The 55,146-nt window shown below is 66.0% G+C and carries 53 protein-coding genes and 1 pseudogene; 35 read left to right on the top strand and 19 right to left on the bottom strand.

Annotation, left to right across the window (positions count from 1 at the left end; all coding sequences use genetic code 11):
• Positions 1–4: 4 nt before the first annotated feature.
• Positions 5–1,876 (bottom strand): allophanate hydrolase, encoded by a 1,872-nt coding sequence (gene atzF, locus BHK69_RS25605; protein WP_069692571.1) that lies wholly within the window; start codon positions 1,874–1,876, stop codon positions 5–7.
• Positions 1,877–2,144: 268 nt separating this feature from the next.
• Between atzF and BHK69_RS25600 the strand changes: the two genes are divergently transcribed.
• From BHK69_RS25600 to BHK69_RS25585, 4 genes are read left to right on the top strand one after another with little or no spacing between them, the layout of a single operon-like run.
• Entirely contained in the window at positions 2,145–2,831 is a 687-nt protein-coding gene (locus BHK69_RS25600) for a cysteine hydrolase family protein (RefSeq protein ID WP_069692570.1), read from the top strand.
• A 20-nt stretch (positions 2,832–2,851) separates the two neighbouring features.
• Complete coding sequence (locus BHK69_RS25595; RefSeq protein WP_069692569.1) at positions 2,852–4,462, top strand: regulator; 1,611 nt, start codon at positions 2,852–2,854, stop codon at positions 4,460–4,462.
• Positions 4,459–4,683 (top strand): DUF4089 domain-containing protein, encoded by a 225-nt coding sequence (locus BHK69_RS25590; protein ID WP_069692568.1) that lies wholly within the window; start codon positions 4,459–4,461, stop codon positions 4,681–4,683. Before BHK69_RS25595 ends, BHK69_RS25590 begins: the two co-directional genes overlap by 4 nt.
• Positions 4,680–6,077, top strand: coding sequence for an AtzE family amidohydrolase (locus BHK69_RS25585; RefSeq protein WP_069692567.1), 1,398 nt, complete (start codon positions 4,680–4,682; stop codon positions 6,075–6,077). Before BHK69_RS25590 ends, BHK69_RS25585 begins: the two co-directional genes overlap by 4 nt.
• Here the strand turns inward: BHK69_RS25585 and BHK69_RS25580 are convergent.
• From BHK69_RS25580 to BHK69_RS25565, 4 genes are all read right to left on the bottom strand, one after another.
• Positions 6,074–6,424, bottom strand: coding sequence for an ArsR/SmtB family transcription factor (locus tag BHK69_RS25580; protein WP_069692566.1), 351 nt, complete (start codon positions 6,422–6,424; stop codon positions 6,074–6,076). The genes BHK69_RS25585 and BHK69_RS25580 overlap by 4 nt on opposite strands.
• Positions 6,425–6,549: 125 nt before the next feature.
• Entirely contained in the window at positions 6,550–7,041 is a 492-nt protein-coding gene (locus BHK69_RS25575; RefSeq protein ID WP_069692565.1) for an SRPBCC family protein, read from the bottom strand.
• Between the two features lie 98 nt (positions 7,042–7,139).
• Entirely contained in the window at positions 7,140–8,132 is a 993-nt protein-coding gene (gene mbfA / locus BHK69_RS25570) for an iron exporter MbfA (RefSeq protein WP_069692564.1), read from the bottom strand.
• A 149-nt stretch (positions 8,133–8,281) separates the two neighbouring features.
• The gene (locus BHK69_RS25565) at positions 8,282–9,028 is read right to left on the bottom strand and encodes a superoxide dismutase (protein WP_069693958.1); all 747 of its coding nucleotides are present in this window, start codon (positions 9,026–9,028) and stop codon (positions 8,282–8,284) included.
• A 202-nt stretch (positions 9,029–9,230) separates the two neighbouring features.
• Between BHK69_RS25565 and BHK69_RS25560 the strand changes: the two genes are divergently transcribed.
• From BHK69_RS25560 to BHK69_RS25490, 15 genes are all read left to right on the top strand, one after another.
• A complete protein-coding gene (locus BHK69_RS25560) occupies positions 9,231–10,133 on the top strand; it encodes a DMT family transporter (protein ID WP_069692563.1) in 903 nt (300 codons plus the stop codon).
• A gap of 76 nt (positions 10,134–10,209) precedes the next feature.
• Positions 10,210–10,749, top strand: coding sequence for a GNAT family N-acetyltransferase (locus tag BHK69_RS25555; RefSeq protein WP_069692562.1), 540 nt, complete (start codon positions 10,210–10,212; stop codon positions 10,747–10,749).
• A gap of 109 nt (positions 10,750–10,858) precedes the next feature.
• Entirely contained in the window at positions 10,859–12,313 is a 1,455-nt protein-coding gene (locus BHK69_RS25550) for a methyl-accepting chemotaxis protein (protein ID WP_083269678.1), read from the top strand.
• Between the two features lie 73 nt (positions 12,314–12,386).
• Positions 12,387–12,854, top strand: a complete 468-nt coding sequence (locus tag BHK69_RS25545) for a response regulator (RefSeq protein WP_069692561.1) — start codon at positions 12,387–12,389, stop codon at positions 12,852–12,854.
• Positions 12,855–13,006: 152 nt separating this feature from the next.
• Positions 13,007–13,303 carry an STAS domain-containing protein gene (locus tag BHK69_RS25540; RefSeq protein WP_158516273.1) on the top strand — a complete coding sequence of 99 codons (297 nt, stop codon included), beginning with the start codon at positions 13,007–13,009 and terminating at the stop codon, positions 13,301–13,303.
• 5 nt (positions 13,304–13,308) lie between these two features.
• A complete protein-coding gene (locus tag BHK69_RS25535; RefSeq protein WP_069692559.1) occupies positions 13,309–13,668 on the top strand; it encodes a response regulator in 360 nt (119 codons plus the stop codon).
• Positions 13,669–13,677: 9 nt separating this feature from the next.
• Positions 13,678–16,059, top strand: a complete 2,382-nt coding sequence (locus BHK69_RS25530; protein ID WP_069692558.1) for a chemotaxis protein CheA — start codon at positions 13,678–13,680, stop codon at positions 16,057–16,059.
• 2 nt (positions 16,060–16,061) lie between these two features.
• Complete coding sequence (locus BHK69_RS25525; RefSeq protein WP_069693956.1) at positions 16,062–16,571, top strand: chemotaxis protein CheW; 510 nt, start codon at positions 16,062–16,064, stop codon at positions 16,569–16,571.
• Between the two features lie 87 nt (positions 16,572–16,658).
• The gene (locus tag BHK69_RS25520; RefSeq protein ID WP_069692557.1) at positions 16,659–18,545 is read left to right on the top strand and encodes a methyl-accepting chemotaxis protein; all 1,887 of its coding nucleotides are present in this window, start codon (positions 16,659–16,661) and stop codon (positions 18,543–18,545) included.
• 17 nt (positions 18,546–18,562) lie between these two features.
• Positions 18,563–19,408, top strand: coding sequence for a CheR family methyltransferase (locus tag BHK69_RS25515; RefSeq protein ID WP_069692556.1), 846 nt, complete (start codon positions 18,563–18,565; stop codon positions 19,406–19,408).
• The gene (locus BHK69_RS25510) at positions 19,405–19,998 is read left to right on the top strand and encodes a hypothetical protein (protein WP_069692555.1); all 594 of its coding nucleotides are present in this window, start codon (positions 19,405–19,407) and stop codon (positions 19,996–19,998) included. Before BHK69_RS25515 ends, BHK69_RS25510 begins: the two co-directional genes overlap by 4 nt.
• Positions 19,998–21,080: a chemotaxis-specific protein-glutamate methyltransferase CheB gene (gene cheB / locus BHK69_RS25505; RefSeq protein WP_069692554.1), complete on the top strand. Its 1,083-nt coding sequence runs from the start codon at positions 19,998–20,000 to the stop codon at positions 21,078–21,080. Before BHK69_RS25510 ends, cheB begins: the two co-directional genes overlap by 1 nt.
• A 10-nt stretch (positions 21,081–21,090) precedes the next feature.
• The gene (locus BHK69_RS25500) at positions 21,091–21,480 is read left to right on the top strand and encodes a response regulator (protein WP_069692553.1); all 390 of its coding nucleotides are present in this window, start codon (positions 21,091–21,093) and stop codon (positions 21,478–21,480) included.
• A gap of 329 nt (positions 21,481–21,809) precedes the next feature.
• Positions 21,810–22,739 carry an N-carbamoyl-D-amino-acid hydrolase gene (locus BHK69_RS25495; RefSeq protein ID WP_069692552.1) on the top strand — a complete coding sequence of 310 codons (930 nt, stop codon included), beginning with the start codon at positions 21,810–21,812 and terminating at the stop codon, positions 22,737–22,739.
• A gap of 207 nt (positions 22,740–22,946) precedes the next feature.
• Positions 22,947–23,585, top strand: coding sequence for a flavin reductase family protein (locus BHK69_RS25490; RefSeq protein ID WP_148663588.1), 639 nt, complete (start codon positions 22,947–22,949; stop codon positions 23,583–23,585).
• Positions 23,586–23,596: 11 nt separating this feature from the next.
• On the opposite strand, the gene mog is transcribed toward BHK69_RS25490, so the two are convergent.
• The 4 genes from mog to fliK form a co-directional block, all read right to left on the bottom strand.
• Positions 23,597–24,142: a molybdopterin adenylyltransferase gene (gene mog / locus BHK69_RS25485; RefSeq protein WP_069692550.1), complete on the bottom strand. Its 546-nt coding sequence runs from the start codon at positions 24,140–24,142 to the stop codon at positions 23,597–23,599.
• 176 nt (positions 24,143–24,318) lie between these two features.
• Complete coding sequence (locus tag BHK69_RS25480) at positions 24,319–25,449, bottom strand: GNAT family N-acetyltransferase (RefSeq protein WP_069692549.1); 1,131 nt, start codon at positions 25,447–25,449, stop codon at positions 24,319–24,321.
• Positions 25,446–25,739 carry an EscU/YscU/HrcU family type III secretion system export apparatus switch protein gene (locus BHK69_RS25475; protein ID WP_069692548.1) on the bottom strand — a complete coding sequence of 98 codons (294 nt, stop codon included), beginning with the start codon at positions 25,737–25,739 and terminating at the stop codon, positions 25,446–25,448. The genes BHK69_RS25480 and BHK69_RS25475 overlap by 4 nt, the downstream gene beginning before the upstream one ends.
• Positions 25,736–27,259, bottom strand: a complete 1,524-nt coding sequence (gene fliK / locus BHK69_RS25470; RefSeq protein WP_069692547.1) for a flagellar hook-length control protein FliK — start codon at positions 27,257–27,259, stop codon at positions 25,736–25,738. Before fliK ends, BHK69_RS25475 begins: the two co-directional genes overlap by 4 nt.
• Before the next feature lie 157 nt (positions 27,260–27,416).
• On the opposite strand from fliK, the gene BHK69_RS25465 reads away from it, so the two are divergent.
• The gene (locus BHK69_RS25465; protein ID WP_069692546.1) at positions 27,417–28,427 is read left to right on the top strand and encodes an aldo/keto reductase; all 1,011 of its coding nucleotides are present in this window, start codon (positions 27,417–27,419) and stop codon (positions 28,425–28,427) included.
• Between the two features lie 86 nt (positions 28,428–28,513).
• On the opposite strand, the gene BHK69_RS25460 is transcribed toward BHK69_RS25465, so the two are convergent.
• On the bottom strand, positions 28,514–29,107 hold the full coding sequence (locus BHK69_RS25460; protein ID WP_244548323.1) for a TetR/AcrR family transcriptional regulator: 594 nt from the start codon (positions 29,105–29,107) through the stop codon (positions 28,514–28,516).
• A 156-nt stretch (positions 29,108–29,263) separates the two neighbouring features.
• On the opposite strand from BHK69_RS25460, the gene BHK69_RS25455 reads away from it, so the two are divergent.
• The gene (locus BHK69_RS25455; RefSeq protein ID WP_069692544.1) at positions 29,264–30,004 is read left to right on the top strand and encodes a 3-oxoacyl-ACP reductase family protein; all 741 of its coding nucleotides are present in this window, start codon (positions 29,264–29,266) and stop codon (positions 30,002–30,004) included.
• Positions 30,005–30,295: 291 nt separating this feature from the next.
• Complete coding sequence (locus BHK69_RS32370; RefSeq protein ID WP_148663587.1) at positions 30,296–30,511, top strand: hypothetical protein; 216 nt, start codon at positions 30,296–30,298, stop codon at positions 30,509–30,511.
• Between the two features lie 181 nt (positions 30,512–30,692).
• Here BHK69_RS32370 and BHK69_RS25445 read toward each other — a convergent pair whose 3' ends face one another.
• Together BHK69_RS25445 and BHK69_RS25440 are read right to left on the bottom strand one after the other, a co-directional pair.
• Positions 30,693–30,989, bottom strand: coding sequence for a hypothetical protein (locus BHK69_RS25445; protein WP_069692542.1), 297 nt, complete (start codon positions 30,987–30,989; stop codon positions 30,693–30,695).
• A 116-nt stretch (positions 30,990–31,105) separates the two neighbouring features.
• Positions 31,106–31,915 (bottom strand): MBL fold metallo-hydrolase, encoded by an 810-nt coding sequence (locus BHK69_RS25440; protein ID WP_069692541.1) that lies wholly within the window; start codon positions 31,913–31,915, stop codon positions 31,106–31,108.
• A gap of 161 nt (positions 31,916–32,076) precedes the next feature.
• Here BHK69_RS25440 and BHK69_RS33270 point away from each other — a divergent pair, with 161 nt between their 5' ends.
• A complete protein-coding gene (locus BHK69_RS33270) occupies positions 32,077–32,622 on the top strand; it encodes a hypothetical protein (protein WP_244548322.1) in 546 nt (181 codons plus the stop codon).
• A 226-nt stretch (positions 32,623–32,848) separates the two neighbouring features.
• Here the strand turns inward: BHK69_RS33270 and BHK69_RS25430 are convergent, their stop codons facing one another.
• Positions 32,849–33,262: a cupin domain-containing protein gene (locus BHK69_RS25430; RefSeq protein WP_069692540.1), complete on the bottom strand. Its 414-nt coding sequence runs from the start codon at positions 33,260–33,262 to the stop codon at positions 32,849–32,851.
• 120 nt (positions 33,263–33,382) lie between these two features.
• Here BHK69_RS25430 and BHK69_RS25425 point away from each other — a divergent pair, with 120 nt between their 5' ends.
• Both BHK69_RS25425 and ettA read left to right on the top strand, forming a co-directional pair.
• Positions 33,383–34,273 (top strand): LysR family transcriptional regulator, encoded by an 891-nt coding sequence (locus BHK69_RS25425; protein WP_069692539.1) that lies wholly within the window; start codon positions 33,383–33,385, stop codon positions 34,271–34,273.
• 147 nt (positions 34,274–34,420) lie between these two features.
• Complete coding sequence (ettA, locus tag BHK69_RS25420) at positions 34,421–36,073, top strand: energy-dependent translational throttle protein EttA (protein WP_069692538.1); 1,653 nt, start codon at positions 34,421–34,423, stop codon at positions 36,071–36,073.
• Between the two features lie 80 nt (positions 36,074–36,153).
• Here ettA and BHK69_RS25415 read toward each other — a convergent pair whose 3' ends face one another.
• Positions 36,154–37,299 (bottom strand): alpha-hydroxy acid oxidase, encoded by a 1,146-nt coding sequence (locus BHK69_RS25415; protein WP_069692537.1) that lies wholly within the window; start codon positions 37,297–37,299, stop codon positions 36,154–36,156.
• Between the two features lie 102 nt (positions 37,300–37,401).
• Here BHK69_RS25415 and BHK69_RS32365 point away from each other — a divergent pair, with 102 nt between their 5' ends.
• Entirely contained in the window at positions 37,402–37,770 is a 369-nt protein-coding gene (locus BHK69_RS32365; RefSeq protein ID WP_148663586.1) for a hypothetical protein, read from the top strand.
• Between the two features lie 15 nt (positions 37,771–37,785).
• Here the strand turns inward: BHK69_RS32365 and BHK69_RS25410 are convergent, their stop codons facing one another.
• Complete coding sequence (locus BHK69_RS25410; protein ID WP_069693954.1) at positions 37,786–38,412, bottom strand: YitT family protein; 627 nt, start codon at positions 38,410–38,412, stop codon at positions 37,786–37,788.
• A 122-nt stretch (positions 38,413–38,534) separates the two neighbouring features.
• On the opposite strand from BHK69_RS25410, the gene BHK69_RS25405 reads away from it, so the two are divergent.
• Positions 38,535–40,748 (top strand): glycoside hydrolase family 3 N-terminal domain-containing protein, encoded by a 2,214-nt coding sequence (locus BHK69_RS25405; protein ID WP_069692536.1) that lies wholly within the window; start codon positions 38,535–38,537, stop codon positions 40,746–40,748.
• Between the two features lie 132 nt (positions 40,749–40,880).
• Positions 40,881–41,084, top strand: a complete 204-nt coding sequence (locus BHK69_RS25400) for a cold-shock protein (protein ID WP_069692535.1) — start codon at positions 40,881–40,883, stop codon at positions 41,082–41,084.
• A 280-nt stretch (positions 41,085–41,364) separates the two neighbouring features.
• Here the strand turns inward: BHK69_RS25400 and BHK69_RS25395 are convergent, their stop codons facing one another.
• The gene (locus BHK69_RS25395; RefSeq protein ID WP_069693953.1) at positions 41,365–42,228 is read right to left on the bottom strand and encodes a DMT family transporter; all 864 of its coding nucleotides are present in this window, start codon (positions 42,226–42,228) and stop codon (positions 41,365–41,367) included.
• Positions 42,229–42,332: 104 nt separating this feature from the next.
• Here BHK69_RS25395 and BHK69_RS25390 point away from each other — a divergent pair, with 104 nt between their 5' ends.
• The 6 genes and pseudogenes from BHK69_RS25390 to BHK69_RS33265 all read left to right on the top strand — a co-directional run bounded on the left by BHK69_RS25390 (position 42,333) and on the right by BHK69_RS33265 (position 50,386).
• Positions 42,333–43,775, top strand: a complete 1,443-nt coding sequence (locus tag BHK69_RS25390; protein WP_069692534.1) for an aminotransferase-like domain-containing protein — start codon at positions 42,333–42,335, stop codon at positions 43,773–43,775.
• Positions 43,776–43,853: 78 nt separating this feature from the next.
• On the top strand, positions 43,854–44,852 hold the full coding sequence (locus BHK69_RS25385; RefSeq protein ID WP_069692533.1) for an ArsR/SmtB family transcription factor: 999 nt from the start codon (positions 43,854–43,856) through the stop codon (positions 44,850–44,852).
• Positions 44,852–45,763 carry a methylenetetrahydrofolate reductase [NAD(P)H] gene (gene metF / locus BHK69_RS25380; protein WP_148663585.1) on the top strand — a complete coding sequence of 304 codons (912 nt, stop codon included), beginning with the start codon at positions 44,852–44,854 and terminating at the stop codon, positions 45,761–45,763. The genes BHK69_RS25385 and metF overlap by 1 nt, the downstream gene beginning before the upstream one ends.
• 136 nt (positions 45,764–45,899) lie before the next feature.
• Positions 45,900–49,655: a methionine synthase gene (gene metH / locus BHK69_RS25375; protein WP_069692531.1), complete on the top strand. Its 3,756-nt coding sequence runs from the start codon at positions 45,900–45,902 to the stop codon at positions 49,653–49,655.
• Between the two features lie 105 nt (positions 49,656–49,760).
• Positions 49,761–49,967, top strand: a pseudogene (locus tag BHK69_RS25370) (alkylphosphonate utilization protein); the annotation flags it as partial.
• Between the two features lie 242 nt (positions 49,968–50,209).
• Complete coding sequence (locus BHK69_RS33265) at positions 50,210–50,386, top strand: hypothetical protein (protein ID WP_244548321.1); 177 nt, start codon at positions 50,210–50,212, stop codon at positions 50,384–50,386.
• 33 nt (positions 50,387–50,419) lie between these two features.
• Here the strand turns inward: BHK69_RS33265 and BHK69_RS25365 are convergent, their stop codons facing one another.
• The 3 genes from BHK69_RS25365 to BHK69_RS25355 all read right to left on the bottom strand — a co-directional run bounded on the left by BHK69_RS25365 (position 50,420) and on the right by BHK69_RS25355 (position 54,293).
• Positions 50,420–51,568, bottom strand: a complete 1,149-nt coding sequence (locus BHK69_RS25365; protein WP_083269671.1) for a transporter substrate-binding domain-containing protein — start codon at positions 51,566–51,568, stop codon at positions 50,420–50,422.
• Positions 51,565–52,470, bottom strand: coding sequence for a phosphate ABC transporter substrate-binding protein (locus BHK69_RS25360; protein ID WP_069692530.1), 906 nt, complete (start codon positions 52,468–52,470; stop codon positions 51,565–51,567). Before BHK69_RS25360 ends, BHK69_RS25365 begins: the two co-directional genes overlap by 4 nt.
• 107 nt (positions 52,471–52,577) lie before the next feature.
• Positions 52,578–54,293, bottom strand: coding sequence for a Na/Pi cotransporter family protein (locus BHK69_RS25355; protein WP_069692529.1), 1,716 nt, complete (start codon positions 54,291–54,293; stop codon positions 52,578–52,580).
• 215 nt (positions 54,294–54,508) lie between these two features.
• Between BHK69_RS25355 and BHK69_RS25350 the strand changes: the two genes are divergently transcribed.
• Positions 54,509–55,078, top strand: a complete 570-nt coding sequence (locus BHK69_RS25350; protein ID WP_069692528.1) for a flavodoxin family protein — start codon at positions 54,509–54,511, stop codon at positions 55,076–55,078.
• Positions 55,079–55,146: the final 68 nt, after the last annotated feature.

Below are 55,146 nucleotides of genomic sequence, written 5' to 3'. Positions count from 1 at the left end.
CGATCTATCTCTGCCGCGGCGGGATGTCGCTAGACTTCCCCGGGAAAGTAGCCAGGAGTTCGCCGAAGCTCGGCGCAGGCACCGCGCTCGCTTGCGCCGCCGTGAAAGCCCGCCAGCCGCCATATTCCGTGACGTCGCGCGCGCCTTCCGTGGCGATGGTCTCGCAGAGGAAGCCCTTGACCCGCGTGCCATCCGCCAAGGCGAGTGTGCCGATGCCGAGTGGGGAGGGGATGCCGGCGACGAAGCGGCCAAAACCTTCAGCAGGCAGCGCCCAGACTTCGAGCGCGACCGTCGCGCCTTGACCGGGCGCGACGCGCACCAGGCCGGGCCGGGCCGGCGGCCCGCCGGGGAGGGCGAAGAGGCGGTAATCGGCCGTGGTCGTCGTCGCGCGCAGGAAGCTCGCTCCGAGCCCGGTCAATTCGCCGTTCAACGGCATGCCGGAGAGATGCGCGCCGACGACGGCGATCTCGATCGTGCCGGGAGCAGGGGCGATGGGCCGCGCCGCCAGCGCCGGCGCATTTGTGCCCGTTGCGCCCAGGGTCAAGCCGGATGCGGCATGGAAGGCGCGGCCGAGGCCGGCCAGCGCCGCGTCATGGCCGCTTGGCGCGATGAAGGTGACGCCCGCTGCCGTGCCGCCTTCGGTCAGGCTCACGGGCACGGCGAGCGCGCACATGTCGAGCAGGTTCACGAAATTGGTGTAGCGGCCGAGCATGGAGTTCTGGCCGATGGGGTCTGCCGCCATCTGCGCCAGCGTGACCGGGCGTGGTGCTGTCGGCACCATCATCGCATCGATGCCGTTCAGGGCCGCCTTCGCAGCAAGCGCGAGTTCGGCCAGCTTGTAGCGCGCGGCGAAGGCATCGGCTGCGTCCGGCAGGGGTTTGCCGGCGATGACCTGCCGGATCACTGGCAGGATCGCCTCGGGGTCGCGCGCCAGCAGGTCGCGGATGGCGAGAAAGCGTTCCGCCACCCAGGGGCCGTCATAGAGCAGGCGGGCGGTATCGTAGCACGGCGTCATGTCGAGCGGCACGATCACCGCGCCGAGCGAGCGGGCACGTTCGACTGCCAGCGCGAAGCTTTGCGCCGCCTCGGCATCGCCGTCGAAATCGAGATCGGCAGCCCCTGGAATGCCGAGCTTGAACTGCGGCGGGATCGCGCCCGGCTGGCCGAGAGGGACAGGGCGGGAAAAGGGATCGGAGATATCGCGCCCCGCGATCACCTCCAGCACAGCGAAGGCGTCGTCGGTCGTCAAGGCGAAGACGGAGACGCAATCGAGCGTGCGGCAGGCGGGCACGACGCCGAATGTGGGCACGAGGCCGAGGCTCGGCTTCAGGCCGACGAGGTTCTGCAGGCCGGCTGGCACGCGGCCCGAGCCCGCCGTGTCCGTGCCAAGCGCAACCGGGACGATGCCGGCCGCGACCGCGCTTGCCGAACCCGAGCTGGAGCCGCCGGGAACCAGATCGGCGCGCAGGGCATTGCGCGGTACGCCATAGGGCGAGCGTGTGCCGTTCAGCCCGGTGGCGAACTGGTCGAGATTGGTCTTGCCGATGATGATCGCGCCCTGCGCGCGCAGCCGTGCCACGGCGCTGGCGTCCTCGACCGGCGTATAGGCGAAGGCCGGGCAGGCGGCCGTAGTGGCCAAGCCGGCGACGTCGATATTGTCCTTCACCGCAACCGGCACGCCCCAGAGCTTGCGGCCGCGCGGACCCTCAGCCTGGAGGCGCTGCGCCTCGCTCAGAACCTCGGCCTCAGGCCGCAAGCTGATGAAGATGGCCGCGTCGCCATGGGCGCGGTGGCGCGCATAGCTGGCGGCGATCGTCCCGGCGATCGTGACGCGGCCGTCGAGATGGTCGGCGAGGAGGGCGCTCAGTGTCGGCACGGCAAGGTCTCTCGGTGAAAGGCTACAAAACAGGCATTCGTCAGTTCAATGCATACAAAGATTATGCATGGTCGCGATAGGTCGCTCCGGCGCCTGCCTCGGCGTCAGGAGAGAATTTCGGTCCCAGTGAAATGGCCGTTCTGATTTCCATGTGATTCCATAATCTTACGTTTATCCCTCTCGGTGGAGGCCCGGTCGGCCAGGCTCGATCGCTTTCAGGCATAGCCCTTGCAAAGCCCGTTCCGTTCGCCAGTCGGGAGCGTTTTCGGTGAGCCGGTCCGAGATTCCAGCCCAGCCTTTTCCGCTCAGCGTCGATTTCGCGCGCACTGCGCTCGTGATCATCGACATGCAGCGCGATTTCCTGGAGCCGGGTGGGTTTGGGGCAGCGCTCGGCAACGACGTCTCGCTGCTCGTCGCTGCGGTCGCACCTTGCCAGGCTATCCTGGCCGGCGCGCGCGAAGCCCGCATGCTGGTGATCCATACCCGCGAGGGCCACAGGCCGGATCTCTCGGACGCGCCGCCAGCCAAGGTTTTGCGCGGCGATCCGAAGAAGCGCATCGGCGCGGCAGGCCCGATGGGGCGCATCCTGATCCGGGGCGAGGCCGGCCATGACATCGTTCCGGCGCTCGCGCCCCTGGCCGAGGAACCGGTGATCGACAAGCCCGGCAAGGGCGCCTTCTACCAGACCGATCTCGACCTCATGCTGCGCAATCGCGGCATCGAGACGCTGCTCGTCACCGGCGTGACGACTGAGGTCTGCGTCCACACCACGGTGCGCGAGGCGAATGACCGGGGCTATCGCTGCCTCGTGCTCGGCGACGCCTGCGCCTCCTATTTCCCGGAGTTCCATGAGGTGGGCCTGCGCATGATTGCGGCCCAGGGCGGGATTTTCGGCTGGGTTTCCACGACAGGCGAGGTGCTGGCAGCGCTCAGCGCTGCCAGGCGCGCTGCCTGAGCACAACACAGGAGGGGGCTATGGCGACGGCGACCGCGGCGACGACCTCACCGAAACTCTGGACGCCGGGCGACTGGAACGCCCTGTTCGGCTTCGGCACCAATATCCTGGTCAACCTGCTGGTGTTGACCGGCCTGCTGCAATTCGTGCTGAAGATGCCGAGCGAGATCGTCTTCGGGCGCATCCTGCCGGCGCTTGGGCTGATGATGGCCCTCTCGACCGGCTATTATGCCTGGCTCGCTTACAAGCTGGCGAAGGAGACCGGCCGCGACGATGTCTGCGCGCTGCCCTCGGGCATCAGCGTGCCGCATATGTTCGTCGTCACCTTCGTGATCATGCTGCCGATCGCCTCGATGACCGGCGATCCGGTCAAGGGCTGGGAGGCGGGGCTCGTCTGGGTCTTCTTCCAGAGCTTCATCCTGATGATCGGCGGCTTCATCGCGCCCCATATCCGCAAGATCACGCCGCGCGCGGCGCTGCTCGGCACGCTGGCCGGCGTCTCGATCGCTTTCATCTCGATGCGTCCGGCGCTGGAGATCTTCCTGACGCCGGCGATTGGGCTCGTCTGCCTCGCTATCATCCTGGTGAGCTGGTTTGGCGGCGTGCGCTATCCCAAGGGCATTCCGGCAGGGCTTGTCGCCATCGCCTTCGGCATGGTCATTGCCTGGGGCTCGGCGCTGCTGGGGCTCGATGTCGGTGGCCTCAGCCTCGCCAAGCTCGGTGCGGCGTTCTCGACCTTCGGCTTCTCGCTGCCGCTGCCGGCTTTCGACCATGTCTTCTCGGGCTTCAACTATCTCGGCATCATCCTCGTCACCGCGATCCCCTTCGGCATCTACGATCTCGTCGAGGCGATGGACAATGTCGAGAGCGCGGAGGCTGCCGGCGACCATTACCCGACGACGCGGGTGCTGACGGCCGACGGCGTCGTCAGCCTGATCGGCTGCCTGATGGGCAACCCCTTCATCAACGCGGTCTATATCGGCCATCCCGGCTGGAAGGCGATGGGTGGGCGCATCGGCTATTCCGCCGCGACCGGACTGATCGTCGTCGTGCTGTGCTGGTTCGGGGTCATCGCGCTCTTGCTGGCGCTTATCCCGATCGTCGCGATCTCGCCGATCCTGCTCTATATCGGTATGCTGATCGGCGCGCAGGCCTTCCAGACCACGCCGGTGAGCCATGCGCCGGCGATCGTGCTGGCGCTGACGCCGCATCTCGCTGCCTGGGCCAAGGTGCTGATCGACGGGGCGCTTGGGGCCGCCGGCACCAATGCGGCGGCAGTCGGTATCGACAAGATGGCGAATATGGGCGTGCTCTATCACGGGCTCGAACTGATGGGTGGCGGCGCGATCCTGTCGGGCCTCGTGCTCGGCGCCATCGCCGTCTTCGTCATCGAGAAGCAGTTTTTGCACGCGGCGGCGTTCGCGGCAGCAGGCGCCATCCTGACTTATTTCGGTTTGATGCATGGCGAGGCGATCGGCATCGGCAAGGGGCTTGGCGTCACACCCTCGATCAGCCTCGCTTATGCGATGGTGGCGGGCTTCCTCTATCTCTGCTCGCGCTCACTCGTAGCGGCCGAGGCGCCCAAGCCGATGATCTCCGAGCCGCAGGGCGTATTGGAACCGGCGGAATGAGCGAGACGAAACCTGCCTTCGACGCTGCGCGCCATCTCGACGCGATGGCCCCAGTGCTGGGCCTGACGATCACGGAGGAGCAGCGCCCCGGCGTGCTGCAGTTCCTTGGTGTCGCGCATCTGATGTCGGAGATCCTGCGCGCCGCGCCGCTCGACGATGCCTCCTTCGAGCTCGCGCCCGTGTTCCGGCCGGGGCGGACCAGCGATGGAGACCCTGCGTGAGTTTCGATGCCTTCACGCCGGCGCATCTGATCGCGGCGCAGATCAGGGAGGGCGCGGTCTCGGCCGAGGCCGTCATCACCGGCTTCCTCGACCGGATCGCGAGGATCAATCCGCAGGTCAACGCATTTACCGACGTCACCACTGAGCGGGCTTTGGCGCAGGCGCGGGGGATTGATGCGGCGCGGATTGCGGGCCAGACGCTCGGGCCTTTGGCGGGCGTGCCCTTCGCTGCCAAGAATCTCTTCGACATCGAGGGCCTGCCGACGCGGGCCGGCTCGAAAGTCAATCGCGAGCGCGCGCCGGCGCCGCGCGACGCCGCACTGGTCGAGCGGTTGAGCGCGGCCGGCGCGGTGCTCGTGGGCGGGCTCAACATGGGCGAATATGCCTATGACTTCACCGGCGAGAATGCCCATGACGGCGCTTGCCGCAATCCGCATGATCTTGCGCGCATGGCTGGCGGCTCGTCCTCAGGCTCCGGTTCCGCAACGGCGGCGGGGCTCGCTCCGCTATCGCTGGGTTCGGACACCAATGGCTCGATCCGCGTGCCGAGTTCGCTCTGCGGTGTCTTCGGGCTGAAGCCGACCTATGGCCGCCTGCCGCGCACGCGCAGCTTTCCGTTCTGCGACTCGCTCGATCATCTCGGCCCCTTCGCCCGCGACGTGACCGATCTCGCCATGGCCTATGACGCGATGCAGGGAGGCGATGCGCATGACCCGGCCTGCGCGCAACGGGCGATCGAACCGGTGCTGCCGGCGTTGGCGCATGGCGTCTCGGGCTTACGCATCGCGGTGGCCGGCGGGTATTTTGCGACCGACGGCATGCCGGAGGCCGATGCGGCGGTGAAGGCGGTCGCCGTGGCTCTTGGCGCGACGCGGAATCTGGTGCTGGAGGGGGCGGGCATCGCCCGCGCCGCGGCCTTCCTGATCACCAATGCCGAGAGCGCCGCCTTCCATCTCGGGCGCTTGCGGGCGCGGGCCGATGATTTCGATCCCGAGACGCGTGACCGCTTCCTCGCCGGCGCAATGCAGCCGGCAGCCTGGTACATCCAGGCGCAAGCGGCGCGGCGCTGGTTCCATGACGAGATGATGCGGGTCTTCGCCGATATCGACCTGATCATTGCCCCAGTGACGCCTTGTCCGGCGCCGGAAATCGGCCAGAAGACGCTGAGCCTGCGTGGTGAGACCGTGCCGCTGCGGCCCAATCTCGGCCTGTTCACCCAGCCGATCTCCTGCATCGGCCTGCCCGTCGCGGCCGTGCCGGTGTTCGGCGCGGGTTTACCGATCGGCGTGCAGGTGATCGCTGCGCCCTGGCGCGAGGATGTGTGCCTGCGCGCGGCTCATGCGTTGCAGCGGGCTGGGGTGTGCGAGGCGAAGGCGCCGGCGATGCTCGCTTAAGGCCGCTCAAGCTCGACGAAATCGCGCAGACGCCCCAGAGCCCGATCCCACTGCGCCGAGATCTGGGCGAGATAGGCGCCGACATCCTCCAGACGCTCGGTCCGCAGTTCCCAGACCTTGTCGCGCCCACCGCGCTTGCCGTGCACCAGATCCGCATCCTCCAGCGCGCGAAGGTGTTTTGCGATGGCCTGGCGCGAAAGCTGCGTCGCGGAGGTCAGGCTCATGGTCGAAAGCGGCCCGCGGGCGCCCAGCCGCATGATAATGCCCAGCCGCGTCGGGTCTCCCAAAGCGGCAAAGACGAGAGCATTACGGCCGGCATGGCCTGCGGCCTGATCGGCGATCGACATAATCGGTTTCCTGCGATCGCGGGCTAGAGCATTTCCGCGTTTCTCCGAATCGCGGAAATGCTCTATCTCCTTGTTCTATTGCATTGTCTTCACGCGAACCGGTGTCCACTTCGCTCGAAAATGCTCTACGATGCCGACGTGCCGACAAGGTATTTTTTGATCAGCTCAGCCTGCTTCGTCCAGCCGCCATCGTTGGCAGTGAAGGCCTCGGCGCGGCGGCTCAGCGGGATGGCGTCGAAGCCGGACTCGCTGATCGTCAGCAGAACGCCATCGGCGACTTCTGCGAGATCGAAAGTGACAAGCGTCATTGGTTCGCTGTCATAGTCGACATTTGAATCGACTGCGTAGGGGTGCCAGCGGAACGCGATCATCCGCATCGGCTCGACGCGATCCACGATGAAGGTGAAGGTCTTGCCTTCATAGGGCTTCTGCATCGCCGCGACCTCGGGATCGACCTGCGTCGGCGTGATCCGCCCGACCAGCCGGGAGCCGGCCACGAACGGCCCGTCGAAGACGACGCCGAACCAGATGCCGAACTGACTGGAATCAGCGATGGCCTGCCAAACGCGATCGAGCGGTGCGCGGAGATGAACCTTCTTTTCGATGCAATCTGACATCACGAGCAACCTCCTGGTTGCTCGTTAATTAGCAATTGTCGCCCCAACCTGCAACCATTTGGTTGCTCGTTTGGCGGGGCCGTCTCCGCCTGCGAGCCTTAAGCCCCGCCGATCAATATCCCCGCCGCCAGCACCAGCCCGCCGCCAAGCACGACCTGGAAGGCAGCGCGCAGGAAGGGCGTCTCCATGAAGCGGTTCTGGATCCAGACGATGGCCCAGAGCTCGACGAAGACGACGATGAGCGCGATCGCGGTCGCGGTCCAGAAGGATGGGATCAGATAAGGCAAGGCGTGACCGAGCCCACCGAGCATCGTCATCATGCCCGAGGCCAGTCCGCGTTTCCAGGGCGCGCCCCGGCCCGAGATCTTGCCGTCGTCATGGGCGGCCTCGGTGAAGCCCATCGAGATGCCGGCGCCGACCGAGGCCGAGAGGCCGATCAGGAAGGTGGTCCAGGTGCTCTGGGTCGCAAAGGCGGTGGCGAAGATCGGGGCCAGCGTCGAGACCGAGCCGTCCATCAATCCGGCAAGGCCGGGTTGGACCCAGGTCAGGATGAACTGGCGCTTGGCGGCGATGTCCTCGTCGGCTCGGGCTTCGCCGCCGAGATGCGTCGCGGTCAGGTCCTGCGCCTTGCTCTCATGCTTGGCTTCGGCCGCTGCCAATTCGCCGAGCAGCTTGCGCGTGTCGATATCGCTCGAACGCCCGGCCGCCGCGACATAGAAGTCGCGGGCCTGACGCTCCATATCTTCCGCTTCTTCCCGCATGCGGTCGAGGCCGAGATTCTCGATCAGCCAGACCGGCTTGCGCGTGTAGAAATCGGAGACATGCTCGCGGCGGACCGGCAGGATGACATTGCCGAACCGGCGCTGGTAGAGGTCGATCAGCCTTTCGCGATGCTCGTCCTCTTCCTGGGCCATGCCATCGAAGATCGCGGCCGAGGCGGCATATTCGGAGCGGAGCTTCTGTGCGTAGATCGCATAGATGCGGCCATCCTCCTCCTCGGAGGAAATCGCCAGCGCCAGGATTTCCTTCTCCGACAGATCGTCGAAGCGGCGTTTGCCGGTGAGGCCGGGCAGGGAGAAGCGTGAGAGCATGTCAAAACTCTAGTTTGGAATAATTCTAAGCTAACGCCTTCGCGGCAGATGCGCAAGGGGAAGCGCCGAGTTTCGGAACTTCGCCTGCAGCGGAAACGAAAACGCCCGGCCTTTTGGCCGGGCGTTGAGTGTCGGAAATCGGTGCGCGCTCAGACGGTCAGCTTGCCGGCCTTGGCGGCGGCATAGCGCTCATTGACCTTGGCCCAGTTGACCACGTTCCACCAGCTCTTGAGGTAGTCGGCGCGGCGGTTCTGGTATTTCAGGTAATAGGCGTGCTCCCAGACATCGTTGCCGAGCAGGACCATGTGCTTGTCCATCAGCGGGCTGTCCTGGTTAGGCTTGCCGAGCAAGGCAAGCTTGCCGTCGGTTCCGACGGTGACGAAGACCCAGCCCGAGCCGAAGACGCGCAGGCCTGCGGCCTCGAAATCGGCCTTGAACTTGTCGAAGCCCCCGAGGTCCTTGGTGATCGCGGCCGCGACGTCGCCGCTCGGTGCGCCGCCCGCATTCGGGCCCATGACCTCCCAGAACATGGTGTGGTTGGCATGGCCGCCGCCGGCATTGCGGATGGCGGTGCGGGCCGCTTCGGGAACCGAGCCGATGTCGGCGAGCAGTTTGTGGAGGGGCGTCGAGGCGATGACGCCGTGGTCCTTGGCAACGGCATTGAGGCCGGCGACATAGGCGGCGTGGTGGCGGCTGTAGTGGATGTCCATCGTCGTCGCGTCGATATTCGGCTCGAGCGCGTTGGTCTCATAAGCGCGCTTGGGCAGCGAGAAGGGGCCTGCCGGAGCCGCCGGCGCCGTGGCCTGGGCCCAGACTTTGGGTGCGGCCGAGACGGCGATGGCGGCCGCGCCGAGGCCGAACAGCGAGCGGCGGGAAAACGAAGTCGCGTTGGTCATGACATCCTCCATAGGCCGATTGGCTTGCAGGCTCGGCGTTGCCTTCACGTTATGCACGCAATAGTTCTGCGGATGCAGTGGGGGCGCTCAAAAAATTGCGGTGCTGGCGGTTCTCCGGAACACCCCATCTGCAGCTTTTTCCGCAGATGGCGCAGACGACTTCGCATGACGGCCGGCACCGCGTCTCTGCCATAATCGTGGCATGAGTTCGACCAACGCCCGCACGCTCCTCCTCGTTCCCTTGCTCGGCCTGCTCTGGGGCTTCAACTGGCCTGCCGTCAGGATATCGCTCAGCGAGATCGCACCCTGGACGCTTCGCGCCGGCGGCATGACCTTCGCGGGGTTGACGCTGGTCGTCATTGCCCTTTTGCGCGGCCAATCGCTGCGCGTGCGGCGCCCGGAATGGCCGCGTTTGCTGCTGGCGGGGTTCCTTTCGATCGCCGCCTTCAACGTCCTGCTCGCCTTCGCGCAATTGATGGCGCCGACGTCGCGCGCCGCGATCCTGACCTTCACCATGCCGATCTGGGCAACGCTGCTGGCGCGGCTCTGGCTGGGCGAGGCGCTCGACCGGCGCAAGTTGCTCGGGCTCGCGCTCGGCATCGCCGGGCTCGCATCGCTGGGGCTGCCGCTGATCCGTGGCGGCGGGCTGACGCTCGGCCTGCTGTTCGCGCTGATCGCCGCCCTGAGCTGGGCCCTGGGCACGATCGTGACCAAGCGCTGGCCGGTCTCGGCGCCAGCCGTGACGGTGGCCGCCTGGCAGCTCCTCATCGGCGGGGCGGTCGCCGCGCTCGGCATGCTCGCTTTCGAGGGGCTGCCGGTGCCCAAGATGCTGGCGCCGCGCACGTTGGCGGCCCTGAGCTTCCACATCCTGGGCGCGCAGGCTTTGGCCTATTTCCTCTGGTTCACCGTGATCGCGCGGTTGCCGGCAGGTATCGCCAGCATCGGCACCCTGATGGTTCCCGCCGTCGGCGTGCTCGGCTCGGTCGTGCTGCTCGGCGAGCGGCCGAGCCCGAGCGACTGGCTCGGCCTCGTACTGGTGGTGGCGGCCTCAGGCACGATCCTGCTGCCGGCAAGGCCGCTGGCAAGCCTCAAGGCGGCGCGGTGAGCGATGGCCAGCTTGCGCAGCGGCGCGTTACCCAACCTCAATCTGAGTAGAAGCGTCACGGCTTGAGGAGACGACAATGTTGCCGAGCTTCGAAACTGACCGCTTGCTCGTTCGGCCCTGCTCCATGGCGGATTTCGCGGCCTGTCTGGCGATGGACCGTGACCCGGAGGTGACGAAACATGTTGTGGGGCCCTGGCATGATCCCGAACGGCATGAGCGCTTCCTGCGCGAGCGGATTCAAAAACCCTTCGGTTCCGGCTTGGGATATTGGTCGCTCTTCGCCAGGCCGCAACCGGAGCAATTCCTCGGCTGGGTTCTCCTGATTCCTTATGACGGTGTTGGGCCGGACATCGAAATCGGCTGGCGGCTGAACCGATCGGCATGGGGCAAGGGCTACGCGACCGAGGCGGCGCGCCTGATCGTCGAGCACGCTTTCCGAACGGTGGGCCTCGGCCGGATCGCCGCGGATATCGACCCGGCGAATTCGGCCTCGATGCGGGTATCCGAGAAGCTGGGCTTGGCCTTCATCGGCGATGGCGAGCATGATGGCATGCCGTGCAAATGCTACGTGATGACGCGGGAGGATTTCTTCGCGGCGAATCCCCGCAAGCCCTGATCTTGGGCCAGCGTGGACTCCCTGGGGCCGGCTTCCCGCATTAACGGCGGGTTTACGGCGTTTCGTTACGGTCTGGGCGGAAATTTCGCGACCGAGGGTCATCCCCACCATGCATGCGCTCGCCCTGAAGGTCCCGGAGCCGGCCAATGAGGACGCGCAGCATGAGGCCGGAGCCGCGCATGCCGTGCGCGCGATCTCGGAGCGCTTCGGCAAGCTCGGCCTCGAAATCACCGATATCGCCGGCCGCATCGGCGATGTGACGGGCCAGCTCGAGGGGCAGGCCGAGGGGTTGCATCGTGTCGTCAGCGCCGTCGAGCAGGTCTCGCGCGCCAACCGCGCCATCCAGCAGGCGGCGGAGGGGGCGCAGGAAACGGCGTCCGTGGTCAGGAGCGGGCTGGAGCGCGTCACCGGCGCGGTCAGGGTCGGGCTCAACGCGGCGCAATCGGATATCGAGGCGCTGTCGCAAGGTGCGCAGTCGATGTCGCAGGCCTTGGCCGAGGCCGTCTCCGACGCCCACAAGGTCAGGGCATCGAGCGAGGCCATCCAGTCCATCACCCGCGAGATCCAGCTTCTATCGGTCAATGCCGGCGTCGAGGCGGCGCGCAGCGGCACGGCCGGGCGCGGCTTTGCCGTCATCGCGGCGGCGGTGAAGCAATTGGCCGAGCAGACCCGCGATGCCACCGCGCTCAGCGCCAAGCAGCTCGACATATTGGTCAAATCGGTCGACCAGCTCGCACGCCGCAGCCAGGAGAACGCCCAGACCGCGCGCCGTGCCAGCGAGGGCAGCCAGAGCATCGCGCTGCAGGTCGGCGAGCTCGACAGTTTCGGCCGCTCGGTTGTCGAGCTGATCGGCGACATCGACGCGATCTCGAACCCGACGCGCGCGAACGCCGCTGCCTGCGCCAAGGTCGGCGAAGATCTGACGGTGCTGGTCGCCGGCGTCGATCAGTCGAGCGAGAATCTCGATCGTGCGGCGCAGCGCACCGCCTCGCTCGTCTCGATCAGCGAGGCGATCCTGGGCGCCATCGCCGCGTCTGGCGTACGCACCGCGCAATCGGAATTGATCGCGACCGCGATGGAGACGGCCGGGCAGATCGGGGCCCTGTTCGAGCAGGCGCTGGCGCGCGGCGAATTGACGACGGCGGATCTGTTCGACGAGGGCTACCGGCCGGTTGCCGGCTCGGACCCGCTGCAGCATATGACCCGCTTTGTCGGGCTGACCGACCGCATCCTGCCGCCGATCCAGGAGGCGCTGCTGGCTTCGAACCGCCGCATCGTGTTCTGCGCGGCGGTCGATCGCAACGGCTTCCTGCCGACGCATAACCAGAAATATTCGCAGCCCCAGGGACGCGATCCGGTCTGGAACAATGCCAATTGCCGCAACCGGCGCATCTTCGCCGACCGCACCGGCTTGGCTGCGGCGCGCAACCAGAAGCCGTTCCTGCTGCAGACCTATCGGCGTGACATGGGTGGCGGCCAGTTCCTGGTGATGGAAGATCTCTCGGCTCCGATCCGGGTCAAGGGCCGCCATTGGGGCGGGTTCCGTTTCGGGCTCAGCGTTTGAGGTAGGTGAGTTCCGACTGCTGGTGCTGTTGCGCCGCGGTCATCGTGTTGAGTGAGCGAGTCGAGCAAGCGTCATGCATATCGCGCCGTCTTTCCCGAATCTCTCCGTCCTGCTGATCGATGCGAGCCCGCATTATCGGCGCATCATCCGCACGATGATGTACCAGGCGCAGCTCCACCGCATCTTCGAGGCGTCCGACCTGTCCTCGGCGGCGACGATGTTCATCCAGAAGCAGCCCAACATCGTGATCCTGGATTGGGACCTGCCCGATTCCGGCAGCATGAAATGCCTCGCCTCGATCCGCTCCTTCAAGACCTCGCCCTTCGCCAAGGCGCCGGTGCTGGTGATGATGGAGCGCCCGGACCGACGCTCGGTCGTTCACGCCGCCAAGCTCGGCGCGCACGAGATCATCAACAAGCCGATCTCGCCCAATAACCTGTGGCTCCATCTGTCGGGGATCATCAACATCCCGCGGAAATACAAGGAGCAGAACGGCAGCATCTCGCTGGTGCCGCGCGCGATCAGCAACAACATGTTCTGACGGCGAGGCCCAATGTTCTGACGGCGAGGGCCCAGGAGCCACTGCCTGCCGGCGGGCGTCGAAAAAGCCTTAGAATCGCCCAAAAGATTGACGCATCGCGCGCTGGTTAGCGAAGTTTTTACCAATGAGACGCGATGCTCAGAGGCACATTCATGGGTCGCGCCGCCGTGGTCATCACTGTCTCCCTACCTCCCTTCCTGGGTCGCTCCGAAGCTGCGGCCTTTCGCAACCAGTTGCTGGTCGCGCTGGAGCAGAAGGAAAGCGTCTCCGTCGAATGCGCGGGGGCTGGTCCTTTCCCCAGCCTCTGGGTGCAGTTGCTGCATTCCGCCGCGCTCAGTGCCAAGGCGCGCGGCCTCTCGGTCTCCCTCAAGGCGGCTTCCGAGGAATGCCGCAAATCCCTGCAGGCGATCGGGTTCGACCCCGCTCGAAGCGCTCTCGTTCTGGAGTGATATGGATGAAGATCCTGGCTATCGACGACACCAAGACCCTGCTCAGCCTGCTCTGCCTGACGCTGCGCAATGCCGGCCATGAAGTGGCCGCCGCGGAGAATGGCGAGGAAGGGCTGACCACTTTCGACAAGTTCAAGCCGGATCTCGTGATCACCGACCTCAACATGCCGTTGATGGACGGCATCGAATTCACCCGGGCCTGCCGGGCCAGGCCCGCCGGGCAGAACACGCCGATCATCGTGCTGACCACGGAGAACGGTGCCGAGATCAAGGCGGAAGGCCGCCGCGCCGGCGCCAGCGCCTGGATGGTCAAGCCGTTCGAGCCTACGACCCTGCTCGGCCTCGTCGCCCGCTATCAGAACTGAGGCTGGCTGATGGACCCGTTGGCGGAACTCAAGCAGACCTTCTTCCAGGAGTGTGAAGAGCTCCTGGGCGCACTGGAGCAGAAGCTCCAGGCTCTCGATGAGGGATCGACCGATCCCGAGGACGTCAACGCCGCCTTCCGCGCCATCCACTCGATCAAGGGCGGGGCCGGTGCCTTCGGCTGCACCGAGCTCGTCGCCTTCGCCCATGTCTTCGAGGCCTCGCTCGATCATTTGCGTTCGGGCCGCGTCGCGCTCGAGGATGCGCCGTTCTCCCTGTTCCTGCGCTGCTCGGACGCTGTCGCCGATCTCGTTTCCGCCGCCCGCAACGACGAGGTCGCCAATGCGCGGCCCGATCTGCTGGAAGCGCTGGAGCGGGTTGGCCAGGCGCCCAAGCCTGCCGCCGCAGCACCTACCGCCGTAGCACCTGCCGCCGCCGCGCCCGAGCCCGCCAAGGCCGAGGCTGCAAAGCCGGCCGCTGCGAAAGCGCCTGCCAAGCCAGCGCCCGCTGCCGCTGACGACGCTCCTCCCGGCATCGCCGCGCTCGGCAATCTGCTCGCCATGGTCGAAGCCAAGACCGGAGCCGCCCCCGCGCGCGTCGACGACGGCTGGGACGACGAGCCGGCTGCCGCCGCGCCGTCGCCCGCCGACAAGCCCGGCCGCGATCTCTGCCTGCGGATCAACCCGGAATCGGATCTGTTTCGCCGCGTCATCGAGCCGCGCGTCGTGCTGGGCTCGCTGCCCGCCGAGGATATCGTCTCGGTGGTGTGCGATCTGAGCCAGGTGCCGCCGCTGGAGACGCTCGACGTCACCGATTGCCATATGCGCTTCATCGTGACGCTGCGCACCGAGCTTTCGGTCGAGGATATCTACAGCCGCTTCGACTTCACGCTCGCCGCCGAAGAGTTCGAGATCGAGACGCTCTCGCCGCCTGCCGCGAATGACGACGCCGAGCCGGACGAAGAGGCGCCCGCGGCGCCGGAGGCCGAAGTCTCGGCCAATGTCGCCGCCGACCTCTCTGCGATCCTCGCCAGGCTGGGGCCGGCTCCAACCAGCGCGCCGGAACCTGATATCCAGCCGGCCGCCGCGCCTGTCGCAGCCCCGGTCCAGGCCGTTGCGGAGGCTGCTCCGGCGCCGTCCAGGACACCGGCGGCGCGTGCACCCGCCAATGATGCGGCCGCCGCGCGCCAGCGCCAGGCCGTCAGCGTGCGTGTCGATCTCGACCGCATCGACAAGCTGATGAACCTCGTCGGCGAGATCGTCATCACCCAGTCCATGCTGGTCGAATGCGTGCGTTCGCTACCCTATGACGTCCACGCCAAGACGGCCGAAGGCATCCTGACGCTGTCGCGTCAGACGCGCGAATTGCAGGACCATGTCATGGCGGTCCGCGCCCAGCCGGTGAAGGCCGTGTTCCAGCGCATGCCGCGCCTGGTGCGCGAACTGGCGCAGACGCTGGGCAAGGAAGTGAAGCTCGTTCTCGAAGGCGAGAACACCGAGGTCGACAAGACGATCATCGAGGAACTCGCCGATCCGCTGACCCATATGATCCGCAACTCGATGGATCACGGGCTGGAGACGCCGGAAGACCGCATCGCCGCCGGCAAGAATCCAGAGGGCACGATCAAGCTCGTCGCGGAGCATCGCGCCGGGCGCATCGTGATCTCGGTCACCGATGACGGGCGCGGCATCGGGCGCGACAAGCTGCTCGCCAAGGCGAAATCCCGCGGGCTCGTCGGGCAGGATGAAAAGCTCGCGCCGGAGGAGATCGATCAACTGATCTTCGCTGCCGGGCTCTCGACCGCCGAGGTCATCAGCGACGTCTCCGGGCGCGGCGTCGGCATGGATGTGGTGCGCCGCAACGTCGAGTCGCTCGGTGGGCGCATCTCGGTGGATTCCGAGCCGGGCAGGGGCTGCAAGTTCACGCTCGCCTTGCCGCTGACCTTGGCGGTGCTGGAAGGCATGGTCATCCGCTGCGGCGACGACCGCTACGTCATCCCGATCGCCAGCGTGATCGAGACGCAGCATCTCGCCTCGACGCCGATCGAGCATCTCACCTTTGGCCAGGAGGTTCTGCGCTGGCGCGGCGAGGTCACGCCACTGCACCGGCTCGGCGCGGTCATGGGCTCGACCGGCACGCCCAACGAGAACATCATCATCATCGCCGAGACCGAACGTGGTGACAATGTCGGCATCGCGGTCGACGAGATCGTCGGCCAACAGCAGGTCGTGGTGAAGAGCCTCGAAGGCAATTACGGCACCGTCAATGGCGCGTCTGCCGCGACCATTCTCGGAGACGGCCTCGTCGCGCTCATTCTCGACGTCGACTCGATGCTACGCCTTGCCGCCTCCAGCGGCCGCCCATCTGTTCCCGCACTGAAAATGGCTGGATGATCATGACCCTTCAACTCGGCGAAAAGCATTTCTCGTCGGCGCAGCCGGAATCGGCGGTGCGCCGCATCGTCACCTTCAAGGTCGGCGACCGGACCTTCGGCATCGATGTCGGCATGGTGCGCGAGATCAAGGGCTGGCAGGCGACGACGCCGCTGCCGCATGCGGCGCCTCATGTGCGCGGCGTACTCAACCTGCGCGGCGTGATCCTGGCGGTCTACGACCTGCGCACCTCGATCGGGCTCGGCCTCACCGATGCGACTGCGACCCATGTCATCGTCGTCGTCGACATCGAGGACAAGGTCGCGGGCCTGCTGGTCGACTCGGTCTCCGACATCGTCGACGTCCCGGTCAGCGCGGTTCGCCCGGCGCCCGATCTGGAGCGCGACGAGCATGGCCTGATCGAAGGCCTCGTCCTGCTCGACACCGATATCGTCGCCTTGCTCGATCTCGCGGCCGTGATCCGCGACGGCGGCACCGAGGGCGCGATGGCAAAGGCGGCCCGCGCCGCCTGAGATAGGTCCACTTCCAAAAGGGGTTGCGTTCAGCGTCAGGAAGAACCGCACATCACAGAACCGTACGCCAAGACAGAAACGATAAAAATGGGCAGTTCCCTCGGTTCCCTTTCCAGACTGTCGGTCAGGCTGCCGCTCATGGTCGTCGGCGTGGTCTTCATCGCAGGTGGAGCGGTCGGCGCCTGCGTCTGGCAGGTTGCAGGCGGCATGCTCGCCGCCGCGTCATCCCAGATCCTGACATTGAGCACGACCGCGCTCTGCGTCGTCGCGCTGTTCGGCTGGCTGCTCGCCTATCGAGCCCAGCGCCCGATTGCGGCGATGCGCGATGCAGCGGTGTCGATCGCCGAAGGCGAGGACGCGGTGATCCCCGGATTGCAGCGCCACGACGAGATCGGCGAGATCGGCCGTGCACTCAAGACCATCCATGACAGGACAATCGAATCCGCCCGCATCCGTGCCGCACTCGACGGTTGCCGCACCAATGTCATGGTCTGCGACGCCGAAGATCGCGTCGTCTACGTCAACAGCTCGCTGCTCAAGTTCTTTACCGGGGCGCAGGAGGACTTCCGCGCGGCTTTCCCGGGCTGCTCGGCCAAGGACATGCTCGGCAAGGTCATGGAGAGCGTGCGCAACCAGCCAGGCCTCTCGCATACCGGCCAGGACGCCATTCGCTTCGCGCTCGGCCGGCGCACCGTCTCGCTCTCGCTGACCTCGGTGATGCATGCCGATGGACGCCGCTTCGGCACCGCGGTCGAATGGCTCGAGCTCACCGACGAGCTCGCTGCTTCGGCCGAGGTCGCCGACATGGTCTTGGCTGCCGTCGACGGCGATTTCTCGCGCCGCGTTCCGCTGGCCGGCAAGCCCGAGGCGCTGATGCGGATCGCAGAGGGCATCAACAGCATCAATGCTCTCGTCGAGGATGCGGTCGGCGAATTCGCCGGCGTGCTCGGTGGATTGTCCGAGGGCGACCTGACGTCACGCGTGCAGGGCGCCTATCGCGGCCGCTTCGGCGAGTTGAAGCAGAGCCTGAACGGCACGATGGAGCATCTCGCCCAGACCGTGGCGACGATCCAGGCGACAGCCGCCCATGTCTCGCGCGCTGCGCTCGAGATCAATGCCGGCGCCGGCGACCTTGCCCAGCGCACCGAGCAAACGGCGGTCAATCTCGAGGAAACGGCAGCGACGACGGAACAGTTGGCGGCTTCCGTCAAGCAGAGCGCGGCGCGCTCGCGTGAGGCGACCGACCTCGCCAGCGAGGCGATGGGCGTCGCTGAGGACGGCAAGGCCGTCGTCTCCAAGACGGTGGGCGCGATCGAGCGGATCGAGGATTCGTCGGTCAAGATTTCCGAGATCGTCTCCGTTATCGAAGGCATCGCCTTCCAGACCAATCTGCTGGCGCTGAACGCGGCGGTGGAGGCGGCGCGCGCCGGCGACGCCGGCAAGGGCTTCGCGGTAGTGGCATCGGAAGTCCGCTCGCTCGCCCAGCGTTCCAGCCAGGCCGCCAAGGACATCAAGGCCCTGATCGCGAGCTCGAACGAGCAGGTTGGGGAGGGGGTACGTTTCGTGCGCTCGACCGGCGAGGCGCTGGACCGGATCGTCACGGCTGCCGGCAAGGTCTCCGCGACCATCGTCGAGATCTCGTCGGCCACTGCCGAGCAGGCGCATGGCATCGGAGAGATGAGCCAGACCGTCGCGCATATGGACGAGACGACGCAGGCGAACTCGGCGCTGGCCGAGCAGAGCGCGACCTCGGCTGGCGAACTCATGGAGCAGATCGCGACGCTGAAGGAACTCGTCGCGTTTTTCCAGACGGAGACGGCCCCGCGGTTCGGCGGAGTGCAGGTCAGGGCAGAGCCGGCGCACCTGCCGCGCCGTGTCGAGACGCGCCGGTCGGAGCCCGCTCCGCCGCAGAAGATGGTGCTTCGTCGTCGCGTGGCAGGCGGCGGTCGCGCCGAGGAATGGTCGGAATTCTAGTGTCGAGGTCCAACGCCATGCTCGCCCCCCAAGCCTTCGCCGACGCGACATTGACGCGCGACGACATGGGCTTCATCGCCAAGCTCGTTTACGAGCATGCCGGCATCGTCATCCGCGAGCACAAGGAGGCGATGACGCGCGGGCGGCTGGCGCGTCGCGTCAAGGCGCTTGGGCTGGGCTCGGTCGCCGAGTACTGCGCTTTCCTGAAAACGCCGGGCGCCGTCTCCGAGATCCCCGAGCTGATCAATGCGGTGACCACCAACCACACCGCCTTCTTCCGCGAGCGGCATCATTTCGACCATCTGCGCAAGGATGTGCTGCCGAAATTGCTGCAGGAGCGCAGCGGGCGGCGCGGGCGTATCCGGATCTGGTCCTCGGCCTGTTCCTCGGGCGAGGAGCCTTACAGCATCGCGGCGACCTCGCGCGACGTGCTGGGCTCGCGCAGCGATGTCGATTTCCGTATCCTGGCGACCGACATCGACACCGATATCCTGGAGCGGGCGGAAGCGGGGCTCTATCCGAGCGAATTGTTCGAGCGGCTGCCGCCCGACGTCAAGCCGCTGCTCAAACTTGAGGCTGCGGCCAGGGGCGAGGCGCGCATCAGCGAGGATTTGCGCCGGCTGATCGCATTCAAGCGGCTCAACCTGATCGAAAAATGGCCGATGGGCGGGCCGTTCGACGTGATCTTCTGCCGCAATGTCTTCATCTATTTCGACACCCAGACCAAGGCTTCGATCCTCGACCGCTTCGTGGCGCTGCTGGCGCCGGGCGGTTTCCTCTATCTCGGCCATTCGGAATCGCTCCCGCAGCCGCACCCCCAGCTCCGGCTTATCGGCCGCACCATCTATGAGAGAACAGCATGAGCGTTGCCCGGGCCTCTCGTCGCTATTTCGACCCGCGCTTCGAGGCGACGATCATCACGGTCGCGCCAGGCGAGCATGAGATCACCGCGGCCAAGGACGAGATCGTGGCGACCGTGCTCGGCTCCTGCATCTCGGTGTGCATGCGCGATCCCCAAGTCGGGGTCGGCGGGCTGAACCATTTCCTGCTGCCGAAGAACAACGGCGGTTCGGACACCAATGCCGGCGAGCGCTATGGCGATACCGCTATGGAGGTCCTGATCAACGGCCTGCTCAAGCGCGGCGCCAGGCGCGGCAATCTCGAAGCCAAGGTCTTCGGCGGGGCGCGCGTGCTGTCGGGCGCCACGATGCTGGCGATCGGCGACGGCAACATCGCTTTCGTCAATGAGTTTCTGAGGGTGGAGGGCATTCCCGTGGTGTCCAAGGACGTCGGTGGCACGCGCTCGCGCCGCATCCATTACCAGCCTTCAACCGGCCGAGCCTGGGTGCAGCATGTGCAGCCGAGCACGCGCGACAGCGAGCACGAGCAGGAAGTCGCTTACCTCAATCGCCTCAAGACTCAACCCGTGGCTGGTGAAGTGGAGATCTGGTGATGAGCACGCTGACCTCTCCTGGCCCGGTGAAAGTCCTCGTCGTCGACGATTCCGTGCTGATGCAGAAGCTGATGACGCAGATCATCGATTCCGCACCCGGCTTCAAGGTGATCGGCGTCGCCGGCAGCGCCGAGGAAGGCTGGGACGCGATCCAGGAATTGCGGCCCGACGTCCTGACGCTCGATCTCGAATTGCCAGGTCGCCACGGCCTCAAGCTGCTGGCCCGCGTGCTCAAGCAGGACCCGTTGCCGGTGCTGATCGTCTCGGCTTTCGGAGGGCCGGGCGCCGACAACACCATCCAGGCGCTGGAGCTCGGCGCGATCGATTTCATCGAGAAGCCCGACGGCACGACGCATACGCTCGAAGGCTTCATGAAGCATCTGGTTGCGGCGCTGTCGCGGGCCTCAGTGAGCCGGCGTATGTTCGCCGCGCGGCGCGAGGCCGCGCCCGCACGTCCGGTGCTGGCACGCGAGCCGGCGCGCGGCGGGCGCACCTCGCTGATCGCGATCGGCGCCTCGACCGGCGGCGTGCCGGCCGTCCAGGTGGTGATGCGGGACCTCGCGCATCTGCGTATCCCTGTCGTCGTGGTGCAGCATATGCCGCCCGGCTACACCGCGAAATTCGCGGCGCGCCTGGCGACCGCGACAGGCCTCGATGTCCGCGAGGCCGCCGATGGCGACAAGCTGAAACCCGGCATGGCGGTGGTCGCGCCCGGCGGGCCGCGCCATCTCGAGATCGAGGAGCGCCGGGGCGAACTCGTCTGCGTGCTGCGGGAAGGGCCATTGGTCAGCGGCCACAGCCCTTCCGTCGACGTGATGTTCCATTCGGTGGCGCGCAGCCTCGGCCAGCATGCGGTCGGCATTCTGCTTACCGGGATGGGCCGCGATGGCGCTGACGGTTTGTTAGCCATGCGTAAAGCTGGTGCGGAGACGTTAATCCAAAGTGGGGAAACCTGTGTGGTAAACGGGATGCCGAAAGCGGCCTACGAATTGGGTGCCGCCGACAGGGTGGTGCCGCTCGATCAGATCGGTGCCGCTGTCGGCAACCTGATCGGCGAGCGACCGCATCTGCGCACCGCGTGAGGAGAGCGTGATGAAGGCGAGAAGCGACTACAGGATCCTCGTGGTCGACGATCAGAAGAGCATGCGCGGGCTCGCGACGTATTTTCTGAAGCAGATCGAATTCCAGGATATCGACGAGGCCGAGAACGCCCGCGAAGCCCTGATGAAGATGCAGAGCAAGCGCTACGATCTGCTGCTGCTCGACTGGAACATGGACGGCATGAGCGGCATCGATTTGCTGCGTGCGATCCGTTCGGTGCCGGAGCTGAACCAGATCAAGATCATCATGGCGACCTCCGAGCGCTCGGTCGACAAGATGGACGAGGCGACCACCAACGGCGCCGACCATTATGTGGTGAAGCCCTATGAGTTGCGCGACCTCGAAGTGCGCGTGAAGAAGGTTCTGTCGCTGAGTTCATAATCGCGCCGCCGCTCGACACATCACCCGTTCCAGCGCCCCGAGCCGCAAGGCTGCGGGGCGCATCCATATCGGGTCGTTGGCGCCAGAGCGGGATGCGAAAAAGAGGGAACCGGTTTTTCGCATTGATCCTGCTCCGGCTCTTGGTCGCCGCCCGACATCTGCCGCGAACCGGCGCTCGCATCATGAGGGCTTGGCATCGTTTTCGCTTGGCCCCCTTGCGTCGCGCCGTCTTGGCGCAAGCGCGTCTCGGCGCAAGGATGGCGCCGTCATTGCCATCCAGACGCAACCCCACCGGCAAAGCCTGCCTAGATTTCCGATACCGAGGTTCCATGTCCCGTATCCTGACCGTCGCCGCCGCCCAGCTCGGGCCGATCCAGAAGGCCGAGGGCCGCGACATCGTCGTCGCCCGGATGATTGCCCTGATGGATGAAGCCAAGGCGAAAGGCGCCGAGCTGATCATCTATCCGGAGCTGGCGCTGACCACCTTCTTCCCGCGCTGGCATCATGAGGACCGGGCCGAGGCCGACCATTGGTTTGAGGCTGCGATGCCGAACCCGGCGGTGCAGCCTCTGTTCGAACGGGCGCGCGAGCACGGCATGGGGATGAGCTTCGGCTATGCCGAGCTCACGCCGGAAGGCCGGCATTTCAACACCTCGATCCTGGTCGATCGTGAGGGCACGATCGTCGGCAAATACCGCAAGATCCACCTGCCGGGCCATGTCGAGTTCGATCCCGAGCGCGCGCATCAGCATCTCGAGAAGCGCTATTTCGAGCCGGGCGATCTCGGCTTTCCGGTCTGGCGGCTGATGGGCGGGCTGATGGGCATGATGATCTGCAACGACCGGCGCTGGCCCGAGAGCTATCGTGTCATGGGCCTTCAGGGCGTCGAGATGGTGGTGCTCGGCTTCAACACGCCGTCGGTCAATTCGCAGAAGCCCGGAGAGGGCATGGCGCAACGGCTGTTCCATCACAGGCTCTCGGTCCAGGCCGGGGCCTATCAGAATGCAACCTGGGTCGTGGCTGTCGCGAAGGCCGGCGACGAGGACGGCCATCACTGCATGGGCGGTACGCTGATCGTGAATCCCGACGGCGAGATCGTAGCCGAGCTGGAGAGTGAGGCGGATGGCGTCATCGTCCATGCTTGCGACCTCGACGACACCCGCTTCGGCAAGGCGACGATCTTCGACTTCAAGCGCCATCGCCGCATCGAACATTACGGGCCGATCACGGCGCAGGTCGGCGTGATCGAGCCGGAGTGAGGCTCCAGCCTATCCATCTCCTCGCGTCATCCTGGCCGTAGCCCCCGGGTCCGATCTTCGATCGGCCCAAGGATAAACTCCGCGGAGCGCTGGGATCCATCGTAGAGTTCAGCGCGCTACGATGGATCCCGGGTCGACCTGCGGTCGCCCAGGATGACGGCGAGGGGACGGTTCTTCCAACCCATGGCATTTGAGCGGACCGCATCCATGACCGACTTCACCGCCGCCTTTGCCGATCTCGAACCGCGTGAGCGCTACAAATTGCTCTGCGCCAGCGTGACGCCGCGCCCGATCGCGCTCGTCACCTGCGTTTCACCCGAAGGCGTCGTCAACGCGGCGCCGTTCAGCTTCTTCAACGTCTTCTCGGAGGATCCGGCCCTGGTCGTGCTCGGCCTGCAGCACGGGCCCGGCAACCACCCCAAGGACACGACCCGCCATATCGCGGCGGCCGGTGAATTCGTCGTCAATCTGGTCGATGAGGGGTTGGCGGACGCGATGAACATCTGCGCCATCGACTTCCCGCCTGAGGTCAGCGAGATCGACGCGGCGGGGCTTTCGCTGCTGCCGGGCGTCAGCGTCGCCGTGCCGCGTATCGCGGAAGCGCCCTTCGCCTTGGAATGCCGCAAGCAGGTTTCGCTCGCCTTCAGCCCGACGCGGGAATTGCTGGTCGGCGAGGTCGTCCGCATCCATGCTCGCGCGGGGCTCGTCGATCCCAAGACGCTGCGGGTCAGCATGAGCGACTACAAGCCGGTCGGCCGCATGTTCGGCGACGGCTATTCGCGCCAGAACGACCGCTTCGACCTCAGGCGCGGCAACTATGCCGGCTGGCTGGCGAAACAGGACTGAGCGGCGTCACCTCACGTCTTGGGCTTCTGCCCCGGCCGAAAAGCCACGATCACCGCCGGGTCGGTCTCCAGATAGGGGCCCTCGATCAGGTCGATGCAGTAGGGGATCGCCGGCATCACTGCGTCGAGGCACTCAGTGATGGCGCGCGGGCGGCCGGGCAGGTTGACGATCAGCGCCTTGCCGCGAATGCCGGCGGTCTGGCGCGACAGGATTGCGGTCGGCACCTTGGTGAGGCTGACCTGGCGCATCAATTCGCCGAAACCGGGCATCGGCTTCTCGATCACGTCCTCGGTTGCCTCGGGCGTGACGTCGCGCGGAGCGGGGCCCGTGCCGCCGGTGGTGACGATCAGGCAGCAGCCTTCCTCGTCGGCCAGCACCTTCAGCGTGTCAGCGATCAGCTTGCGGTCGTCGGGAATGACGCGGGCGACCGGCGTCCATGGGCTCGTCAGCGCCCTGGCGAGATAGGCCTCGATGGCGGGGCCGCCCTCATCGGCATAGATGCCTGCCGAAGCACGGTCGGAAACCGTGACGATGCCGATCCTGATATCCGTGCTCATGTCCTGAAACCCTGCCCTAGAGTATTTCCGCTTTTCGCCGAAACGCGCAAATGCTCTACCTCTTTGTTTTATCGCATTTCTTCAGGCGAACCGGTGTCCACTTCGCTCGAGAATGCTCAAGCGCTGCGAGGCAGATGTGACCGATCGGCGCCGCGCATGCTACTGAAAAGACGGGCTCAGCCCTTGAGGCGCTTGCGCAGGCGGCGCAGCCGCTGGCGCGCATGCGCTGCCAGCTCCGGCAGACCCGGCCCGTGGCTGCCGAGGGTGACGATCGCATGGCCCATCTCGCGCCGCTCGCCCCAGACATAGGTTCCGGCATCGACGCTGTCCCCCGCGCCGCTGTCGAAGACGACAGGCGGCGTGCCGGCGAAATCGGCCTGGAGCATGGCGATGGTGAGTGCGCGCCCGGGCGAGAGCCGGCTTTGGCTCTCGTCATAGGCGATCTTGAGGAAATGCCGCGTACCGGCGCTCTCGATCAGCAGACCCATGGCGATCGGCTCGCCGTCCAGTCGCAAGCTATCGACCTGCAGGGCGTCCTGCGCCGCGAAACCGGCGACGAGCTGGCGGAAATAGGCTGTATCCCGTGGCAATTGCGCGATCGCGGTGCCGGCCTCGCCCTTCCAGCCGGCGGCTTCGAGGGCGAGGAAGGCGTCGAAGCTGTTTTGCGCGGCCTCACCCCGCTCGCGCCGGAACGCGGCCTCACCCGCCTTGGTGAGGGTGCGGAACTGCTGCATGCGCTTCTTGTAGCTCTGCCCGAGCGCGCGCCTGAGATAACGCTCGGCGTCGTCGCCGACCTCCGGCAGCAGCATCGGCCGGCTCCAGCGCTCATGGCTGGCAAGCCGGCTGCCCGTGCTGCGAAAGGCTTCGGTGAGCACGGCGTGACTGGCCCCTTCCAGCGGTAGCAGGGGCAGCGCCAGCGTCTTAGGCAGGTCGCTCGAGGCCAGGATATGACGGAGCATGGCCTCTGCCACGTCGTTGGCGAGGTCGCGATCGAGAACCGGAATCGAGGAGACCTCGTAGAGCGGCAGCAGCGGCGCCACGAGCACGGGTGCAAAGCCGCTGCGCCAGTCGCGCTTCCGGTGCAAGGCCCAGAGGCCGGCGAGGCGCTCGGAGCCCAGCGCCTCGCTTTGCCAGGCGGCGAGCACGATGATCCTGTCGTCGGGTATGAGCAGGCGCGCGGCGGCGATGGCGGCTGGCGCCATATGCGGGTTGGCGGCGAGCGCGCGCAGGCTCAGCTCGGTGAAGGCCGCGCCGCGCTCGACATAATCCGCAGGGCGGATGCGCCTGACGACGATCGTGGCGTTCAAGGCGAGACGCCGTCGCGCCGCACGCGCTTCATCTCGCCGCGCAGCGACAGCACGAACGCAATGACCTGGGCGGCGGCGCGGTAGAGCTCTTCGGGGATCTGGTCGTCAAGCTCGACGGCCGAGAGCGCCTGCGCCAGCACGGCGTTCTCTTCGACGGCGACGCCGTGCTCCCGTCCGGTCTCGATGATGCGCTGGGCCAGTTCGCCCCGGCCTTTGGCGGTGACGCGCGGCGCGCCTTGCCCATCATATTCGAGCGCGACGGCGATCTGGCGCGGCGAGGGGGCGGTCATGACATCCGGTCCAGGAACTGGCCGGCGGTCGGCTGCATCACGCGCGGCTGGCCGGTGTGGATATCGATGGCGCCATTCTCGAACTGCGCATCGACCAGCGCTGCCTCCAGTCCGGGAGCGGCGCCGCGCAGCAACCGGCTGGTTTCCTCGCGCTCGGCCCAGAGCGTGACGCCGACGCTGCGGCCCTGCAGCGTGACCACGCCCTGCAGCGGGCCCATCGGCTCGACATCGAGCGCGAAGCGGATGCGCCAGAGCGGCGCTTCGACGCCGTTGGGGCCGCGGCGCGGCGGCTCCTTCTCGATATGAAGCGGCAGAACGGCCGCGCCGGAATGGAAGGCGAGGGGGATTTCGGTCAGCCAGCGCGGGGCTTGGTTCTGGTCGGGCCGCGCGCCGTCCAGCGGCAGCGAGGCGAATTGCGAAAGCGTGACGCGGTCGAGGGCGGCGTCGGTCTGCTCCAGCAGAGTTTGCGCGATCGTCAGCGGCTTTTCGCCTGCCGTGAGGGTCGGCTCCACGATCGGCTGGAGCGCGAGCGGGCCGTCGCGGCGCGGCGGCGTGGGTTTTGCCGTCGTGGTCGGTGCACCGGCCGTTTGAGGCGAAAGCAGGAGCGCGGCTTGCGGCTTGCCGGCCGGCGTCGGCACGAAGCGCTCGATCACGGTGGCGAGGGCATCGCGCAGCGTCACGAGGCTCGCCTTGAGGTCGGCTTGCGGCGGTACGGGCTGGCTTGCGGCTTGGCTGGCCGAGGCTTGGCTCGTCACGGCTTGGCGGCTCTCCATGAACAGGCCGGAGCGCTGGACGGCGTCCTTCAGGACCTCTGCCCCAAGCGGCTTGCGCTCGACAGGAACGGCCTGGGCCAGGACGCGCTCGATCAGGGTCAGCAGCGGCTTGGGCAAGGTGAGCGCGACCGAGCCTTCGGAGAGGCTGCGCAGATTGGCGAAGAGCGGTGCGAGACCGTCCTGATTGGCCAGCACCGGCCCGAGCAGAGGCCCGGCAATGGCGCGAGGCGAGGGGGCGGCGCTGACCTGCGACGGTTGGGAAGCGGTGGCCGGGCGTGGTGCATCGGCTGTGGCCGCGGCCTGCAGCAGCGAACTCGGCTGGAGAGGGGCCGATGCGCGCGGGGGCTCGGCCGGGGCAGCTGTCGCCGGGGAGGCTGTCGGCGCCGGATTGGGAGCAGCGGCCAGGCTGGTCTGCGGGGTGGATTGCGGCGTCGTGGGTGCAACGCCGGCGGGAGCGGGCGGGCGCATCTCGACCAAGGTCGCGCGCAAGCTTCCGCCTTGGTCCTCGGCGGCGTCGATCCTGAGCAGCAGCGTCGCGCCGGGGAGCAATGCCGCCTGCTTCGCTTCCGGGCCAGCGAGCACGAGCGCTATCTTGGTGTCGCCGATGAGCGCCGTCGCCAGGCCGTTGCCGTCAAGCGTCAGCAGCTGCGCCTCGACCGTCTGGCCCGGCACGAGTTCGGCCGTGGGCGCGAGCGCCTGCAGCAGAGTGGCGAGGTTCTGGCTCTGGAGGAGCTGGGCGAGATTCATCGAGGCGAGGCCATGAGAGCAAGGCCAAGACCTTGACATGAAAGGTTAAGCATTTTGTTGCGCGCGGGATTTGGCGGGCGCGCCCTGCGCGGGGCGCGCTGGTGCGCGGCGCGAGGCTGGGGCAGGGTCTCAGCCTCGAACTCTCGGAGTCTGATCCATGGAATATCGCCAGCTCGGCCGCTCTGGCCTCAAGGTCTCGCCTTTGTGCCTGGGCACGATGATGTTCGGCGGCGCGACGAGCGAGCTGGATTCGCGCGCGATCATCGATCATGCGCGCGACGCCGGCATCAATTTCATCGACACGGCCGATGTCTACAATGAAGGCCGCTCCGAAGAGGTGACGGGCCGTGCCATCGCCGCGCAGCGCCATGACTGGGTGCTGGCGACCAAGGTCGCCAACCAGATGGGGACCGGACCCAACCGGGTCGGGCTCTCGCGCAAATGGCTGATCCAGGCCTGCGAGGACAGTCTGCGCCGGCTCGGCACCGATTTCATCGATGTCTACTATCTGCACAAGGAAGACCATGCGACGCCGCTGGCGGAGACCGTGCGCGGGCTCGGCGATCTGGTGCGGCAGGGCAAGATCCGGCATTTCGGCGTCTCGAATTACCGCTCCTGGCGGCTCGCCGAGATCTGCCGGCTCTGCGACGATCTCGGCATCGACCGGCCGGTCGTCAGCCAGCCCTATTACAACGCGATGAACCGCATGCCCGAGGTCGAGCATCTGCCGGCCTGCGGCTTCTACGGGCTCGGCGTCGCCTCCTATTCGCCGCTGGCGCGTGGCGTGCTGACCGGCAAATACGAGCCCGGCCAGGCGCCACAGCAAGGCACGCGCGCAGCGCGCGGCGACACGCGCATCCTGCAGACGGAGTGGCGCGAGGAGAGCCTCGTCATCGCCCAGACCATCAAGGCCCATGCCGCCAAGCGCGGCATGACGCCGATCCAGTTCGCGGTACGCTGGGTCCTGAATAATGCCTTCCTCACCGCCGCGATCGCCGGGCCGCGTACGCTGGAGCAGTGGCAGGCCTATCTCGCGGCGCTGGATGTCGCGTTCACCGCCGAGGACGAGGCGCTGGTGGATGGGCTCGTGCCCGCCGGCCATCCCTCGACGCCGGGTTATAGCGACCCAGCCTATCCGCTCGAGGGCCGCAAGGCGCTGACGGGCTGATCAGGAGGCGCCTAGGGCAGGATGCAAAAAAGTGGGAACCGGTTGTTCGCATCGATCCGGCTCTGACTCCTTGATGAGAGACGGATTCAGATTTCAGACGGAGTCACTTTGTGACTTCGTCTGAAATCATCCGGCTCTAGGACGAGCCCGCCCCAGGCTACCATGGCGGCCTGGGCGATGGCCTCCAATTCGGCGCGCGTGGCGCCGTCGCGGGCGCGCAACGAGATGCCCTGCTGCACCGTGACATAGAAGCTTGCGATCATCTCGGTGTCGGTCGCGGCCGGCAATTCGCCGCTTTCGACCGCTTCGCGCAGCCGCTCCGTGAAGCTGTCGATCGCCCGCTCGCGCACGCCGCGCAAATCGGCTCGGAGCGCCTCGCTCGCGCCGGCGGCATGGACCACCGCCAGCACGATCATACATCCGGCCGGCTTGCTCGGCCGCGTGAACATCGCCGCTGAGCGCATCAGGAAGGTCTCGATCGCTGCCCGGGCCGTCGGGGCTTCGGCGACCGCCCGGGCCAGTTCCTTGCCGTCGCAGGCCTCGTATAGCGCCATCGCCTCGCGATAGAGCGCCTCCTTGCTTCCAAAGGCGGCGTAGAGGCTGGGCGAGCCGATGCCCATCGCCTCGGTCAGGTCGCCCATCGAGGTGCCCTGGAAGCCGTTGCGCCAGAACAAAACCATGGCGCGGCGCAGCGCCTCATCGCGATCAAAGCTTCTCGGTCTGCCGCGCTCGGACATGATTACCCGTTTTGTGCCAAGCGATACATAATTCGCTTGACCAGTGCCCGCAAGCGCCGCAAGTATTTATGTATCGAACGACACAGAAAGGAATCTCTCATGGAACGGTTGATCGGGAAGAAGGCGCTGGTGACCGGCGGGAGCCGCGGCATCGGCGCGGCGATCGCGCTGCGGCTGGCGCAGGAAGGCGCCGATGTCGCGCTGACCTATGAGCGCTCGCAGGACAAGGCGCAGACGGTGGTGGGTCAGATCGAGGCGCTGGGACGCAAGGGCTTCGCGCTCGCGGCCGACAGTGCCGATCCCGAGGCGGTGAAGGCCTGCGTCGGCAAAGCCGCTGCTCTGCTCGGTGGCCTCGACATCCTGGTCAACAATGCCGGTATCTTCCGTGGCGGACCGGTCGCGGAGTGGAGCCTTGCCGATATCGACGCGACGCTGGCGGTGAATATCCGTGCCGTCGTGCTGGCGTCGCAGGCGGCTGCCGCCCATCTCGGCGAGGGCGGGCGCATCATCTCGATCGGTTCATGCCTGGCCGAGCGCGTGGTCGAGCCCGGGGTATCGCTCTATGCGATGAGCAAGGCGGCGCTGATCGGCTTCACCAAGGGCCTGGCGCGCGATCTCGGACCGCGCGGCGTCACCGTCAATATCGTCCACCCCGGCTCGACCGACACCGATATGAACCCGGCTGCCGGGGAACGGGCCGATGCGCAGCGCGCCAAGATGGCGATCCCGCGCTATGGCAAGCCGGAGGATATCGCCGGGCTCGTGGCTTATCTTGCCAGCGAGGAGGCGCGCTTCGTGACCGGCGCTGGTTTCGCCATCGATGGCGGCGTCAACACCTAGAGCCCGTTGCTTTCAGATGGAGCCACGACGTCATTCCGGGGCGATCCGTAGGATCGAGCCCGGGACCCGGAACCGATGCGCCGTATTGCCAAAGCGCGGCCGTCGGGTCGCTTTTCGTTGAACGGGATCGGTTCCGGGCTCTTCGCGGAGGTTATTTTTGGGCCGACCGACCATGGGGCAGACCCGGGGGCGAAGCCCCGGAATGACGGTGTGGTTTTGCGCCACGACGTAGGTTCTTGGCGCTGCCGCTTCCGCGCGGCGGCTCAGTTCAGCAGGCAGAAGCCGCCGACATTGTGGTCGCTTTGGCAGGCTGATCTGGGAGCCTCTCCCGGCTTCACATTGCTGCGCGAGGATTGCCACTCCCGCGGCACGGTCTGGATGCTGGGACCCAGGGTCGAGGAGGGAGGCTCGGGAGCGGCCTCGCTATGGCTCGATCCGCCACTACTCGAACTGGAGCTGCTCGAACTGGAGCTCGATTGCGCGACGGCAGAGGCCGCCGACAACTGAAGGGCTGCGACGGTGCAGACCAGAGCGAGACGCAGCATGCCATTTCCCCATGAATGGCGCGCACGCTGCCTCATCGCAGGCGGCTGTGAAAGCCGCATCTGCGATCAGCCTAAGCAGGGTGTTAACCGGCCGGCGCGGAAACACGCCGCCAGGCCTCGTTGCGTCAGCGCATCTCGTTGCGTCAGTGCATGACGCAGAAGCCGCCGACCACGACCTCGCTCCGGCACCAGACCTTCGCGCCCTCGCTCGAGCTGACCCGTAGCGGGACCGGCCGATCTGCGCTCGGCGACGGGAAGGGCACCCGGCGGGCTTCGAGAGATGCGGGCTCGGCGGGAGTCGAGGCTTGCCCGGCGCGCGGGATGGGGACGACGCTGGCGTTGCCGCTGGAATAGCGCTTGCCGAAGCGCAGCCTTGCCGCCTCGGCATCGACCGGCAGGCAGGTGGTGGCGATGATGGCGATCGCGAGAACCCTGAGCATGCCGCGTTCCTCTGCTTTGGCGGGCGATCTCAGCCTGCCGGCCGCAGCGGAATTTGCAAAGCGCGACGTCGGAACAACCTAAGCGCGAGGTTAAGCCGAATGCTGAGCGATGGGGATTAGTTGCCCGGCAGCACGATGATGGTCGGCTGGGCGGGCAGGCCGGCCTTGGCGAGGGTGATCGTCGGCTCGGCCTTGCGTTCGGTCGCCCAGACGCCGTCCGTGCGGCGCAGGAAGCGCTCCAGGCTGGAGCCGCCGAAGAAATGCATCGGGATCATCACCTTGGCCTGCAGCGATTTCAGCACCTCGACCATGCCTTCCTGGTCGAGCGTGTAGCTGCCGTCGACCGGGAAGAGCACGATGTCGACGCGGCCGAGCGCGCGCAGATGGCCGGGTTCCAGCGGGTGGTGCAGATGGCCGAGATGGGCGATGCAGAGATCGCCGATCTCGAAGACGAACATCGAATTGCCGTCATAGTCGGTCGCGCCGGAGTAGCTGCGGATATTGGTCGGCACGTTGCGCACGCGCATGTCGCCAAGCGTGACGTCATGCTTCGCGGCGCCCTGGCCGCCTGAATCCCAGCCCGGCAGCACCTGTTTGATCGCCGGGTCCGGGTTGCGCGAATTATGCGTCGAATGCGCCTTGTTCATCGTGGCGATGTCGGGCGTCTCACGCGGGCGGACATAGTCGTTGTAGTCGGTCGCGGCCCTGATGCCGCCCGGCGTCTCGATCAGGAAGGTGGCGTGGCCGACAAAGGTGAGGCGGACCTCGTCCTTGGCGAGCGCGGCCCGCTGGACCGGCAGGCGTAGGCTCGCCATCTCAGGCCGGCAGCCGGGCTCGTCGGACTGGGCGCGGGCGGGGGAGGTCATCAGCCCGGCCAAGGCGGCGAGCCCAAGGCCGAAGCGCATCAGCATGCTCGAAAAGCTCATCCGCCGCTCCCGTATTCTCCCAGCCAGGAAAAGCTTAGGCAAAAGCTGGGCCGGCGGAAGGGGTTCAGCGTTGTGATGGCGGTTTCGTGAGGGACGTTCCGGGTCGTGGACAGGTGCGCTCCACCCCGCTATCGAACCTGGCCTGTCTCCTGGAGGGCGCCATGTCGCTACCCAACCGCTTCAGGCTGGTCGCCTTGATCTTCTTTGCCGGCGGTCTCGTCGCGTTTTTCTATGCCTTCAGGATTTCCGGCTGGGAACGCGTCGATGGCGGATCGCGTTTCGTCGTGCCCGATAGCGGCCGCCAGCAATTCGTGAAGGCGGAGATCCTGCCGTTGCTGGGCCAATATGGCGGCATTGCCATCGGACTGGGGGGCGCATTGCTCGTTGCCGCGCAGATCTACGCCGCGCGCCAGCGGCGTGCCGTGAGCCAGGATCGCCCGTCTCCTGCGCCTGTCAAAATAGGGCTGGTCCGAACCATCGCGCGGGTCGTCTTTGCGATCGCCATAGGCGTTGGCGTAACGTTCGGCTATCGCTGGTACGACTATGTGGCCAACGCCACGAGCCCCTATGACGAGGTCGGAATCGCGATCAACAGCCGCCTGCCGGAGAGCCTGCGGGCATGGGGCTGCAGCCGGCTGAAGGAGCGCTTCGCGCAATCGATCCCGCCTTATGGCTGCAGCGACGCAAGCGGCAGGGGCTGGCGCTAACCCGGCGCAAATGGTCGCGACACCGCCTGTCTGCCGTGTGGCAGGCTTCGCCAAGGAATAGGTCGGGGAGGCCAGTGTCCCAGAATGGTCGGCGGATTCATCATTGGCTCCCCGCATCGTCCCGGCGTCCACGAGCTTAGGCAATTGGCGGGTCGGGGGAAGCGGGCAGGAGCAGGGCTGACGCGTTGTGAAACGAGAGGCCGTCGGGAGATTTAGCGCGGCCGCGTCAGTGCAGCGGGTCGAGGAATGGCGTGTCGCGGCCGCTCACATAGAAAATCACCACCTTCGTCGGCTCGACGGCGCTGCGATTGTAACCGACCATCTCGACATGCGGCGGTTCGACATAGGCCTCGCCGGCCTTTACCACCACGGCTGGTTGTCCCTTCAGTTCCAGCGTGAAGGCGCCTTCGAGGACATAGACCGTCACGGGAAAGCGGTGGCTGTGCCGGACGGTCCTGTCGCCGGGCTTGAAGGTCGCGGTCAGGATGCGGACTTCCTGCGAGGCGTCACGCGGCATGGCCTCGACGAGCTGGCGCAGCACGAGGTTCGGCTTCGCGAGGCCGGCCTCCTGCGCTTGCGCGCGGGCACCCAGAAGAAGACCCGCGACTGCCGCTGCGGCCGAACATGACGACATGCGCATGGCGCTTTCCTCCGACTTGGGTCTGACGCCTCGTCAGAACTGCCGAAAGGGTAGGCTTGAGCTGTGGATTATGGCAGCCTCAATTCTGTGGACAGGGGCCGCAAGACTGCAAGGTCGAGCATGTTCGATTGGAACGATCTGAAGCCTTTCCTTGCGGTCGCGCAGCATCAGAGCATGACCGCGGCGGCGAAATCGCTGGGCCTCAGTCAGTCGACCGTGCAGCGACGGCTGTCGGAGCTCGAGCGGCGGATCGGCCGCGCCCTGATCGTCAGGCATCCCGCGGGATATCGGCTCACGGCAGATGGCTTGAGCCTGTTGCCGATGGCCGAGAGGGTTGCGCGCGCCGTGGCCGAGTTGGAGCAGTATCTCGACGACACCGCGCGGGAACTCGACGGCGTGATCCGCGTCACCTGTCCCGAGCCGCTGGTACTGCGCATCGTCCAGTCGAAGCTGCTCGACGCCTTCCATGCGCGCCATCCGAAGCTGCGCGTCGAGTTCATGACCAGCGACCGCTATCTCGACTTGTCTCGAGGCGAGGCGGATGTCGCCTTCCGCTCCGGCGACACCGATGACGAGCTCGTCGGACGCAAGATCGCCGACTCGCTCTGGGCGATCTATGCCAGCCCCGACTATGTCGAGCGGCACGGTCGGCCGGCGACCGTGCAGGAAATAGCGCAGCACCCGCTGGTCGGCTTCGAGACGACGTTCAGCTCGCACCGCGTGCTGACATGGCTTACGGAGGTCGCACCGACCGCCCGCTTCGCCGTGCGCAACAACAGCGTCCTTGGCCTGGTTTCGGCCGTTAAATCCGGCGCGGGGATCGGCCCCTTGCCGACAGCGCTCGGAGACGCCGATGACGGTCTGGTGCGGATTTTCGGCCCGATCCCGGAGCTGACGCGAAGCTGGCGGATCCTGGCTCACCCCGATCTCCGGCGCACGCCCCGCATCGCGGCCTTCTTCGACTTCATCGTCGAACAGCGGGCTGCGCTGAAGCCGATCTTCACGGGGTAGAGGCGACGAGGCGAGGACACCACGCGCAACACGTGGACCCGGCGGCTTGCACCGCGCCGGTTGCGGCAAGCGGCCCGCCTCGCTACATACGCGGCACATTCCCGAAAGCCCCGGCCCACCAGTCCGAGAGCGGAGCCCGCACGCCCCATGTCCCGTCAGTTCATCTACCATATGCGCGGCCTGTCGAAGACCTATCCGGGCGGCAAGCAGATCCTCAAGGACATCCATCTCTCCTTCTATCCGGACGCCAAGATCGGTGTGCTCGGCGTCAACGGTGCGGGTAAATCGACCCTGCTCAAGATCATGGCCGGCTTCGACAAGGAGTGGACCGGCGAGGCCTGGGTCGCCGAGGGCGCGCGCGTCGGCTACCTGCCGCAGGAGCCCAAGCTCGACGAGACGCTGAACGTCCGCGATAACGTCATGCTCGGCGTCGCGCCGCAAAAGGCGATCATGGATCGCTACAACGAGCTCGCGATGAACTATTCCGACGAGACCGCCGACGAGATGACCAAGCTGCAGGACGAGATCGAGGCCAAGGGCCTGTGGGACCTCGATTCCAAGGTCGAGCAGGCGATGGACGCGCTGGGCTGCCCGCCCGACGATTGGGAGGTCTCAAAACTCTCGGGCGGCGAGCGCCGCCGTGTCGCGCTCTGCAAGCTGCTGCTGGAGCAGCCGGAACTGCTGCTGCTCGACGAACCGACCAACCATCTCGACGCCGAGACCACCGCCTGGCTGGAAGGCCATTTGCGGAGCTATCCGGGCGCGATCCTGATCGTGACCCATGATCGCTACTTCCTCGACAACGTCACCAGCTGGATCCTCGAGCTCGATCGCGGCCAGGGCATCCCCTATGAGGGTAATTACTCGGCCTGGTCGGTGCAGAAGCAGAAGCGTCTCGCCCAGGAAGGCCGCGAGGATGTCGCGCGGCAGAAGACGCTGGAGCGCGAGCAGGAATGGGTTCTGGCCTCGCCCAAGGCACGCCAGGCCAAGAGCAAGGCCCGCATCCAGCGCTATGACGAGCTCGTGCAGAAGGCCAACAACAAGGGGCCCGACACCGCGCAGATCATCATCCCGATCGCCGAGCGGCTCGGCAACAACGTCGTCGATTTCGACGATCTGTCGAAGGGCTTCCAGGACAAGCTCCTGATCGACGGGTTGTCGTTCAAGCTGCCGCCGGGCGGCATCGTCGGCGTGATCGGTCCCAACGGCGCCGGCAAGACCACGCTGTTCAAGATGATCACGGGCCAGGACAAGCCCGATTCCGGCACGATCGCCATCGGCGAGAGCGTCACGCTCGGCTATGTCGACCAGAGCCGCGACTCGCTCGACGACAAGAAGAACGTCTGGGAGGAGATCTCGGGCGGCAACGACATCCTCTATCTCGGCAAGCGCGAGATCAATTCACGCGCCTATTGCTCGACCTTCAACTTCAAGGGCGGCGACCAGCAGAAGAAGGTCGGCTCGCTCTCGGGCGGCGAGCGCAACCGCGTCCACCTCGCCAAGATGCTGAAGGCGGGCTCCAATGTCCTGCTGCTCGACGAGCCGACCAACGATCTCGACGTCGATACGCTGCGGGCGCTGGAAGAGGCGCTGGAGGACTACGCCGGCTGCGCCGTGATCATCAGCCATGATCGCTGGTTCCTCGACCGCATCGCGACCCATATCCTCGCCTTCGAGGGCGACAGCCATGTTGAATGGTTCGAGGGCAATTTTGCCGATTACGAGGAAGACAAAAAGCGCCGTCTGGGCATCGATTCGACGATCCCGAAGCGGATTCAGTACAAGAAGTTCTCACGCTGAGCCTTTGAAATCTGCTTCGAAAAGGCCCGCGCTCCAGCGATGGAGCGCGGGCCTTTTTCGTAAGATCTCCAGAATTTGGTTCAGGCCCGCCCCTTCACCAGAATCCGCCCATCGACATCGCGCACATCGCGCAGGCCGCACAGCGCCATGGTGATGTCGAGCTCCTTGCGGATGATGTCGAGGCAGCGGGTGACGCCCTCCTCGCCCATGGCCCCTAACCCATAGAGGAAGGCGCGGCCGATGAAGGTGCCGTGAGCGCCGAGCGCCAGCGCCTTGATCACGTCCTGGCCGGAGCGGATGCCGCCGTCGAACAGGATCTCCATGCGCCCGCCGACCTGTTCGACGATCGCCGGCAGCGCCGCGATCGAGGACAGCGCGCCGTCGAGCTGGCGGCCGCCATGGTTGGAGACGATCAGCGCGTCGGCGCCGCTCTTGGCCGCCATCTCGGCATCCTCGGGGTCGAGGATGCCCTTGAGGATCAATTTGCCGCCCCAGAGGTCCTTGATCCATTTGACGTCGTCCCAGCTCAGGGCCGGGTCGAACTGCTCGGCGGTCCAGGAGGAGAGCGAGGAGAGATCGCCGACGCCCTTGGCGTGGCCGACGATGTTGCCGAAGGAGCGGCGCGGCGTGTCGAGCATGCCCAGGCACCAGCGCGGCTTGGTGGCGAGATTGATCAGGTTGGCGATAGTGGGCTTGGGCGGTGCGCTGAGGCCGTTGCGGATGTCCTTGTGGCGCTGGCCGAGGATCTGCAGGTCGAGCGTCAGCACCAGCGCCGTGACGCCGGCAGCCTTGGCGCGCTGGATCAGCCGGGCGATGAAGTCGCGGTCCTTCATCACATAGAGCTGGAACCAGAACGGCTTGCCGACATGGTTGGCGATGTCCTCGAGCGAGCAGATGCTCATGGTCGAGAGCGTGAAGGGGACGCCGGCCTTGCTGGCGGCGCGCGCGGCGAGGATCTCGCCATCGGCGTGCTGCATGCCGGTGAGGCCGGTAGGGGCGAGCGCAACCGGCATGGCGACGGGCTGGCCGACCATGGTCGAAGCCAGCGTGCGGTTGGTCATGTCGACGGCGACGCGCTGGCGCAGCTTGATGCCGGCGAAATCGGTCTCGTTGGCGCGGTAGGTGCCCTCGGTCCAGGCGCCGGAATCGGCGTAATCGTAGAACATGCGCGGCACCCGGCGCTTGGCCAGGATGCGCAGATCCTCGATGGTCAGGGGCTGGGCCATGGAGCTCTTCCTTCGCTACATCCTGCTGCTGCGACTGGCATGGCCAAAGGGGTTATGCAAGGCTCAATCCGCCGCGAATGCAGAAGCGCAAGGAGCGTATGTATGGTTGTTCTGAGCCAGAATGGTCGGAGACTGCTGCGCCTATTAGTCAGCTGCCTCGATGGAGCCGTCGCCGGCAATCCGAAGACCTATATAACGTACAAAGAGGTGCACACGGAACTCGGATTACCACTCCATAGGGGGGTAACGTACGGCATAAGTCTTCAGCATCAGGGCTTGAATGATCTTGCTGATTTTATTGAAGGTAATGGGCTTCCAAGAATTACTGGCCTAATTGTTGAAGAACAAAGTCGCGAGCCAGGAGCTGGGTACGCGCGATTGCTCGGATCCAAAGAACTCGACTACCAGCAATGGAATACGGAAATTGAGCGTTCGAAGGAAAAGAATTGGGACCGATATATAGTGGGCTGAATAATCAACCGCTCCTTACGACACCCCCATATACCGCCCGGGCTTGTGGTTGATCGCGAGGATGAGGTTGAGCACCGCCGCGCCGGCAAGCGAGATCAGCACCTTGTCGAGCGGCAGCAGGAAGAGCGCGCCTGCGAGGATCACCACATCGACGCCGAGCTGGAACCAGCCGGCGCGGATGCCGTGATGCTCCTGCAGATAGAGCGCCAGGATGTTGATGCCGCCAAGCCCGGTGCGATGGCGGAAGAGCGCGAGCAGGCCGAGCCCCATGAAGCTGCCGCCCGCGATCGCGGCATAGAGCGGATCGACAGCCTCGATCCGGAGCCAGCCCGGCGTCGCCCAGGTGAAGACCGAGACAAGCCCGACCGCGATGAAGGTGCGCGCCGCAAAGCGCCAGCCCATGCGCCGGATCGCCAGCCAGTAGAAGGGCAGGTTGAGGGCGAAGAACAGGATGCCGAAATTGATGCCGGTGGTGAATTGCAACAGGAGCGCCAGGCCCGCCGCCCCGCTCGTGAGCAAGGTCGCCTTGGTGTAGAGCACGATGCCGATGCTCACCATCAGCGTGCCGAGCAGCATTGCCATCACGTCTTCATAGAAGCGGTGGCGTTCGCCCGTCTCCAAGACTGTCGCAGCTTGCGTCATCGCGTCATCCCGGTTCGCGCGCCTTCGGCAGGGCTCGCCCTGCGGCGATGCAACGGTTGAGCCATGCGGAGCGATCCTGTAGGGCCGGACCATCCTTTCCGCCAGTGAGCGAGACCTGTTCCATGATCCTGCGGCTCCTCGCTGCGTTCCTGCTCTGCCTTGTTGCGCCCCAGGCCTTCATCGATGACGCCTTTGCCGATGATACCGTCGCCTGGAAGACCGGGCGCGAGGCCGCCGCGATCGAACGGCGTATCGATGCGCTGCTGGCGAAGATGACGCTGGAGGAGAAAGTCGGGCAGCTCCATCTCTCGGGGCGCGGCGACGGCTTCGACATCAACCAGATCAAGACCGGCCGCATGGGCGGGGTGATGAACTTCGTCGTGCCCAGCGAGGTGCTCGCTGTCCAGCACGCCGCGCGCGAATCGCGCCTGAAGATCCCGGTGATCATCGGGCTCGACGCGGTCCATGGTTTCTCGACCTATTTCCCGCTGCCGCTCGGCCAGGCCTCGACCTGGAACCCCAAGCTGATCGAGGCGGCGGCCTATTGGACCGGCCGCGAGGCGCGCGCGGCGGGCATCCAGTGGACCTTTGCGCCGATGGTCGACATCTCGCGTGATCCACGCTGGGGCCGGGTGCTGGAAGGGGCGGGGGAGGACCCGTATCTCGCCTCGGTCGTGGCGGCAGCGCGCACCCATGGCTATCAGCGCGGCGGCGTCGCGACGACGGTGAAGCATTTTGTCGGCTATGGCGCGGCGGAAGCCGGCCGCGACTACAATTCGACCTGGATCCCGACGAGCCAGCTGCACGATCTCTACCTGCCGCCGTTCAAGGCCTCGTTCGAGGCCGGCTCGATGACGGCGATGGCGGCGTTCAACGCGCTGAACGGCATGCCGGCGACCGCCCATCGCGGCATGCTGACCGATCTGCTGCGCGGGAAATGGGGCTTCAAGGGCTTCGTCACCTCGGATTTCGGCTCGATCACCGAACTCAGGCTGCACGGTATCGCCAAGGATGATGCCGAGGCCGCGCGCAAGGCGCTGCTCGCCGGCATCGACATGGACATGATGGGCGATGTCTACCTCAAGCATCTCGGCAATGAGGTGACGGCCGGTCGCGTGCCGATGAAGGCGCTGAACGAGGCGGTGCGCCGGGTGCTGCGGGTGAAATTCCATCTCGGTCTGTTCGAGCGCGCCGATATCGACCCGGCCGCGGCGCCGGCGCTGATGCAGACGCAGGCCGCTCGCGACGTGGCGCTGAAGGCTGCCCAGGAAGGCGCGATCCTGCTGAAGAACGCCAATGAGACGCTGCCGATTGCGGCGGGCGTCAAATCGGTCGCGGTCATCGGCGCGATGGCGCGCCCCGAGGATGAGCGGGTCTGGACCGACCCGGCGGGCCTTGGTCGGCGCGTCATCCAGGCGCTGCCCGAGGCGCTGAGGGAGCGGCTGCCGGCTGATGCGAATGTCGCCTACGAGCCCGCCTTCACCAAGGCCTGCGGCATTGAGTTCGCCGACAAGGACGCGGCGCTGCGCGCGGCCGCGGCGAGCGATTTGATCGTCGCGATGCTGGGCGAGGATTGCGAGTTCATGGGCGAGGGCGCCTCACGCACCAATCTCGGCCTGCCCGGGGTGCAGCAGGAGCTGCTGGAGGCGCTGGTGGCTACCGGCAAGCCGGTCGTGCTGGTGCTGGCGACGGCGCGGCCTTTGGTGCTGAGCTGGGCCGAGGCCCATGTCGCGGCGATCGTCCAGACCTTCCATGGCGGCACGGAAGGGCGGACCGCCATCGCCGATGTCCTGACCGGCAAGGTCAATCCGTCAGGGCGCGCGCCGATGAGTTTTCCGCGCTCGGTTGGGCAGATTCCGGTTTATTACGACCAGTTGCCGACCGGCCGGCCCGAGAAGGTCCGCCAGCGCTATGAATCCATCTTCATGGACGAGAAGAACGAGGCGCTCTATCCGTTCGGCTACGGCCTGTCCTATTCCCGCTTCACCTACGCCAATCCGCGTGTCGACAAGGCGAGCGTGCCGATGAACGGAACGGTCGAGGTGTCGGTCGATGTCGGCAATGCCGGCTCCCGCGACGGACAGGAGGTGGTGCAGCTCTATATCCGCCAGCCGGTCGCCAGCCGCTCGCGGCCGCTGCGCGAATTGAAGGCATTCGAGAAGGTCGCGTTGCGTGCTGGGGAGACGCGGACGGTGCGCTTCAAGCTGGATGTGGCCCGGCTCGGCATGCATGACGACGAGGGGCGCTATGTCCTCGATCCCGGAAGCTTCGAAATCTATCTCGGCGGCTCGTCGCAGGCGTCGGAAACGGTCAGCTTCATTCTGACCAAGTCTTGATCGGATCGCCTCGCGCTCTGCATTCCGTTTGGTCTCGACAAGGATGAATTTTCGGTCAATCCTTCGAGGGCGCGGCCTTCGGACGCTTGCATCCGTCGGCTGGCAAGATGCGTGGCTCCAAAGGATGCGGCGATGGCGACCGGAACCGTAAAATGGTTCAATACTGAGAAGGGCTTTGGTTTCATTCAACCTGCTGACGGCGGCAAGGACGTGTTCGTCCATATAACTGCCGTAAAGGAAGCAGGCCTGATGACCTTGACGGAAGGGCAGAAAGTCTCGTTCGAGCTCAAGACCGAGCGCGGCAAGACGGCAGCAGGATCGCTCCAGCTGATCTGACCCTTTCGAGCTTGGACTATGTCTGGAGATCGCATCCTGGCTGCTGCGATAACGAAGGACTTTGCGCAGGAGATCGCGGGCGGTTTTTCGTTGCAGCGGAGCCCGGGCAGCGCTCTCGCGGCATCGTGACGATCGCCGCAGACGCTTGCGAGCGCGAGTGGGCCGCTGCGCCGGTTTTTCGCATTGATCCTGCTCTCACTCTTTAGATGAGAGACAGATGAGAGACGGATTCAGATTTCAGATGGGATCACAAAGTGACTCCATCTGAAATCATCCGGTTCTAGCGCGCGAAACGCTTGGCTCCCGCGACGCAGAGCGCTACGGCCGCCGAGACGGCGACCATCTGCCAGCTGACCGCCTCGTTCAACAGCATGGACGCCAGCAGCAATCCGAAGAAGGGCTGCAGCAATTGCAGCTGCCCGACGGCGGCGATGCCGCCCTGCGCGAGGCCGCGATACCAGAAGACGAAGCCGATCAGCATGCTGAACAGCGAGACATAGCCCAGCCCGAGCCAGGCCGGTCCGCCTGTCTGCGCAAGTGACGCCGGCATGGTGCCGAGAGTGAGCGCCGCCATGATCGGCAAGGCCAGGACCAGCGCCCAGGAGATCACCTGCCAGCCGCCGAGCCTGCGCGACAGCGCCGCGCCTTCGGCATAGCCGAGGCCGCAGATGATGATGGCGGCGAGCATCAGGAGATCGCCCAGTGGCGAGGCGTCGAAGCCGTGGGTCATGGCGAAGCCGGCGACGAGTGCGCTGCCCAAGCAGGAGAACAACCAGAAGGTCAGGCGTGGACGCTCGCCGCCGCGCAGCACGCCGAAGATCGCCGTCGCCAGTGGCAGCAGCCCGATGAAGACGATGGAATGGGCCGAGGTGACGTGCTTCAGCGCCAGCGCCGTCAGGAGCGGGAAGCCGACGACGACGCTGAGCGCGACCACGACGAGCGGGACGACATCCCGCCGTTCCGGCCGCTTCTGCCGGAAGGCGAGCAGGAGCCCGAGCGCGAGGCTGCCGGCGATGGCCGCCCGCGCGACGGTGAGGAAGACGGGGTCGAAATCGGCCACCGCCACCCGCGTCGCAGGCAGCGAGCCGCTGAAGATCAGCACGCCGATCAAGCCGTTGATCCAGCCGCTCAAGGTCTTGTCCATCGATCGCGCTCCGACTTCGGCCTGCATCGAGGGTCTAGCGGCGGTTTGCTAGAGACAGTTCAATACAGTTGATGCAAACTGTGCTGCTTGCAGGAGCGATACGGATGCATGATCGGGCTCTGCCGAACGGCGAGGACGGCACGCTGGTCGAGCGTGTCATAGCGGTCGTCAATCAGCGGATTGCGGGGCGCACACTTGCGCCGGGAGCCAAGCTGCCTTCGCTGCGCAGCTTCGCCGAGACGATGGGCGTGTCGAAATCGACCGTGGTGGAGGCCTATGATCGCCTCGCCGCCGACGGCGTGATCCAGGCGCGGCGCGGCTCCGGCTTTTATGTGGTGGGACATGCGCCGCCATTTTCGGTCGCCGATCTGGGGCCCAGGCTCGAGCGTGCGGTCGATCCGTTCTGGGTCTCGCGGCAATCGCTCGATGCCGGTGATGGCGTGCTCAAGCCAGGCTGTGGCTGGCTGCCGGCCGATTGGCTGCCCGAGGACAGCATGCGCCGGGCGTTGCGGGCGCTGTCGCGCGCGCCGGCCGAAACGCTGGCGGACTACGGCACGCCGCTCGGGCTCGCGCCACTGCGGCAGGTTCTGGCCCGCCGCATGGCGCTCCACGGCATTGAGGTCGGGCCGGACCGGATCATGCTGACGGAGTCCGGTACGCAGGCGCTTGACCTCGCCTGTCGTTTTCTGGTCGAGCCGGGTGACACGGTCCTCGTCGACGATCCCTGCTATTTCAACTTTCACGCCCTGCTGCGGGCGCATCGTGTCCGCATCGTGGGCGTGCCCTATACCCAGAACGGGCCGGATACCGTCCAGTTCGAGCAGGTGCTGGCGGAGCATCGCCCGCGCCTCTACATCACCAATTCCGCGCTTCACAACCCGACTGGCGCGACGCTTTCGCCGGTCGTGGCTCACCGCGTGTTGAAGCTCGCCGACCAATTCGGCTTGACGATCATCGAGGACGACATCTTCGCCGATTTCGAGCTGGAGCCGGCTCCGCGCCTGGCCGCCTTCGACGGACTCGACCGGGTCGTCCAGATCGGCAGCTTCTCCAAGTCGCTCTCGGCTTCGGTGCGCTGTGGCTACATCGCGGCAAGGCGGGACTGGATCGAGGGGCTGATCGATCTCAAGATTGCAGCCTCCTTCGGCACTGGCCGCCTCGCTGCCGAGATGGTCCTGACCATCCTCAGGGATGGCAGCTATCGCAAATACATGGATGGCCTGCGCACACGTCTCTCTCGGGCCATGGGCGAGACCTCGGCGCGGCTCAAGGCCATGGGCATCCAGCCCTGGATCGAGCCACGCGGCGGCATGTTCCTGTGGTGTGTGCTGCCCGAGGGGCTGGATTCGTCGGTGATCGCGCGGCAATTGCTGGCGGAGGACATCGTCCTGGCGCCGGGCAATGTCTACAGCCTGTCGCAATCGGCGGGCCGGTTCCTCCGTTTCAATGTCGCCCAGTCCGGCGATCCGCGTCTGTTCAGCGCGCTCGGGCGGGCCATGGCGGCCGCCGCGCGGCGCGGGGCGCCGGCACAGATTGAGCTTGCGTGAACGGTATGATTGACATAAAGATATCTTTATATCTTTCTTGGCTTCATCGCGGAGTTCGAGCACTTGCGCCAGCCGACCATGGTCTCGTCCGATGTTCTGCTCGCCGGCCTGCGCGCTGCCGGTGAAGAGACGCGGCTGCGTATCCTGGCGCTGCTCTCCGAGGGTGAATTGTCGGTGTCGGATCTGACCGACATTCTCGGCCAGTCGCAGCCGCGCATTTCGCGCCATCTCAAATTGCTGACTGAGGCCGGGCTGGTGCGGCGTTCGCGCGAGGGGGCCTGGGCCTTCTTCCGGCTCGACGAGACCGGGGCGGGCGGCGCCTTCGCCGCTTCGCTCGCGGCCTGGCTCGATCCGCGCGATCCGGTGCTCGCTGCCGATCGTGAACGGCTGTCGGCGGTGCGCATGTCGCGCGCCGAGGCGGCGCAGGGCTATTTCGCCAGCGTCGCGCGCGACTGGGACCGGCTGCGCTCGCTGCATGTGCCTGATGAGGCGGTCGAAGCCGCCGTGGAAGCCGCCGCCCGCGAGGGCGCGCGCGGAGCCTTTCTTGATCTCGGCACCGGCACGGGGCGCATGCTGGAGCGGATCGCGCCGACCTTCGGTCGGGCGATCGGGGTCGACGCCAATCACGCCATGCTCGCAGTCGCGCGCGCCAATCTCGAAAAGGCCGGGCTGTCGCGCGTGGAATTGCGCCAGGGCGACATCTACGCGCTGCCCTTCACGCGCGGCTCCTTCGATCTCGTCGTGGTCCATCAGGTCCTGCATTTCCTCGACGATCCTGGCCGCGCCGTGCGCGAGGCGGCGGCGATGCTCAGCCCCGGCGGGCGCTTGATCGTGGTCGATTTCGCGCCCCATGAGATGGAGTTCCTGCGCGCCGAGCATGCGCATCGCCGGCTTGGCTTCTCGAAAGCCCAGATTTCCGGCTGGTTCTCGGAAGCCGGGCTTAACTGCGATCTCGCCGAGGAGATCAAATCGGCGGGCGGCGTCTCCGCTGAGCTCACCGTCATGCTCTGGCGCGGGCAGGACCGGCGCAAGCCGGCTGAGCAGAGCTTGCGTCAATCCAGTCTCGAGGTTGCCTGATGAATGCGTTTCGCCCCAGCCGGCACGGCTCGCGCCGCCCAAAAGTCTCCTTCGAGTTCTTCCCGCCCAAGACGGCGGAGATGGAAACCGCGCTGTGGGAAAGCGTGCGCCGGCTGGAGCCGCTGGTGCCGAGCTTCGTCTCCGTGACCTATGGCGCCGGCGGCTCGACGCGCGAGCGCACCCACGCCACCGTCAAACGCATGGTCGAGGAGACGGCGCTGAAGCCGGCCGCTCACCTGACCTGCGTATCGGCGACGTGCGACGAGGTCGATGACGTCATCCGCTCCTATTGGGAGGCGGGCGTGCGCCATATCGTGGCGCTGCGCGGCGACCCGGCAGGCGGTTTGGGGACGGTCTATGAGCCGCATCCGCAGGGTTATCACCAGACCTCGGATCTCGTTGCCGGCATCCGGCGCGTCGGCGATTTCGAGGTCACCGTCTCGGCCTATCCGGAAAAGCATCCGGAAGCCGCTTCGCTCGATGCTGATATCGACGCGCTGAAGAAGAAGGTCGATGCCGGGGCGACGCGCGCCATCACCCAGTTCTTCTTCGATAACGACGTCTATTTCCGCTATCTCGACAAGGTCCGGGCGCGGGGCATCGACATCCCGATCCTGCCCGGCATCGTGCCGGTGCAGAATTTCAAGCAGACCGCGAACTTCGCCCGCAAGACCGGCGCGAGCGTGCCGCAATGGCTTGCCGACCGTTTCGAGGGGCTGGAGGAGGACGCCGCGACGCGTCGCCTGGTGGCGGCTGCCGTCTGCGCCGAGCAGGTGCTGGATCTGATCGATCGCGGCGTTTCGGACCTGCATTTCTACACGATGAACAAGGCCGATCTGGTCTATGCGATCTGCCATCTGGTTGGCCTGAAGCCCGAGAAGACGGCGGCGCAGGCTGTTGCGGCGGAGTGATTTCGTCATTGCGAGCAAAGCGAAGCAATCCAGACTCATAGAGCTCTACGAACCCTGGATTGCTTCGTCGTTTCACTCCTCGCAATGACGGTGAGGGCGCTGTCGGCGCCATAAAACTTGAGACGAAAGCGTGACGATGTCCGAGTTCAAGCCTACTCCTGTCGACGGCGCCGAGATCGAGCGCGCGCTGCGCCAGTCCGCCTCAGAGCGCATCCTCGTGCTCGACGGCGCGATGGGCACGCAGATCCAGAACCTGAAGCTCTCGGAGGCCGAGTTCCGGGCCGAGCGCTTCAAGGGCTGGAACCATGACCTCAAGGGCAATAACGACCTCCTGGTGCTGACCCAGCCCGAGGCGATCCGCGACATCCACCTGGCTTACTTCACGGCCGGCGCGGACATCGTCGAGACCAACACCTTCTCCTCGACCCAGATCGCCCAGGCCGATTACGGCATGGAGGCGCTGGCCTATGAATTGAACGTCGCCTCGGCGAGGCTCGCCCGTGAAGCCGCTGTGATCGCTCAAAAGGCCGATGGCCGCCGCCGCTATGTCGCCGGTGCGGTCGGCCCGACCAATCGCACGCTCTCGATCTCGCCCGACGTCAACAATCCCGGCTTCCGCGCCGTGACCTTCGACCAGGTCCGCGAATCCTATACCGAGCAGGTGCGCGGGCTGATCGATGGCGGCTCGGAGCTGATCCTGGTCGAGACCATCTTCGATACGCTCAACGCCAAGGCGGCGATCGTGGCGATCGAGGATGTCTATCGCGAGAAGGGCTTGCGCCTGCCGGTGATGATCTCCGGCACGATCACGGACCTGTCCGGCCGCACATTGTCGGGGCAGACGACCGAAGCCTTCTGGAATGCGATCCGCCATTCCAACCCGATGACCGTCGGCCTCAACTGCGCGCTCGGCGCGCGCGAGATGCGGGCGCATATCAAGGATCTGTCACGCGTCGCCGACACGCTGATCTGCGCCTACCCCAATGCCGGGCTACCGAACGAATTCGGGCTCTATGACGAGCGGCCGGAGGCGACGGCTGCGATGCTGGCGGAATTCGCCGACGCCGGACTCGTCAATATCGTCGGCGGCTGCTGCGGCACGACGCCTGACCATATCCGCGCCATCGCGGAAGCCGTCGCCGGCAAGGCGCCGCGCGTCGTGCCGGAGGTCAAGCGCTATCTGAGGCTGGCGGGGCTGGAGCCCTTCACGCTCGACGAGACCATTCCCTTCGTCAATGTCGGCGAGCGCACCAACGTCACCGGCTCGGCCCGCTTCCGCAAGCTGGTCAAGGAGGGTGATTTCGCCGCGGCGCTCGATGTGGCGCGCGACCAGGTCGCCAATGGCGCGCAGGTCATCGACATCAACATGGATGAGGGCCTGCTCGATTCTCAGGCCGCGATGACCGAGTTCTGCAATCTGATCGCCTCGGAGCCGGATATTAGCCGTGTCCCGATCATGGTCGATTCCTCGAAGTTCCACGTCATCGAGGCAGGCCTGAAGACGATCCAGGGCAAGCCGATCGTCAATTCGATCTCGATGAAGGAGGGCGAAGAAGCCTTCCTCGAACATGCCCGCATCTGCCGCAATTACGGCGCGGCCGTCGTCGTCATGGCCTTCGACGAGAAGGGCCAGGCCGACACCTATGAGCGCAAGATCGAGATCTGCACCCGCGCTTACAAGCTCCTGACCGAGGAGGCCGGCTTCCAGCCCGAGGACATCATCTTCGACCCGAACATCTTCGCGATCGCGACAGGCATCGAGGAGCATGACAATTACGGCGTCGATTTCATCGAGGCCACCAAGACGATCCGCGAGACCCTGCCGCACGCCCATATCTCGGGCGGCGTCTCGAACCTCTCCTTCTCCTTCCGCGGCAACGAAAAAGTCCGCGAGGCGATGCATTCGGTGTTTCTCTACCATTGCATCAAGGCCGGGATGGATATGGGCATCGTCAATGCGGGCCAGCTCGGCTCCTATGACGATCTCGACCCGGAACTGCGCGAGCTCTGCGAGGACGTCGTCCTCAACCGCCGCAAGGATTCGACCGAGCGGCTGCTCGATGCCGCTCCGCGCTTCAAGGGCGACGGTTCCGTGGCTGTCTCGGCCAAGGATCTCGTCTGGCGCGACAACCCGGTAGAGAAGCGTCTCGAATATGCGCTGGTCAACGGCATCACCGCCTTCATCGATACCGATGTCGAGGAGGCCCGCGCCAAGGCCGACAAGCCGCTGCACGTCATCGAAGGCCCGCTGATGGCCGGTATGAACGTGGTCGGAGACCTGTTCGGCGCCGGCAAGATGTTCCTGCCGCAGGTGGTGAAGTCCGCTCGCGTGATGAAGCAGGCGGTGGCCTATCTGATGCCCTATATGGAGGAAGAGAAGCGCCTGAACGGCGGCACCGAGCGCTCGGCCGCCGGCAAGGTGCTGATGGCGACGGTCAAGGGCGATGTCCACGACATCGGCAAGAACATCGTCGGCGTCGTGCTCCAATGCAACAATTACGAGGTCATCGATCTCGGCGTGATGGTGCCGACGCAGAAGATTCTGGACACTGCCCGTCGCGAGAAGGTCGACATCATCGGATTGTCCGGCCTGATCACGCCCTCGCTCGACGAGATGGTCACGGTCGCCTCCGAGATGGAGCGCGAGGGCTTCGATATTCCCCTGCTGATCGGCGGGGCGACGACCAGCCGCGTCCATACGGCGGTGAAGATCCATCCGGCCTATAGTCAGGGCCAGACGGTCTATGTCACCGACGCCTCGCGTGCGGTCGGCGTCGTCTCCAGCCTGCTCTCGCAGGACCAGAAGCCGGCCTATGTCGAAGGCGTCCAGGCGGAATACGCCAAGGTCGCCGCCGCCCATCGCCGCTCCGAGGCCGACAAGCAGCGCCTGCCGCTGGTCAAGGCGCGCGCCAATGCCTTCAAGCCCGACTGGACGAGCTATATGCCGCCCAAGCCCAGCTTCCTCGGCACGCGTGTCTTCCGCACCTATGACGTCGCCGATCTCGTGCCGGTGATCGACTGGACGCCGTTCTTCCAGACCTGGGAGATGAAGGGGCGCTTCCCCGCGATCCTCGAGGACGAGAAGCAGGGCGAGGCGGCGCGCGCGCTTTGGGAGGATGCGCAGGCGATGCTGAAACGTATCGTCGAGGAGCGCTGGTTCAACCCCAAGGCCGTCATCGGCTTCTGGCCGGCCAACGCGGTGGGCGACGACATCCGCCTCTATACCGGCGAGAGCCGGCAGGAGACGCTCGCGAGCTTCCATGGCCTGCGCCAGCAGCTCTCCAAGCGCGACGGCAAGCCGAATATGTGCCTGTCGGACTTCGTTGCACCGGAGGGGATTGAGCGGCCCGATTATATCGGCGCCTTCGTCGTGACCACGGGTGCGGAAGAAGAGCGCATCTCCGAGAAATTCGCGCGCGACAACGACGATTATCGCTCGATCATGGTCAAGGCGCTGGCCGACCGCATCGCCGAGGCCATGGCCGAGCGCATGCACCAGAAGGTCCGCACCGAGTTCTGGGGCTATGCGCCCGACGAGAACCTGGCCAATGAGGACCTGATCCGCGAGGAGTATCGCGGTATCAGGCCGGCGCCGGGCTATCCGGCCCAGCCCGACCATACCGAGAAGGAAACCCTGTTCGAATTGCTGCAGGCCGAGCGGCGTGTCGGCGTGAAGCTGACCGAGAGCTTTGCGATGTGGCCGGGCTCCTCGGTCTCGGGGCTCTATCTCTCGCACCCGGACGCCTATTACTTCGGCGTCGCCAAGGTCGAGCGCGATCAGGTCGAGGATTATGCGGCCCGCAAGGGCATGCCGATCCACGAGGTCGAGCGCTGGCTTGCGCCGATCCTCAACTACGAGCCCTCGGCCTATCGATTGGAAGCGGCCGAATAGGGCGGTCCCGGAGCTTCCGCTTTTGCTCGTTGAGGCTTGGGCCATCGCCCTTCAAAGACGCTGTCATTCCGGACAAGCCGCGTAGCGGCGCCCCAGCGCGCCGAAGCCCTGGATGCGGCCGGGAACGTGCTGGCCGACGGGGATTCGGTGGTCCTGATCAAGGATCTGAAGGTCAAGGATGCCGGCCAGGCGCTGAAGCAGGGCACGGTGATCAAGTCGATCCGCCTGACGGACGATCCCGAGGAGATCGACTGCCGCCATGAGGCGATCAGGGGTCTCGTCCTGCGCACCGCGTTTGTCCGGAAGCGCTGAGATGACCGCCCCCTTTCCCATTCGCAAGGCGACCCCGGCCGACCAGCCGCGCATTCACGCGATCCGGATGGGCGTGAGCGAGAACGTGCTCTCCGATCCGTCCAAGGTGACGGACGAAGAGGTTGCCTGGTATCGCGAGCAGGCGATCTTCCTGGTGTCCGAGGAAAGCGGCGAGGTGGTCGGCTTCGCCTGCGCCAATCATCAGAGCGGGCTCGTCTGGGCGCTCTTCATTGATCCTGCGCATGAGGCCGCGGCCATGGTCGGGCGCTGCTCGACGCGGCGCTGGCGGGCTGAGGACGGCCGGCCACACCCAGGCCTGGCTCACCACGGGCGCCGGCACGCGGGCGGAGCGGTTCTATCGCCGCCATGGCTGGCGCGACATGGGCCGCAGCCTCGACGGGGCAGGTCGTGTTCATTAAACGGCTGTAGCTGCACGGTCGGGCAGCGTGGGTTTACCCGCCGCCGTCGCTCGCACCGACATAGCGCTGAACCGTCTCGCGCCATTCGCGGCGCTGGGTTATCGTCAGCAGGGTGCGGTTGATCTTCTCCTTGACCGCGCTGTCATGGGGAAAGGCGAAGGCATAGTCGCGCACGGCCAGCGTTTGCGGCAGCACGACCAGATCCTTCCAGCCATATTCCTTGATCATGTAACCGAGGATCGGGCGCTCGAAGACCAGCGCCTCGACCTCGCCGCGGCGCAAGGCCTTGCTGGCCTGAATCACGAAGGGATAGCTGCGCGCCGTCATCCCTTGCAGGCCGAGCCATTGCTCGCCGACGGTGCCTGCGACCGCGGCGATCCGGGAGCGCGGCAGATCGGCGGGGCCAGTGATGCCGGTCTTGAGCTTGCCGACGACGAAGGAGGACGCCAGCGTCGCCGAAAACAGCGCGATGCAGAAGATGCTGGCGAACATCCAGACCAGCCCGATCGTCCGGCCGCGCCAGGTCAGCGGTGTCTTGTCGCCATAGCCCGTGGTGGTCATCGTCACCGCCGCCCACCAGACGCCGTCGGCGATGCCATAGGCCGGGCGCGGGTCGAAATGCTCGGGATTGCGCCGCCGCTCGAACAGCCAGATCAGCGCACCGACCGTGACCAGCAGGCCAAGCAGGCCCGCGACCGTGATGAGCGACTGCCAGGTGACGATGCTCGCCAATGTCCCGAGCACGCTGCGCTGCGGTTCGACCTTGACCGCGATGCCGAGTCCGGCGGCGAAGTAGGGATGCGAATAGTCGAAGCGCGCTTCGCCCTCCGGCGTGACCGGAAGCGCTGCGACGGCGATGTCGATCTCATTGCGCTCGACCGCGTTCAGCAGTCCGTCGGGATCGTAATCGAACTCGCGCATCTCGAATTCGAGCTTTAACGCGGTTGCGATCTGCTGCCAGAGCTCGATGCTCAGCCCACTCCAGACGCCATCGTCGCCGCGCAGCACGAAGGGCGGCGCCCGCATCGTGCCGATGACGAGCCGGGCCTGAGGCACCGAAGGCTCGGGCTGACTCGGCGTCTGCGCCAGCGCGCCGCCGCAGCCCAGCCAGAACAGTATCGCAACTGCGAGCAGATATGCAGGCCATGCACGTATCGTGGTGGATGGCTGGCGCAGGCTCATCGCGATCCGGCCTGAAGGGGGACATAACCGGCGCGCTGGATCAGCGCCTGCCCGGCCTGGCCTGCGCACGAGTCGATGAAGGCGCGGGCGGTTGACGACACGGCCCCCGCGACGCCGAAGAACAGCATACGGCCGAGCGGATAGGCGCCGTTCCGCAGCGTTTCGGGGGTCGGCGCGACCGCAGCCGAACCGGCGGCGCCGAGTGCGACGAGCCTGATCCGGTTGCCGGCATTGCGCACCGCGCCGAGGCTGGTGTAGCCGATCGCGTCCGGCCGCGCCGCCACCTCGGTGACGATAGCCTCGTTCGTGGCGAGCTTCTGGGCGCCGGGCGTTTCCGCCGCGCCGCCGAGAACGCGGTCGGTGAAAAGCGTGGCGGTGCCAGAGCCGGCGGCCCGGCCGAAGACGAGGACGGGACGATCGGCACCGCCGAGATCGCGCCAGTTGGCGACTTCGCCGGTGAAGACAGCCTTGAGCCGGTCGAGCGAGAGCGCCGACAACGGGTTCGCGCCATTGACGATGACCGCGATGCCGTCAATCGCTAGGTCGGAAATCGCCAGATCGATGCCACGCGTCGCCGCGAAGTCGCGCTCCTTGTCCGAGAGCGGGCGCGAGGTCATGCCGATATCGATCATGCCGTTCAGCAGGGCCGCGACGCCATCACCGGAGCCGCCGCCGCGCACGACGATATCGGCCTGCGGATTGCGCGCCATGAAGGCCTCGGCGCAGGCTGTCACGAGCGGGCGCATCGTTTCCGAGCCGAGGATCTGCAACGAGCCGGAATCCTGGGCGGCGTCGCGGCCGTCGTCCAACAGGTAGACCGCAGCCAGTGCGGCGATTGCAAGCAGCGGCAGGGCCAGGAAAGCGGCGCGCCTGAGCGTGCGGAGGTCTTGGCTTGCCGTCATCTGCGCAAGTCCAGGCTCTGGCGAGGCAGGGCGCATCGCGCCTGCGACACGGCGAAAAGCGAAACGGGCGGCCCGATGATGAGCCGCCCGCCTTGTCGTTGCCTGGATCAGGCCGGGACCGCAGCTCCGAAACTGCCCGCGTTGCGCACCTGTTCGCCGGCGGTGGCCGCAGCCGGCACCGAACGCGAGACCGATTTGCGCTCGGAGTCGATCCGCTCGATCAGGTAGAAGGCGCGCTCGGCGCTGCCGAGCAGGGCGAGAATCGCGCCACGCTCGACCCAGGGAAGCTCCGCGCCCAGGCGCAGGCAGCGCTCGCGCAGTTCGAGCAGGCCCTTGAGGCGCGGTTCCGCGTCGGCGACGACCGGCGGGTTGACCTGGTCGATCGGGATGATCGCGCGCAGCGCGTCGGCGACCTGGTCGACGACCGTGTCGACGAGGCCCCGGCCGATCTCGCCGAAGGGCTGGCGCTCGATCCGGCGGGCGATCTGGTAGAGCGTCTCGCCGAGGCTCGCGGTCTGATCCTCTTCCTCGATCAGGCTCGCGACGAGATCAGCCCGGGCATAGGACATATCGGCCTTGAACATGCCCGAGGTGTAGGAACGGATCTCGCGGTTGAGGATGTCGATCGCGGCGTAGTGCTCCTCGATCTTGTCGGGCGCGTCGGGCGCGCCCTTGGCGATGTCGAGGAACTTGCGGGCGGCCTCGAGATAACGCCCGGTCTCGCGCTGCACGGCGGGAACGGCCGTGGCTGGGTCGCCGGCCGCGGCAGCTGTGAGATATATCGGCTGGGTGTAGTCTTCCTGCTCGTTCGTCGCGGTCGCGCCGACCTTCATCAAAACCCGTTCGAAGATCCCAAGGAAGGGAAAGAGCAGGGCGGCGTTGAAGATGTTGAAGAAGGTCGAGTAGAGCCCGATCGCCACGGGGATAAGCGGGAAGGTCTCCTTGCCGCCGACAATGACGGCCTTGCCCGGATCGCCGCCGAACCACTGCATCGCCCAGGTCAGAATATCCATCGAGACGAAGAACAAGGGTATCGTGATGGCGACGCCGATAATGTTGAAGGAAATATGGAAGTAGGCCGCTCGTTTGGCGTTCTTGGTCAGGTTGAGGGAGGCCATCCAGGAGGTGATGGTGGTGCCCAGATCCGCGCCGAGCGAGAAGGCGACGGCCGTCTTCCAGTCGAGGATGCCGGCGGCGCCGAGACCCATCACGATACCGATCGTCGCCGATGAGGAGTGGATCATCGCGGTGATGCCGGCCGCGATCAACACGCAGTAGAGCAAGCCGAGATAGCTGTCAGCCTTGAGCGACGAGATCACGCCCATGACTTCCGGCATGGCGCGCAGCGGGCGCAGGCCGCCGGTCATCAGGTTGAGCCCGTAGAAGATCAGCGCGAAACCCATGCAGGCGAGCGCGATGTTCTTCACCTTGTCGGTCTTGGCGAAGATATGCAGCAACGCGAAGATGCCGGCGAGGAACAGGCCGAGCGGTCCGAGCGGCAACGCAATCAGGCCATTGCCGAGCGTGGTGCCGATATTGGCGCCCATGATCACGCTGATGGCCGGTCTCAGGCCGATGACGCCGGCATTGACGAGGCCGACGACCATGACGGTCATGGCCGTGCTCGACTGGATGACGCCGGTGATGAAGGTGCCGGCCATCACGCCCTTGACCGGGGTGCCGGCGATCTTGGCCAGCAGCGCCCGCATCTTGTTGACCGCGAGGTTCTGGATGCCGTTGCTCATGAATTCGAGGCCGAGCATGAAGATGCCCAATCCTCCGACCACCGGTACGATGACCTGCGTGAAAATATCGATCTGCATCCTGCCGCCCCCTGGAAAAATCTAACGACTTTAGTCGTTGGACTGCGACGGCTCTGTGACTGCCGGTGGTAGCGCTAGATAGAGCCGGGATTTTTGCGGATTTGCCCTGACGCCATCGGCCCTATGCGCAACCGCAATGGCGCGGGCATTGAAGCACGTGCCGCAGTGCAACATCTTGCGCGTCACCGAACGCTCCCGTTCCGACAGAGGTTGCCATGACCACGATCGCCATCGTTTTCCATTCCGGCTACGGCCACACCAAGAAGGTCGCCGAGCATGTCGAGACGGGCGCGGCTTCGACCGGCGCCAAGGTCGAGCTCATCGCCATCGACGCCGAAGGCAACCTGCCCGACAGCGCCTGGGAGACCATCAAGGCCGCCGACGGCATCATCTTCGGTTCGCCGACCTATATGGGCGGCCCGTCCTGGCAGTTCAAAAAATTCGCCGACGCCTCCAGCAAGCCCTGGTACAGCGGCGAGTGGAAGGGCAAGGTTGCGGCCGGTTTCTCCAACTCGGCTTCGCTGAACGGCGACAAATTCTCGACCATCCAGTACTTCATCACGCTCGCCATGCAGCACAAGCTGCTCTGGACCGGCACCGGCATGATGCCGGCCAGCGCCAAGGCGAACACCCGCGACGACCTCAACCGGCTCGGCGGCTTCTCGGGCCTGCTCACTGCCTCGCCTGGCGATGGCAGCATCGAGGAGATGATCCCGGGTGACCTGAAGACGGCCGAGGCCTTCGGCAAGAACGTCGCCGAGGTGGTCAAGAGCGTGAAGGGCTGAGTGGAGCGTTTTCGAGCGAAGTGGACACCGGTTCGCGTGAAGAAAACGTGTCAAATCATCCCCAGAGT

The sequence above is a fragment of the Bosea vaviloviae genome (genome assembly GCF_001741865.1).
GTDB classification, from domain to species: domain Bacteria; phylum Pseudomonadota; class Alphaproteobacteria; order Rhizobiales; family Beijerinckiaceae; genus Allobosea; species Allobosea vaviloviae.
The sequence above is the reverse complement of the archived record's forward strand: the minus strand, read 5'-3'. Positions and strand labels throughout refer to the sequence as shown.

What these genes read in the sequence shown, in the direction of transcription:
- BHK69_RS25465 (WP_069692546.1), top strand. Translation starts at nt 27,417, where the DNA reads ATGGAATATCGCCAGCTCGGCCGCTCTGGCCTCAAGGTCTCGCCTTTG.
- BHK69_RS25490 (WP_148663588.1), top strand. Translation starts at nt 22,947, where the DNA reads ATGACCGACTTCACCGCCGCCTTTGCCGATCTCGAACCGCGTGAGCGC.
- BHK69_RS25530 (WP_069692558.1), top strand. Translation starts at nt 13,678, where the DNA reads ATGGACCCGTTGGCGGAACTCAAGCAGACCTTCTTCCAGGAGTGTGAA.
- BHK69_RS25350 (WP_069692528.1), top strand. Translation starts at nt 54,509, where the DNA reads ATGACCACGATCGCCATCGTTTTCCATTCCGGCTACGGCCACACCAAG.
- BHK69_RS25525 (WP_069693956.1), top strand. Translation starts at nt 16,062, where the DNA reads ATGACCCTTCAACTCGGCGAAAAGCATTTCTCGTCGGCGCAGCCGGAA.
- BHK69_RS25475 (WP_069692548.1), bottom strand. Translation starts at nt 25,739, where the DNA reads ATGACCGCCCCCTCGCCGCGCCAGATCGCCGTCGCGCTCGAATATGAT.
- BHK69_RS25355 (WP_069692529.1), bottom strand. Translation starts at nt 54,293, where the DNA reads ATGCAGATCGATATTTTCACGCAGGTCATCGTACCGGTGGTCGGAGGA.
- BHK69_RS25515 (WP_069692556.1), top strand. Translation starts at nt 18,563, where the DNA reads ATGCTCGCCCCCCAAGCCTTCGCCGACGCGACATTGACGCGCGACGAC.
- BHK69_RS25445 (WP_069692542.1), bottom strand. Translation starts at nt 30,989, where the DNA reads ATGCTCAGGGTTCTCGCGATCGCCATCATCGCCACCACCTGCCTGCCG.
- metF (WP_148663585.1), top strand. Translation starts at nt 44,852, where the DNA reads ATGAATGCGTTTCGCCCCAGCCGGCACGGCTCGCGCCGCCCAAAAGTC.
- cheB (WP_069692554.1), top strand. Translation starts at nt 19,998, where the DNA reads ATGAGCACGCTGACCTCTCCTGGCCCGGTGAAAGTCCTCGTCGTCGAC.
- metH (WP_069692531.1), top strand. Translation starts at nt 45,900, where the DNA reads ATGTCCGAGTTCAAGCCTACTCCTGTCGACGGCGCCGAGATCGAGCGC.
- BHK69_RS32365 (WP_148663586.1), top strand. Translation starts at nt 37,402, where the DNA reads ATGGTTGTTCTGAGCCAGAATGGTCGGAGACTGCTGCGCCTATTAGTC.
- BHK69_RS25390 (WP_069692534.1), top strand. Translation starts at nt 42,333, where the DNA reads ATGCATGATCGGGCTCTGCCGAACGGCGAGGACGGCACGCTGGTCGAG.
- BHK69_RS25415 (WP_069692537.1), bottom strand. Translation starts at nt 37,299, where the DNA reads ATGGCCCAGCCCCTGACCATCGAGGATCTGCGCATCCTGGCCAAGCGC.
- BHK69_RS25565 (WP_069693958.1), bottom strand. Translation starts at nt 9,028, where the DNA reads ATGACCAACGCGACTTCGTTTTCCCGCCGCTCGCTGTTCGGCCTCGGC.
- mbfA (WP_069692564.1), bottom strand. Translation starts at nt 8,132, where the DNA reads ATGCTCTCACGCTTCTCCCTGCCCGGCCTCACCGGCAAACGCCGCTTC.
- BHK69_RS25410 (WP_069693954.1), bottom strand. Translation starts at nt 38,412, where the DNA reads ATGACGCAAGCTGCGACAGTCTTGGAGACGGGCGAACGCCACCGCTTC.
- BHK69_RS25555 (WP_069692562.1), top strand. Translation starts at nt 10,210, where the DNA reads ATGTTGCCGAGCTTCGAAACTGACCGCTTGCTCGTTCGGCCCTGCTCC.
- BHK69_RS25405 (WP_069692536.1), top strand. Translation starts at nt 38,535, where the DNA reads ATGATCCTGCGGCTCCTCGCTGCGTTCCTGCTCTGCCTTGTTGCGCCC.
- BHK69_RS25360 (WP_069692530.1), bottom strand. Translation starts at nt 52,470, where the DNA reads ATGACGGCAAGCCAAGACCTCCGCACGCTCAGGCGCGCCGCTTTCCTG.
- BHK69_RS25520 (WP_069692557.1), top strand. Translation starts at nt 16,659, where the DNA reads ATGGGCAGTTCCCTCGGTTCCCTTTCCAGACTGTCGGTCAGGCTGCCG.
- BHK69_RS25455 (WP_069692544.1), top strand. Translation starts at nt 29,264, where the DNA reads ATGGAACGGTTGATCGGGAAGAAGGCGCTGGTGACCGGCGGGAGCCGC.
- mog (WP_069692550.1), bottom strand. Translation starts at nt 24,142, where the DNA reads ATGAGCACGGATATCAGGATCGGCATCGTCACGGTTTCCGACCGTGCT.
- BHK69_RS25365 (WP_083269671.1), bottom strand. Translation starts at nt 51,568, where the DNA reads ATGAGCCTGCGCCAGCCATCCACCACGATACGTGCATGGCCTGCATAT.
- BHK69_RS25440 (WP_069692541.1), bottom strand. Translation starts at nt 31,915, where the DNA reads ATGAGCTTTTCGAGCATGCTGATGCGCTTCGGCCTTGGGCTCGCCGCC.
- BHK69_RS25535 (WP_069692559.1), top strand. Translation starts at nt 13,309, where the DNA reads ATGAAGATCCTGGCTATCGACGACACCAAGACCCTGCTCAGCCTGCTC.
- BHK69_RS25510 (WP_069692555.1), top strand. Translation starts at nt 19,405, where the DNA reads ATGAGCGTTGCCCGGGCCTCTCGTCGCTATTTCGACCCGCGCTTCGAG.
- BHK69_RS25430 (WP_069692540.1), bottom strand. Translation starts at nt 33,262, where the DNA reads ATGCGCATGTCGTCATGTTCGGCCGCAGCGGCAGTCGCGGGTCTTCTT.
- BHK69_RS25550 (WP_083269678.1), top strand. Translation starts at nt 10,859, where the DNA reads ATGCATGCGCTCGCCCTGAAGGTCCCGGAGCCGGCCAATGAGGACGCG.
- BHK69_RS25460 (WP_244548323.1), bottom strand. Translation starts at nt 29,107, where the DNA reads ATGGTTTTGTTCTGGCGCAACGGCTTCCAGGGCACCTCGATGGGCGAC.
- BHK69_RS33265 (WP_244548321.1), top strand. Translation starts at nt 50,210, where the DNA reads ATGAGGCCGCGGCCATGGTCGGGCGCTGCTCGACGCGGCGCTGGCGGG.
- BHK69_RS25495 (WP_069692552.1), top strand. Translation starts at nt 21,810, where the DNA reads ATGTCCCGTATCCTGACCGTCGCCGCCGCCCAGCTCGGGCCGATCCAG.
- fliK (WP_069692547.1), bottom strand. Translation starts at nt 27,259, where the DNA reads ATGAATCTCGCCCAGCTCCTCCAGAGCCAGAACCTCGCCACTCTGCTG.
- BHK69_RS25400 (WP_069692535.1), top strand. Translation starts at nt 40,881, where the DNA reads ATGGCGACCGGAACCGTAAAATGGTTCAATACTGAGAAGGGCTTTGGT.
- BHK69_RS25575 (WP_069692565.1), bottom strand. Translation starts at nt 7,041, where the DNA reads ATGTCAGATTGCATCGAAAAGAAGGTTCATCTCCGCGCACCGCTCGAT.
- BHK69_RS25590 (WP_069692568.1), top strand. Translation starts at nt 4,459, where the DNA reads ATGAGCGAGACGAAACCTGCCTTCGACGCTGCGCGCCATCTCGACGCG.
- BHK69_RS25385 (WP_069692533.1), top strand. Translation starts at nt 43,854, where the DNA reads ATGGTCTCGTCCGATGTTCTGCTCGCCGGCCTGCGCGCTGCCGGTGAA.
- BHK69_RS25560 (WP_069692563.1), top strand. Translation starts at nt 9,231, where the DNA reads ATGAGTTCGACCAACGCCCGCACGCTCCTCCTCGTTCCCTTGCTCGGC.
- BHK69_RS25580 (WP_069692566.1), bottom strand. Translation starts at nt 6,424, where the DNA reads ATGTCGATCGCCGATCAGGCCGCAGGCCATGCCGGCCGTAATGCTCTC.
- BHK69_RS25500 (WP_069692553.1), top strand. Translation starts at nt 21,091, where the DNA reads ATGAAGGCGAGAAGCGACTACAGGATCCTCGTGGTCGACGATCAGAAG.
- BHK69_RS25545 (WP_069692561.1), top strand. Translation starts at nt 12,387, where the DNA reads ATGCATATCGCGCCGTCTTTCCCGAATCTCTCCGTCCTGCTGATCGAT.
- BHK69_RS25425 (WP_069692539.1), top strand. Translation starts at nt 33,383, where the DNA reads ATGTTCGATTGGAACGATCTGAAGCCTTTCCTTGCGGTCGCGCAGCAT.
- BHK69_RS25540 (WP_158516273.1), top strand. Translation starts at nt 13,007, where the DNA reads ATGGGTCGCGCCGCCGTGGTCATCACTGTCTCCCTACCTCCCTTCCTG.
- BHK69_RS25395 (WP_069693953.1), bottom strand. Translation starts at nt 42,228, where the DNA reads ATGGACAAGACCTTGAGCGGCTGGATCAACGGCTTGATCGGCGTGCTG.
- ettA (WP_069692538.1), top strand. Translation starts at nt 34,421, where the DNA reads ATGTCCCGTCAGTTCATCTACCATATGCGCGGCCTGTCGAAGACCTAT.
- BHK69_RS33270 (WP_244548322.1), top strand. Translation starts at nt 32,077, where the DNA reads ATGTCGCTACCCAACCGCTTCAGGCTGGTCGCCTTGATCTTCTTTGCC.
- BHK69_RS25595 (WP_069692569.1), top strand. Translation starts at nt 2,852, where the DNA reads ATGGCGACGGCGACCGCGGCGACGACCTCACCGAAACTCTGGACGCCG.